The 55,793-nt window shown below is 66.6% G+C and carries 53 protein-coding genes, 1 tRNA gene, 2 rRNA genes and 2 pseudogenes (2 of these 58 running past the window's edge); 10 read left to right on the top strand and 48 right to left on the bottom strand.

Annotation, left to right across the window (positions count from 1 at the left end; all coding sequences use genetic code 11):
• A protein-coding gene (locus LOS78_RS00700) for a DUF3320 domain-containing protein (RefSeq protein WP_230376450.1) crosses the window boundary here: on the top strand, positions 1–4,032 show its 3' portion. 630 nt of this gene lie to the left of the window's left edge; 4,032 of the gene's 4,662 nt are visible here — the last part of the coding sequence; its start codon lies beyond the left edge, outside the window; the stop codon is at positions 4,030–4,032.
• A gap of 74 nt (positions 4,033–4,106) precedes the next feature.
• On the opposite strand, the gene LOS78_RS00695 is transcribed toward LOS78_RS00700, so the two are convergent.
• Positions 4,107–4,703, bottom strand: a complete 597-nt coding sequence (locus LOS78_RS00695) for a hypothetical protein (RefSeq protein ID WP_230376449.1) — start codon at positions 4,701–4,703, stop codon at positions 4,107–4,109.
• A gap of 297 nt (positions 4,704–5,000) precedes the next feature.
• Between LOS78_RS00695 and istA the strand changes: the two genes are divergently transcribed.
• Positions 5,001–6,569 (top strand): IS21 family transposase, encoded by a 1,569-nt coding sequence (istA, locus tag LOS78_RS00690; RefSeq protein WP_028717560.1) that lies wholly within the window; start codon positions 5,001–5,003, stop codon positions 6,567–6,569.
• Entirely contained in the window at positions 6,499–7,227 is a 729-nt protein-coding gene (istB, locus tag LOS78_RS00685) for an IS21-like element ISPkr1 family helper ATPase IstB (protein ID WP_024843951.1), read from the top strand. Before istA ends, istB begins: the two co-directional genes overlap by 71 nt.
• Positions 7,228–7,397: 170 nt before the next feature.
• On the opposite strand, the pseudogene LOS78_RS00680 reads toward istB, so the two are convergent.
• The 14 genes and pseudogenes from LOS78_RS00680 to LOS78_RS00620 all read right to left on the bottom strand — a co-directional run bounded on the left by LOS78_RS00680 (position 7,398) and on the right by LOS78_RS00620 (position 19,610).
• Positions 7,398–11,366 (bottom strand): annotated as a pseudogene (locus LOS78_RS00680) (glycoside hydrolase TIM-barrel-like domain-containing protein).
• A 10-nt stretch (positions 11,367–11,376) separates the two neighbouring features.
• Positions 11,377–11,811, bottom strand: a complete 435-nt coding sequence (locus LOS78_RS00675; protein ID WP_230376448.1) for an NlpC/P60 family protein — start codon at positions 11,809–11,811, stop codon at positions 11,377–11,379.
• Positions 11,808–12,692 carry a DUF2163 domain-containing protein gene (locus LOS78_RS00670; RefSeq protein ID WP_230376447.1) on the bottom strand — a complete coding sequence of 295 codons (885 nt, stop codon included), beginning with the start codon at positions 12,690–12,692 and terminating at the stop codon, positions 11,808–11,810. Before LOS78_RS00670 ends, LOS78_RS00675 begins: the two co-directional genes overlap by 4 nt.
• A 126-nt stretch (positions 12,693–12,818) precedes the next feature.
• A complete protein-coding gene (locus LOS78_RS00665) occupies positions 12,819–13,049 on the bottom strand; it encodes a hypothetical protein (RefSeq protein ID WP_230376446.1) in 231 nt (76 codons plus the stop codon).
• A complete protein-coding gene (locus tag LOS78_RS22060; protein ID WP_371824701.1) occupies positions 13,042–13,143 on the bottom strand; it encodes a DUF3789 domain-containing protein in 102 nt (33 codons plus the stop codon). Before LOS78_RS22060 ends, LOS78_RS00665 begins: the two co-directional genes overlap by 8 nt.
• Positions 13,136–13,315 carry a hypothetical protein gene (locus tag LOS78_RS00660; protein WP_007426701.1) on the bottom strand — a complete coding sequence of 60 codons (180 nt, stop codon included), beginning with the start codon at positions 13,313–13,315 and terminating at the stop codon, positions 13,136–13,138. The genes LOS78_RS22060 and LOS78_RS00660 overlap by 8 nt, the downstream gene beginning before the upstream one ends.
• A 56-nt stretch (positions 13,316–13,371) precedes the next feature.
• Positions 13,372–14,034 (bottom strand): lysozyme, encoded by a 663-nt coding sequence (locus LOS78_RS00655; protein ID WP_230376445.1) that lies wholly within the window; start codon positions 14,032–14,034, stop codon positions 13,372–13,374.
• A gap of 128 nt (positions 14,035–14,162) precedes the next feature.
• On the bottom strand, positions 14,163–14,513 hold the full coding sequence (locus LOS78_RS00650) for a hypothetical protein (RefSeq protein ID WP_183829458.1): 351 nt from the start codon (positions 14,511–14,513) through the stop codon (positions 14,163–14,165).
• On the bottom strand, positions 14,510–15,136 hold the full coding sequence (locus tag LOS78_RS00645) for a DUF2460 domain-containing protein (protein ID WP_230376444.1): 627 nt from the start codon (positions 15,134–15,136) through the stop codon (positions 14,510–14,512). Before LOS78_RS00645 ends, LOS78_RS00650 begins: the two co-directional genes overlap by 4 nt.
• The gene (locus tag LOS78_RS00640; protein WP_230376443.1) at positions 15,136–17,553 is read right to left on the bottom strand and encodes a phage tail tape measure C-terminal domain-containing protein; all 2,418 of its coding nucleotides are present in this window, start codon (positions 17,551–17,553) and stop codon (positions 15,136–15,138) included. The genes LOS78_RS00645 and LOS78_RS00640 overlap by 1 nt, the downstream gene beginning before the upstream one ends.
• Positions 17,546–17,701 (bottom strand): hypothetical protein, encoded by a 156-nt coding sequence (locus tag LOS78_RS00635; RefSeq protein WP_230376983.1) that lies wholly within the window; start codon positions 17,699–17,701, stop codon positions 17,546–17,548. Before LOS78_RS00635 ends, LOS78_RS00640 begins: the two co-directional genes overlap by 8 nt.
• Before the next feature lie 71 nt (positions 17,702–17,772).
• Entirely contained in the window at positions 17,773–18,228 is a 456-nt protein-coding gene (locus tag LOS78_RS00630) for a hypothetical protein (protein ID WP_230376442.1), read from the bottom strand.
• Positions 18,228–19,166, bottom strand: a complete 939-nt coding sequence (locus LOS78_RS00625) for a phage tail tube protein (RefSeq protein WP_230376441.1) — start codon at positions 19,164–19,166, stop codon at positions 18,228–18,230. The genes LOS78_RS00630 and LOS78_RS00625 overlap by 1 nt, the downstream gene beginning before the upstream one ends.
• Before the next feature lie 24 nt (positions 19,167–19,190).
• Positions 19,191–19,610 (bottom strand): acyl-CoA transferase, encoded by a 420-nt coding sequence (locus tag LOS78_RS00620; protein WP_230376440.1) that lies wholly within the window; start codon positions 19,608–19,610, stop codon positions 19,191–19,193.
• A gap of 20 nt (positions 19,611–19,630) precedes the next feature.
• Between LOS78_RS00620 and LOS78_RS00615 the strand changes: the two genes are divergently transcribed.
• Positions 19,631–20,701 carry a hypothetical protein gene (locus tag LOS78_RS00615; protein WP_230376439.1) on the top strand — a complete coding sequence of 357 codons (1,071 nt, stop codon included), beginning with the start codon at positions 19,631–19,633 and terminating at the stop codon, positions 20,699–20,701.
• Between the two features lie 20 nt (positions 20,702–20,721).
• On the opposite strand, the gene LOS78_RS00610 is transcribed toward LOS78_RS00615, so the two are convergent.
• The 8 genes from LOS78_RS00610 to LOS78_RS00575 form a co-directional block, all read right to left on the bottom strand.
• Positions 20,722–21,354 (bottom strand): DUF6441 family protein, encoded by a 633-nt coding sequence (locus LOS78_RS00610; protein ID WP_230376438.1) that lies wholly within the window; start codon positions 21,352–21,354, stop codon positions 20,722–20,724.
• A 5-nt stretch (positions 21,355–21,359) separates the two neighbouring features.
• On the bottom strand, positions 21,360–21,671 hold the full coding sequence (locus LOS78_RS00605; RefSeq protein ID WP_230376437.1) for a hypothetical protein: 312 nt from the start codon (positions 21,669–21,671) through the stop codon (positions 21,360–21,362).
• A complete protein-coding gene (locus tag LOS78_RS00600; protein ID WP_230376436.1) occupies positions 21,671–22,006 on the bottom strand; it encodes a DUF2190 family protein in 336 nt (111 codons plus the stop codon). Before LOS78_RS00600 ends, LOS78_RS00605 begins: the two co-directional genes overlap by 1 nt.
• A gap of 85 nt (positions 22,007–22,091) precedes the next feature.
• Positions 22,092–24,155 (bottom strand): prohead protease/major capsid protein fusion protein, encoded by a 2,064-nt coding sequence (locus LOS78_RS00595; protein WP_230376435.1) that lies wholly within the window; start codon positions 24,153–24,155, stop codon positions 22,092–22,094.
• A 13-nt stretch (positions 24,156–24,168) separates the two neighbouring features.
• Positions 24,169–25,680, bottom strand: coding sequence for a phage portal protein (locus LOS78_RS00590; RefSeq protein ID WP_230376434.1), 1,512 nt, complete (start codon positions 25,678–25,680; stop codon positions 24,169–24,171).
• Positions 25,680–25,886: a phage head-tail joining protein gene (locus tag LOS78_RS00585; protein ID WP_008887551.1), complete on the bottom strand. Its 207-nt coding sequence runs from the start codon at positions 25,884–25,886 to the stop codon at positions 25,680–25,682. Before LOS78_RS00585 ends, LOS78_RS00590 begins: the two co-directional genes overlap by 1 nt.
• 2 nt (positions 25,887–25,888) lie before the next feature.
• A complete protein-coding gene (locus tag LOS78_RS00580; RefSeq protein WP_230376433.1) occupies positions 25,889–27,883 on the bottom strand; it encodes a phage terminase large subunit family protein in 1,995 nt (664 codons plus the stop codon).
• A complete protein-coding gene (locus LOS78_RS00575) occupies positions 27,834–28,400 on the bottom strand; it encodes a hypothetical protein (protein ID WP_230376432.1) in 567 nt (188 codons plus the stop codon). The genes LOS78_RS00580 and LOS78_RS00575 overlap by 50 nt, the downstream gene beginning before the upstream one ends.
• Before the next feature lie 111 nt (positions 28,401–28,511).
• Here LOS78_RS00575 and LOS78_RS00570 point away from each other — a divergent pair, with 111 nt between their 5' ends.
• Both LOS78_RS00570 and LOS78_RS00565 read left to right on the top strand, forming a co-directional pair.
• Complete coding sequence (locus tag LOS78_RS00570) at positions 28,512–28,784, top strand: hypothetical protein (protein WP_230376431.1); 273 nt, start codon at positions 28,512–28,514, stop codon at positions 28,782–28,784.
• A gap of 95 nt (positions 28,785–28,879) precedes the next feature.
• Complete coding sequence (locus LOS78_RS00565; protein WP_230376430.1) at positions 28,880–29,398, top strand: DUF3489 domain-containing protein; 519 nt, start codon at positions 28,880–28,882, stop codon at positions 29,396–29,398.
• 54 nt (positions 29,399–29,452) lie between these two features.
• Here the strand turns inward: LOS78_RS00565 and LOS78_RS00560 are convergent, their stop codons facing one another.
• From LOS78_RS00560 to LOS78_RS00465, 20 genes and pseudogenes are all read right to left on the bottom strand, one after another.
• The gene (locus LOS78_RS00560; RefSeq protein WP_230376429.1) at positions 29,453–29,650 is read right to left on the bottom strand and encodes a hypothetical protein; all 198 of its coding nucleotides are present in this window, start codon (positions 29,648–29,650) and stop codon (positions 29,453–29,455) included.
• A gap of 44 nt (positions 29,651–29,694) precedes the next feature.
• Complete coding sequence (locus LOS78_RS00555) at positions 29,695–29,910, bottom strand: hypothetical protein (protein ID WP_230376428.1); 216 nt, start codon at positions 29,908–29,910, stop codon at positions 29,695–29,697.
• Positions 29,907–30,365 carry a MerR family transcriptional regulator gene (locus LOS78_RS00550; RefSeq protein WP_230376427.1) on the bottom strand — a complete coding sequence of 153 codons (459 nt, stop codon included), beginning with the start codon at positions 30,363–30,365 and terminating at the stop codon, positions 29,907–29,909. Before LOS78_RS00550 ends, LOS78_RS00555 begins: the two co-directional genes overlap by 4 nt.
• The gene (locus LOS78_RS00545) at positions 30,362–30,646 is read right to left on the bottom strand and encodes a hypothetical protein (RefSeq protein WP_230376982.1); all 285 of its coding nucleotides are present in this window, start codon (positions 30,644–30,646) and stop codon (positions 30,362–30,364) included. The genes LOS78_RS00550 and LOS78_RS00545 overlap by 4 nt, the downstream gene beginning before the upstream one ends.
• Before the next feature lie 244 nt (positions 30,647–30,890).
• Positions 30,891–31,388 (bottom strand): annotated as a pseudogene (locus LOS78_RS00540) (DNA cytosine methyltransferase); the annotation flags it as partial.
• A 13-nt stretch (positions 31,389–31,401) separates the two neighbouring features.
• Positions 31,402–32,739: a site-specific DNA-methyltransferase gene (locus tag LOS78_RS00535; protein ID WP_230376426.1), complete on the bottom strand. Its 1,338-nt coding sequence runs from the start codon at positions 32,737–32,739 to the stop codon at positions 31,402–31,404.
• 461 nt (positions 32,740–33,200) lie between these two features.
• Positions 33,201–33,629, bottom strand: coding sequence for a DUF6362 family protein (locus tag LOS78_RS00530; protein WP_230376425.1), 429 nt, complete (start codon positions 33,627–33,629; stop codon positions 33,201–33,203).
• Positions 33,622–33,822, bottom strand: a complete 201-nt coding sequence (locus LOS78_RS00525; protein WP_118136908.1) for a hypothetical protein — start codon at positions 33,820–33,822, stop codon at positions 33,622–33,624. Before LOS78_RS00525 ends, LOS78_RS00530 begins: the two co-directional genes overlap by 8 nt.
• Entirely contained in the window at positions 33,819–34,340 is a 522-nt protein-coding gene (locus LOS78_RS00520; RefSeq protein ID WP_230376946.1) for a crossover junction endodeoxyribonuclease RuvC, read from the bottom strand. The genes LOS78_RS00525 and LOS78_RS00520 overlap by 4 nt, the downstream gene beginning before the upstream one ends.
• Before the next feature lie 395 nt (positions 34,341–34,735).
• Entirely contained in the window at positions 34,736–37,018 is a 2,283-nt protein-coding gene (locus LOS78_RS00515; protein ID WP_230376424.1) for a PriCT-2 domain-containing protein, read from the bottom strand.
• Positions 37,018–37,242 (bottom strand): DUF6511 domain-containing protein, encoded by a 225-nt coding sequence (locus tag LOS78_RS00510; RefSeq protein WP_028030858.1) that lies wholly within the window; start codon positions 37,240–37,242, stop codon positions 37,018–37,020. The genes LOS78_RS00515 and LOS78_RS00510 overlap by 1 nt, the downstream gene beginning before the upstream one ends.
• Entirely contained in the window at positions 37,239–38,978 is a 1,740-nt protein-coding gene (locus LOS78_RS00505) for a DEAD/DEAH box helicase (protein ID WP_230376423.1), read from the bottom strand. The genes LOS78_RS00510 and LOS78_RS00505 overlap by 4 nt, the downstream gene beginning before the upstream one ends.
• A complete protein-coding gene (locus tag LOS78_RS00500; RefSeq protein WP_230376422.1) occupies positions 38,972–39,916 on the bottom strand; it encodes a PD-(D/E)XK nuclease family protein in 945 nt (314 codons plus the stop codon). The genes LOS78_RS00505 and LOS78_RS00500 overlap by 7 nt, the downstream gene beginning before the upstream one ends.
• Positions 39,916–40,281: a hypothetical protein gene (locus LOS78_RS00495; RefSeq protein WP_230376421.1), complete on the bottom strand. Its 366-nt coding sequence runs from the start codon at positions 40,279–40,281 to the stop codon at positions 39,916–39,918. Before LOS78_RS00495 ends, LOS78_RS00500 begins: the two co-directional genes overlap by 1 nt.
• Positions 40,282–40,347: 66 nt before the next feature.
• Positions 40,348–40,854 (bottom strand): DUF669 domain-containing protein, encoded by a 507-nt coding sequence (locus LOS78_RS00490; protein WP_230376420.1) that lies wholly within the window; start codon positions 40,852–40,854, stop codon positions 40,348–40,350.
• A 22-nt stretch (positions 40,855–40,876) separates the two neighbouring features.
• A complete protein-coding gene (locus LOS78_RS00485) occupies positions 40,877–41,623 on the bottom strand; it encodes an ATP-binding protein (protein ID WP_230376419.1) in 747 nt (248 codons plus the stop codon).
• Complete coding sequence (locus tag LOS78_RS00480; protein WP_230376418.1) at positions 41,623–42,108, bottom strand: hypothetical protein; 486 nt, start codon at positions 42,106–42,108, stop codon at positions 41,623–41,625. Before LOS78_RS00480 ends, LOS78_RS00485 begins: the two co-directional genes overlap by 1 nt.
• 10 nt (positions 42,109–42,118) lie before the next feature.
• Entirely contained in the window at positions 42,119–42,328 is a 210-nt protein-coding gene (locus tag LOS78_RS00475; protein ID WP_021096360.1) for an AlpA family transcriptional regulator, read from the bottom strand.
• A gap of 170 nt (positions 42,329–42,498) precedes the next feature.
• Positions 42,499–43,422, bottom strand: coding sequence for a hypothetical protein (locus tag LOS78_RS00470; protein WP_230376417.1), 924 nt, complete (start codon positions 43,420–43,422; stop codon positions 42,499–42,501).
• Between the two features lie 7 nt (positions 43,423–43,429).
• On the bottom strand, positions 43,430–44,653 hold the full coding sequence (locus LOS78_RS00465) for a hypothetical protein (RefSeq protein WP_230376416.1): 1,224 nt from the start codon (positions 44,651–44,653) through the stop codon (positions 43,430–43,432).
• Between the two features lie 162 nt (positions 44,654–44,815).
• On the opposite strand from LOS78_RS00465, the gene LOS78_RS00460 reads away from it, so the two are divergent.
• The 4 genes from LOS78_RS00460 (at position 44,816) to LOS78_RS00445 (ending at position 51,869) form a co-directional block, all read left to right on the top strand.
• Positions 44,816–45,136 (top strand): helix-turn-helix domain-containing protein, encoded by a 321-nt coding sequence (locus LOS78_RS00460; RefSeq protein ID WP_132953416.1) that lies wholly within the window; start codon positions 44,816–44,818, stop codon positions 45,134–45,136.
• Positions 45,137–45,138: 2 nt separating this feature from the next.
• The gene (locus LOS78_RS00455) at positions 45,139–46,056 is read left to right on the top strand and encodes an ImmA/IrrE family metallo-endopeptidase (protein WP_230376415.1); all 918 of its coding nucleotides are present in this window, start codon (positions 45,139–45,141) and stop codon (positions 46,054–46,056) included.
• Positions 46,057–46,249: 193 nt separating this feature from the next.
• Entirely contained in the window at positions 46,250–48,565 is a 2,316-nt protein-coding gene (locus LOS78_RS00450; RefSeq protein WP_230376414.1) for a hypothetical protein, read from the top strand.
• A gap of 34 nt (positions 48,566–48,599) precedes the next feature.
• A complete protein-coding gene (locus LOS78_RS00445) occupies positions 48,600–51,869 on the top strand; it encodes an RNA-binding domain-containing protein (RefSeq protein WP_230376413.1) in 3,270 nt (1,089 codons plus the stop codon).
• 16 nt (positions 51,870–51,885) lie between these two features.
• Here LOS78_RS00445 and LOS78_RS00440 read toward each other — a convergent pair whose 3' ends face one another.
• The 5 genes from LOS78_RS00440 to LOS78_RS00420 all read right to left on the bottom strand — a co-directional run.
• On the bottom strand, positions 51,886–52,569 hold the full coding sequence (locus LOS78_RS00440) for a thymidylate synthase (RefSeq protein ID WP_230376412.1): 684 nt from the start codon (positions 52,567–52,569) through the stop codon (positions 51,886–51,888).
• 16 nt (positions 52,570–52,585) lie between these two features.
• A complete protein-coding gene (locus tag LOS78_RS00435) occupies positions 52,586–53,704 on the bottom strand; it encodes a thiamine-monophosphate kinase (RefSeq protein WP_230376411.1) in 1,119 nt (372 codons plus the stop codon).
• 241 nt (positions 53,705–53,945) lie between these two features.
• Positions 53,946–54,022 (bottom strand) — tRNA-Met (locus LOS78_RS00430).
• A gap of 66 nt (positions 54,023–54,088) precedes the next feature.
• Positions 54,089–54,203, bottom strand: a 5S ribosomal RNA gene (gene rrf, locus LOS78_RS00425).
• A 97-nt stretch (positions 54,204–54,300) separates the two neighbouring features.
• Positions 54,301–55,793, bottom strand: a 23S ribosomal RNA gene (locus LOS78_RS00420); it runs 1,344 nt beyond the window's last position.

The following is a 55,793-nucleotide window of genomic DNA, read 5'->3' as shown; positions in this document are numbered from 1 at the left end:
AACTTCAGTCCCGAGTCCTATTTCGAAGAGCTCTCCGACCGTATCGAGGGGCGCGCGCGATGGTCGATCGACCGGGACGGGATGCAGCTGGGCTTCTTCTCTTTCTCGAAGCTCCTGATGATGCGGGACCTGGAACCGGAGCATTGGCCCGAGGACGCCTTCGAGTCGCATCCGGTCTTGGCCGGGCTACTCGACGGCGGGTTCGAGCGGTCCTCTCCCCTCTTCGGCCCACAGGAACGGCTCGACCCGCGGCTGGAACCCGGCCACCTTCTGCACGTGGTTCCCGCGGATGCCTCGCAGACCCGCGTGATCGAAGAGGTGCGCGCCGGTCGCAATCTCGTCGTGCAGGGACCGCCCGGCACGGGCAAGTCCCAGACGATCGCGAACATCATCGCCGCGGCGGCCCATGACGGAAAACGGGTCCTCTTCGTGGCAGAGAAGATGGCCGCGCTCTCGGTCGTGCATGACCGCCTGCGCAAGGTGGGGCTCGGGGATCTCTGCCTCGAGATCCACTCGCGCGCCGCCAACAAGCGGGCATTTCTGGACGAGCTGGCGCGCACGCTGGCGGCCGGCGCGGCTATCCCCGAGATGCCCGGATCGCCAGACGCGCTGCGCGAAGCGCGTGATCGGCTGAACGGAGTGGCGGACCTGCTGCATCAGCCGGTTCCGGGCTACGGGTTCACCCCGTTCCGCGCGATGGCCGAGATCGCCCGTTTCGTCGGCAAGGACGCGCCCCCGCCACGGCTCCCACGCGAGGGCTTGGCCGACTTGGACGATGCGACGCGCCGCGAACACTCAGACCGGATCGCGACCTATGCGGAGCTGCTGGCCCGGACCGGCCCGCGCGCCGAGCACCCGTTCTTCGGGGTCGGGGCGACCGCGCTGCAGCCCACGGACCTTCAACGGCTCGAACCCGATCTGGCACGCGCGGCCGATGCGGTCATGACCCTGCACGAGACGGCGGCCCGCGTGGCGGAGTCAGCCGGACGGCCCGCACCGGGAAACCTAGAGGAATGTGCGACACTCCATGCGGTCCTGATCGCGGCTGGAAACCGACCCGATGAGGCCCGCACGGCAACCAGCGCGCTTCTGGCCCATGCCGGAGACCTGCGGCTCGGCGAGGCCCTTGCGGCCGGCTCTACTTGGGCAGCAGCGCGCGACGACGCCGGCGCGACCTTCACCGAGGCCGCCTTCGGAATGGACCCGGCATCGCTCAGGGCACGACTCGCGCCCGGAGTCGGCTCCTTCTGGTCCCGCCTTTTCGGACCCTATCGCGGGGCGAGCCGGGAGCTTGCGACCCTGCTGTCCGGGGCCCTGCCGAAATCGCCCGCCGATCGGCTGAGGCTCGTCGACACGCTGATCACCGTCCGGGGCCTCCGAAAGACTCTCGCTGAGGAGGAAGGGTTCCTTTCTTCCCTGCTTGGGCCGGAGTGGCGCGGGGAGCGCACCCCTTTCGCGGCGTTGCAGGCGCAGGCCGCCTGGCTCGCCCGCCTCACCGAGATCGCTCCGATCAATACATCCGAAGCGCTGGACCGGATCTGTGCAGCGGCCAACGCCGCGACGGAGCTGGCCCCCGCGCTGGACGCAGCACGGGCGGCGCTTGCGGCGCTCGAGGACCGGCTTGCCCTCGTCTGGGATGAGCAGTCCCTCGCAGGGATCGAAGCCCGGATCATCGGCATGCGCGACGGGATACGCCGCTACGGGGAATGGTCGCGCCTCTCCGCTCTGTCGGCCCGACTCGAAGCGGACGGTCTCGCCCCACTGCTAGCCCTTCTTGATGAGGGAGTGATCAAACCGGAAAACGCGGTGGACGAGTTCCTGTATGCCAGCGCCGAGGCCCGTTGGGAAGCTGCGCGCGCTGCCCTGCCGGATCTCGACGGGCTCGCCCATCTCGACCGGCACGCGCTCGTGGAGACCTTCCGCGGCCTCGAGGAGGCCCGGATGGAGGAGACCCGAAGGCTCGTGCGCGCCAAGCACCTCGCCCAGCTGCCCGCGGGGGCGTCAGGGCAAATGGGGTTCCTGCGCGGCGAGATGGCCAAGCAACGCCGTCACAAGCCGATCCGGCAGATCATGCGCGCGGCGGGCCAGATGGTGCAGCGGATCAAGCCGGTCCTCCTGATGAGCCCGATCTCCATCGCACAATACTTGCCTCCGGGCTCAACAGAGTTCGACCTGCTGCTGATCGACGAGGCCAGCCAGGTCCGGCCCGAAGACGCACTCGGCGCGATTGCACGCTGCCGCCAGATCGTCGTGGTAGGGGACCAGAAACAGCTCCCGCCCACCAGCTTCTTCGACCGAGTCGCCGGCTCTGACGAGGAGGACTACGGGGAAGACGAGGATGAGATCAAAACCGCCTCTGCCACCGAAATGGAAAGCGTGTTGACGCTCTGCGAGGCGCGCGGGCTGAACCCGGCCATGCTGGAATGGCATTATCGGTCCCGCGACCCATCGCTGATCACTGTGAACAACGCCGAGTTCTACGAGCACCGGCTGATCCTTCCCCCGTCGCCGGTCCAGAACGATCCCGATTACGGGCTCGCGTTCCGCCGGGTGCCCGGCGTCTATTCCAGCCGCTCGCGCGGCGGTGGACGCCCCGGCACGAACCGGATCGAGGCCGAGGCGGTGGCCCGCGCCGTGGCCGAGCACGCCCGGAGCCGTCCAGACCTGTCCCTGGGCGTCGTCGCCTTCTCCAAGGCGCAATCCGACATGCTGACGGAGGTCCTCGAGATCGCCCGACGCGAGGACGAGATCCTCGACGCCTTCCTACGCGAGGGACGTTCGGAGGACGTCTTCGTGAAGAACATCGAGAACGTGCAGGGCGACGAGCGCGACGTGATCCTTATCTCGGTCGGCTACGGACCCAGCGAGCCGAACGGCCGGCTCGCCTCCATGTCCTTCGGGCCGGTGAACGGCGAGGGGGGCGAGCGGAGGCTCAACGTGCTCTTCTCCCGCGCGCGGACCCGTTGCATCGTCTTTTGCTCGTTCGACCCGAACGACATCGACACATCCAGGACCAGCCGTGACGGTCCGCGGGTGCTCAAGCGGTTCCTCGAGTTCGCCCGCTCCGGCCAACTTGCGCAACCGGAAGCGAGTGGTGCGCCGGCTGACAGCCCGTTCGAAGATGACGTCGCCAGCGTGATCCGAAACATGGGCTACCCCTGCGATCACCAGGTTGGTGCGGCGGGGTTCCGGATCGACCTCGGCGTCCGGCACCCCGATCAGCCCGGCCGTTACATCCTCGCGGTCGAGTGCGACGGTTCCGCCTACCATTCGGCGCTTTGGGCGCGGGAGCGCGACCGGCTTCGCCAAGACGTGCTCGAGGGGCTTGGCTGGAGGTTCCACCGGGTCTGGAGTACGGACTGGTTCCATCGACGCCACGCAGAGATCGACCGCCTTCGAGCCGCGCTTAAGGAGGCCGCACAGGCCGATGGGCCCCATTACACGGGAGCAAACCGGGAGGGATTGCAGCCCGTTGAGGAACCGGCCGAGACTGCTCCGGACTTGGAAACCATGCTGCCCCCGCCACCCGAGTTGTCTGCGCCCGCCTACGAAGTCTCCAGCTTCACCGTGAAAGTGAGCTTCGAGCCGCATGAGGCGCCGCTACATCTGCTCTCGGACCTTGTGACGAAAATCGTTCAGGCGGAGGGCCCGATCCACCGCGACTTGATCGCGCGCAGGGTAGCCGAAGCTTTCGGCAAGAGCCGGACCGGCAGGCGCATTCGCGAGGCGTCGGACCGAGCACTCGCGAGCGCCATGCGTTCGGGCGGGATCGTCGCGGACAGGGAGTTCGCGATGACCAAGGCACAGCAGGATGACCCGCCTGTGCGCGACCGGTCCGCGCCCAACGCACCAGGAACGGCGGGGCACCTGCCGCCCGGCGAGATACGTGCGGCGGCTGCCCGGGTGGTCGCCGAAAGTGGGGATATGCCGCGTGAGGAATTGATCGTGGCGACCGCACGGCTCCTCGGATTCGCCCGGGTAGGAGCGGATCTGCGCGGAGTGATCGACGGCACGCTCTCGAAACACGTCTAATGCTCGGCAAGGGTTCGTGTCCATCGTCACGATCAAGGTGCTGAAGCCGTCCTCAGCTCGTTTGACCACCTCCTTCAGCCGATCTTCGCGCCCCAAAAGGACGTCTGGTCGGCGGCGAAATAGCCGTCCGCGACTCGGAAATACCCCTGCAGCTCGACGGTGTCGCCTGCGGTCAGCGGCACCATGGTCTGCAGCCAGATGGCGGTGGCGAGCGAGACGTGGGTCGCGGAGATTTCACCGAGGGAGCCGCGGATTTCCGTCGTGCCGTTCAGCACCAACCGCCCCCGCATACGCGCGGTCGTGCTGGCGTTGACCTTGTACATGAGCGTCGCGCCGAAGAGGTAGGTGCCGTCGACCGGGGCCACGAACCGGTTGTTCGCCGCGTCGAAGGCCCCCTGATCGTTGTAGTCGGTGTTGTTGAGGCCGATCTTCGTCCAGGTCCCGACACCCACGTAGTTGTCGTAGTTGGTGTAAGCCTTGAACCGTGGCAGCCGGGGCTGGTCGACGATGCCGTTCGCGTTGTCGACGATCAGCCCGTCGAAGAAGGTGCTGCCGTCGGCGGAGACCGCGAGGCGGAAGCGGTCCGAGCCGAAAAGGCCCACCAGCGCCTTCGTCACGAAACCGGTCTGGAGCGTGAGCCCGAGATCGTCGCCGGCCGCCTCCTTGTTCATGGTGTAGAACAGATCGCCGGTGCCGCCCTCGGCGACTGTCTTCGCGGTCCAGAGCGCGGCGTTGAGCTTGGCCGAGAACGGGTTCGCCCCATCCGCGGTGGTCCCGAGCCCCAGCAGCGCGAGGTTCTGCAGCGTCGTGGGCGTGGTGCCGACCCAGCCCGCGCCGTCGTAGACCAGGATCAGGCTGTGAACCGGCGTGCAAAATTGACCCCGTAACGGGGTAATCGGCTTCCAAAAATGACCCCCTTACGCTGATGGTCATGATGCCTCCGAGGCTATCGGGGGGCACAGTGTGGGATGCTGGTTGTGGAGACGATTGCGAAGATCCGCCGGGCGTATTTCCAGGACAAGAAGTCGATCAAGCATATCTGCCGAGAGCTGCGGGTATCGCGGAACACGGTTCGGAAGGTGATCCGGTCCGGCGCAACGGAGATGACTTACGAGCGAACCGTCCAACCGCAGCCGAAGATCGGTCCCTGGAAAGGCAAGCTCGACGAGATGCTGGCGGCGAATGCGCGCAAGCCGAAGCGCGAGCGGCTGACCCGCATCCGGATTTTCGAAGAGCTCAGGGCCCTCGGATATGACGGCGGCTACGACGCGGTCCGACGCTATGCGGCTTCGTGGTCGCAGGCGGAGCAGGAAGCGTCAGCCGCCGCCTATGTGCCACTGAGCTTCGATCCGGGTGAAGCCTACCAGTTCGACTGGAGTCACGAGGTCGTTCTGATCGACGGCGTGACCACCACGGTGAAGGTGGCTCACGTCCGGCTTTGTCATAGCCGGATGCTGTTCGTCCGGGCCTACCCGCGAGAGACGCAGGAAATGGTGTTCGATGCCCATGACAAGGCCTTTGCCTTCTTCGGCGGCGCCTGTGCGCGTGGGATCTACGACAACATGAAGACGGCGGTGGACACGATCTTCGTCGGCCGCGACCGCGCGTATAATCGCCGGTTCCAGCAGATGTGCGGACACTACCTTGTCGATCCCGTCGCCTGCACCCCCGCGTCCGGCTGGGAGAAGGGACAAGTAGAGAACCAGGTTGGCGTTGTCCGGCGGCGGTTCTTCGTGCCGCGGCCGCGCTTCAAGAGCTACGCGGAACTCAACGCCTGGCTTCAGGATCGCTGTATTGCCTGGGCCAAGGCCCATCCGCACCAGGAATTGCGTGATCGGACAATCTGGGACGTGTTCCAGGATGAGCGGGCGAGCCTGGTGCCCTACGTCGGCCCTTTCGACGGATTCCATGCCGTGCCGGCCTCGGTGTCCAAGACCTGCCTCGTTAGGTTCGACAAGAACCGCTACTCGGTCGATGGTCGCGCCGTCGGCCGTCCGGTCGAGATCCGCGCCTATGCCGAGCGGGTCGAGGTCTGGCAGGACGGCAAGATCGTCGGCCGGCACGACCGCGCCTTCGGGCGCGACAAGGCCATCTATGACCCGCTGCACTACATCCCGGTGCTGGCCCGCAAGCCCGGCGCCCTTCGAAACGGCGCTCCCTTCAAGGAATGGGAACTGCCGCCGGCGATACGACGCGTCCAGCGTAAGCTGGGGCGCGTGCCGAACGGTGACCGTCAGATGGTCCAGATCCTGAGCATGATCCCAACGGATGGACTGGAAGCCGTCGAGGCTGCCTGCGTCGAGGCCCTGACCGAAGGCGCCCCGGCGGCATCGGTCGTTCTGAACATCCTGGCCCGACATCGCGAGCCACCACCTCCGTTGACCATCGCCACGCCGGACGCGTTGCGCCTGACCTGCGAGCCCGTGGCCGACTGCAAACGCTACGACAGCCTCAGGAGACCCCGCCATGGAAAGATCACAGGTGCTGGACGCGATGGGCCAGTTGAAGCTCTACGGCATGAAGGCCGCCTACGATGAGATCATCGCCACGGCGGTGAAGCGACAGCACGAACCGCAGCAAATCGTGGGCGACCTGCTGAACGCCGAGATCAGCGAGAAACAAGCTCGCTCGATCAAATACCAGATGACCATCGCCAAGCTGCCCTTGGCCAAGGAAGTCGACGAGTTCAGCTTCGAAGACACGCCCGTAAACGAAACGCTGGTGCGCGATCTGGCCTCCGGAGAGTTCCTCGAGCATCAGCGTAACGTCGTCCTCATCGGCGGCACCGGGACCGGCAAATCCCACCTTGCCGTCAGCATCGCCCGGGCCTGCATCCGCCGTGGCAAGCGCGGCCGCTTCTTCAACGTCGTGGACCTGGTGAACAAGCTGGACGCCGAAGCCCGCGCCGACCGACAGGGACGCACTGCGGATCTCCTGTGCCGCCTCGACTTCCTGATCCTCGACGAGTTGGGATATCTGCCGTTCGCCCAGACGGGTGGCCAGCTCCTGTTCCACCTCATCAGTCGCCTTTACGAACGCACCTCGATCATCGTGACGACGAACCTCGACTTCGGCGAATGGCCGACCGTCTTCGGAGACGCGAAGATGACAACGGCGCTCCTCGACCGACTGACCCATCACTGTGACATCGTCGAGACCGGCAACGAGAGCTGGCGCTTCAAGACGCGGGAATGACCGAGACGCCGCTGGCCCGATCCGGTTGCGCTGTATGGAGGCTACACCGCATCGGGCCAGCTACCCGTGCTGACCAAGCGGGGTCATTATTGGGCGCCGAAAGGGGGTCAAAGTTGCGTGCCGATTGACACAGCAGGAGATGGGTCGTGGCGTCGGACATGGGATGGCCTTCAGAACGTGAGCGTGACGGTTTTCGGCGCACCCCGCCCGACAAGGGCGGAGAGCTGGAAGATGCGGATGTCGAGTGTGTCGCCGGGGCCGAGCGGCGTTCCCCAATCGGCGCTCTGCTGTGCGGCCGTGTAGACCGCGCTGGTGGTGACGGTGCTCAACACCCGCTTCACGGTGGCGCCGTCGAGGATCTCGACCTCGTAGGCTTCGAGTTCCTCGGCCATCGGCACTTCGAGCCCGCCCCAGCTGTCGGCCGCCAGCGCGCGGGACCGGCGCGTCCAGCGGATGGTCAGATCGCCGGGCGTGCGCGGCCTGCGCCACGGCTGCTCGATATGGGCGACGGAGAACGGCCGCAGTCCCACACCTTCGGGCGTGAAGCTCGTGCCGACGTAGGTCTCGTCGCTGACCGGGCGGCTCGCCGGGCCGATGCGCCAGTTCCACGGGATGCCGAGATCAGCCTCGGCGATGGGCAGCGATGCGAGGCTGTCATCGAGCACAACCACGCGCGCGCCCGCCGACGCGGGGTTGCCCATGGCATCCTCGGTGCCGCGCTGGCCACGCAGCAAGCGGGTCAGCCGATACCGGCCGGGGGCGAGCAGCTCGGCCGCGCCCGCCTGGACGATCTCCCAGACCCCAGGCGCGGTTTCCACCGCCAATGCGTTCGCCCCGCCGAACAGCGTCAGGTCGGTGACGCTTTCCAGCGTGCCGGTCAGCAGATCGACCACCAGGACGTTGCCGAGGTCGAAGCGCGAGGTGGGGCCAGCATAGAAATCCGAGACCAGCGCGCCGATCCGGGCCCGCGTCCCGAAGCTCGTGAGCAGCTCGAAGCCGTCCGTCGAGGGGCTTCGGAACACCGCGATCTCGCCCGGCCACGGCACCGCATGCGCCACGGCGATGGGCCGATGCGCGGGCTGGTCCTCGGTCAGCTGCGGCAGGTCGAGGAGCACCGCCTCGGGCGCGCCGAAGACGACCGCCTGCGACAGCGCCGAGGGGCGCGGGGCGCCGGGTGGCAGGTCGTAGGCCTCCCGGTCCTGGCGCACCGCCTCGACGCCGCGGGCATCCGCATCGGCGATTGAGACGAGCCGCAGCGGGACGGCGCGGCCGTCATGGGCGAACGACACGACATCTGCCGGGTCGAGCGCCAGCCGCGACGGTGGCAGTCGGAAGACCACGCTCTCGCGGCCGGTCCAGGCTTCCATCAGCGCGCGGCGGCAGCGGCGTTCGGCCTCCTCCGGCGGGACCGCCATCGGGAAGCTCTCCGAGGCGATCCGGGTCGTGTCGACGGTGATGCGCCGCGCTTCCACTTGCGCGGCTTCGTAATCCTCGTCCGCGCGGGCCACCTGCCATTTCAGGGCCTGCGGCAGTTCGGTCTCCTGACCGCGGGTGAGCTCGAGCACGTCGCCCTCGCGCGCGGCGACGAGGTCGTCGGGGCTGACTGTGGCTGCCGCTGCCCGGCCGCGCATGACGAAGCGGATGACGCCTTCGGTCTCAACGGCGTCGAAGCCGAAGTGGCGCGACAGCGTGGTGATCGAGGCGCGCGGGCTTTCTAGGGCCGTGATGGCGTAGCCCTCGACGGCGCCCCATAGGCCGGTGACGTCGATCCGGGACTCGGGCAGGCCCGCGCGCAGGCAGAGGTGCCGCACGAGCGCCGCCAGCGACACCGCGCCCAGCCGCCCGGTCAGCCAATGCCCCAGTCGCCAGTTCGCCCCGTCCGTCCAGACATCGGTCAGGGCCGGAAAGAACGGGTAAGGCCGCGCGTCCCAGGTCCAGGCAGCGCATTCGGGCACATGCACCATCCGGCCGCCATAGACCGACGAGATGGGATTGTTCGTAGCGTCCCCCCAGAACAGGTAGGTCGCCTCGAGATAGGCGCGCTGGATCGCGTCGTCGCGCCAGCCCCGCGAGAAATGCGGCGTGAAGCTCTCGGACGATTTCGGATCGAAGAAAACATTCGGCTGGTTGGTGCCCCGGTCGATGGCCGGGCAGCCGAGCTCGGTGAACCAGATCGGCTTGGACTGCGGCACCCATGCCGTCTGCGTGCTGCTCTCCACCCCACCCGGGCGGTTGTAGTGCGGGTTTGACCACCAGGCGCGCAGATCCTTGTAGCGGAACACCCATGGCTTGCTGGCGGCACCGTCGGTGATCGCGGTCCGGACCTGTGCGGATCGGTCAGCCGCGCTGGCATAGAACCAGTCGAAGCCTTCGCCGCCCACTATGTTCCCCTGCAGGTAGGCCCGGTCGTAGATCGCGGGCCAGCCCTCGGCCGCGTCCGCATGTTCGAACCCGTCGCGCCAATCCGACAGCGGCATGTAGTTGTCGATCCCGATCAAATCGATCTCGGGATCGGCCCAGAGCGGGTCGAGGTGGAAGAACACGTCGCCCGAGCCATCGCCGGGCTGGTGGCCGAAATACTCGCTCCAGTCGGCCGCATAGCCGATCTTCGTCCCGGCCCCGAGAATGGACCGCACATCGGCGAGGAGGTCCCGATAGGCCTGCACCGCGGGATAGGTGCTGGCTCCGGAGCGGATGGTGGTCAGCCCCGGCATCTCGGTCCCGATCAGGAAGGCGTCGACCCCGCCCGCCGCGGCGCAGAGATGCGCTTAATGCAGCATCATGCGGCGCAGGCCCCAGTCGCCGGACGGGCCGGTCCAGGCGACGGTTTCGCCCGAGACCCCGAAGTCCGATGGGCTGGCGTTGCCGAAGAAGGCCGCGACCTGGCTAGCCGCGGTGGCGGTCGTGTCCACGCTGCCGGCATAGCCCGCCGCGGGCGAGCACGTGATCCGGCCGCGCCATGGGAACGTCGGCTGACCAGCCTCGGCGGCGTTGTCGCTGTACGGGTTCGGCAGCGTGTTGCCGGGCGGCACGTCCATCAGGATGAACGGATAGAAGGTCACGCGGAACCCGCGGGCCTTCTTCTCCTTGATCGCCTGCATCACCGCGAAGTCGGCCGGCGTGCCGCCATAGACGGGGCGGTCCTGGTCGTCGCGACTGACGAGATGGGCTGCGGACCGGCTCACGCCGTTCACGCTCCACGTCTGCGGGCTCGTGGTCTTTTCCGAGACCTCCACGCCCGGCCGGATCGTGCAGTCACCCGCGCGCAGGTCGTTCCCGAACCAGGCCACCACGAGGCTGACGCTCTCCACCTTCGGCGCCATCGCCTGCAGCCGGTCCAGCGCCACCACCATGTCGGCGGTGTCCGAGAGCGCGTTCAGGTTCTCCGGCACCTGCGCTCCGCCGCTGCCTTTGCGGATGCCGGTCGTCGCGTAGGTGAACTCGCCCGAGGCCGGGATCATGGTGACGGCGCGGGTCAGCCCCTCGGCGGTGTCGGGATCGGCGAGCGGGCGGAAGACCTCGAAGGAGAGTTGCGGCAGGCGGTTGCCGTAATTGCCGAGCGGCAGGTCCTCGAAGACCACATAGGCCGTCCCACGATAGGCCGGAGTGTTCGCGGCGCCCATCTTCGCCGCGATGAACGGATCGGCCGTCTGGCTCTCGTCGCCCGAATACCAGCGCGAGGTGATCCCGGCAGTGTCGAGGAGCTTGCCGTCCGCCCAGATGCGCCCGATGCCCGTGATCGGCCCTTCGCAAAGGGCCACGGCGAAGGAGGCGTAGTAGAGATACTCGGTCGTCTTGACCTTGCCGCCGCCCCCGCCGCCCTTGCCGCCTCCCTGCGTGGTGGTCTTCGTCTCCTCGCGGAAATCCGTCGCCCAGATCACGTTACCGCCCATGCGCATGCGGCCATAGACGCGGGGGATGACGGCACCCTCGGTCGAGGACGTGATCCGAAGGCTGTCGAGCCGCGGCCCCTCGATCCGCTGCGTCGGCGCGAGCGAGGACACGATCCAGCTGTCGACGACCGAGCCGATGGTCGAGCCCACGAAGCCGCCAATGGTCGCGGCGCTCACGCCGAGGATGGCGCCGCCGATGCTGCCGCCAATGGCGGCGCCAGCGGCACCGAGAACGAGGGTGGCCATGTCCGGGGTCTCAGCGTTGCAGGAACAGGAAGGCGAAGGCGATGCGCCGCCGCCAGAATGGGGTGAGCGGTTCCTCGATCACGCCGAGCCGCTCGTAGGCGTGGAGGAAGGAGCCGGGACCGGTCAGGATCCCGACATGCTTCGCGATGGCGCGCGGCATCATGCGGAAGAGGACCAGTGCGCCCGGCCCGGCCTCGGCGGGCGACACCTCGATCATCATCCGCCGCGCGCCCTCGGCCAGAACTTCGCGCGGTCCGGTCTCGCCCCAATCGCGGCTGTAGGGCGGGATCGGGAATGGCTCGGGGCCCACGACCTCGCGCCAGACGCCCCGGGCCAGCCCGAGGCAATCGCAGCCGACGCCCTTGAGGCTCGCCTGGTCGTGGTAGGGCGTTCCCAGCCACGCTCGCGCCGCGGCGATGACCCTCTCCGGATCGGCCGGCGTCACAGAACGCCCCCGTCGTGGCCGCCGTCCCGGCTGGCGTAGCGCAGGATCGTGTCTTGGCCGGGGATGTGCGGGAAGCCGCGGAAGTTGGCGGTGTTGGCGAACTGCGCCCCGCAGGTCTCGATCCGCTTGTCGCAGCCCGCTCGAATGGTGAATGCGTCGTCCTCGGCGATAGCCCGCACCGGCGCCTCGAGCAGGGTCAGGATGGCGATGCCGTCGGTTACGTCGTGGCCCAGCACCTCGGCTTTGCGCCCGGCATTCTCGCCGCTGGTCCATTCCACGGTCCCGAAGGTGAACAAGCCGGAGGCAAACGCGCCGAGCCCAGAGGCGGTGAAGGCGCGGTCGCGCAACAGATCGATCACAGCGCCCGCTCCTTTGAAAACGGGATCCTCAAGATCGACGCCGCAGCGCGCATCCCCAAGCGCGGCGTCGCAGGTCGCCTGAAACGTCCGCCCGACCGTCTGGCCCAGCACATGCGCGAGCGAGCGGACCTCGGCGACGAAGGCCAGCCGCCCGCGCCGGATCAGGCCGATGGCGCCGCGCCGCATCAGCACGCGCTGGCTCGTATCGGCCCAGTTCACCCGCCAGACCTCGACCTCGGCATTGTCCCAGCGGCCGTCGAGAATGTCGGTCTCGGTGATCCGGTCCGAGGTCAGCACGCCTTCCGCGTCCTGCGCATCGACGGACAGGTCCGAGCCGGAGCGCACCTCGGACGCCGTGAGCCCGCTCTCGGGCTCGAAGTCGGTCCCGTCGAAGCTGAGCGTCCGGTCGTGGTCGGTGAAGCCGAAACTCGCGCCATCGGCGCGCGCGATCCGCCAGCACCAGGCGAGCGTGGTCGTGCCCTCGTCGAGATGGGCCTGCAGCGCGGGATCGAGGGACTTCATCGGCAGGTTCCCGTCATGCGGTCGTCGAGATCGGCGATCCAGTCCGCCCAGTCCGATGGCACCTCCGCGACAGTCTGGGCAGGAGGCCGGGCGAGCCGCGCCTCGGCATAGGAGGCGCAGCCCGCGTCACCATTTCCCATCGTTGCGACGCAGCCGGTCAGGAGGATCGCCAGCGCCGCGGCCGTCACGAACCGCGTCGCGCCCGCGCTCGACGCGCTCGTTCTTGTCTTGCATGGCATCGCGTTCCGCCTCCCGTTTGCCAGCGTGCTCCCCTTCCACGCGCCCCCAGGCCCGGCCGAGGACGACGCCCCCGACCGCGCCCAGAGCCGCGACCAGCCAGATCAGGTGATCAGCCATCGTGCTGCTCCCCCCGCGCGGCGGCGACGCAGAGGGCTGCGACGAAGACGCCGAGGAAGCCGCCCACGACCAGACCTGCGAGAAACTCAAGCATCGCCGCGGAACCCGCGCTCGATCCGGTCGCGCAGGCCGATCAGGCCCAGACCAAGGAACATCAGCCCCGCCGGCGAGGCATCGCCTGAGCCGGCGAGCAGCGCGACGAGACGGGACAACTCGCCGAGCGGACCGGTGGCTGGCAGCGCGAGGGAGGCGATGCCGGTGAGCATGGCGAGAAGTCCCGCCCACCAGGTGAGTGAGTTGGGTCGGACGTAGCGCATGGGGGTCAAGCCCTCCGGATCAGGGCGGAGAAGAGGGCGGCCAGCCGGGCGAGCCAGCCGGTCGGTGCGGTGGGTGCAGGTTCGAAGACCGGTGGCCTCGGCAGCGGCGACGGCCCGCGAGCCAAGGCCAGAGCCTCATCCTCGGTCAGGCGTCGGATCGGCCGCGAGAAATCCACGCGGCCTGCACGATCCACGGACCAGACCGGGATGGTTCCGCCGGGATAGCGGCCATGGCGGAACAGGTCGCGCTCGGCCTCCCGGCGGGGGATGATCGAGGCCGGTCGCCGCCAGTTCTGAAACGCGTCGGCGGCTGCAACGCGATTGCCGGCATTGAGGTGGCGGGTCAGTGCAGCCTTGGCGATGCCGCCGGTGTTGTAGTGGAAGCTGACCAGCGCATCGAACTCGTGCGGCGCCAGCGGCACCTTCACGGCGCGCAGGACGGCGGCCTCGTAGCGCGCAAGATCGGCGCGGAAGACCCGGAACGCCTCGCGGATCCCGGCGTCCGGATCAGCGGGCATGCCGCGCGGCATGCTGGCCGGATCGGGCGGCCCGGCCGCGGCCGTGTGGCCGATGCCAAAGGTCCAGACCTGTTTCACATCGAGATAGGGTCCGGGCACGAGTCCTTCGTGCCGGACGAGGGCCAGCAGGCCCCGGTCGGTCATGTGCATGGAATTACCGGAGAAGCGAGAGGATCAGGATCAGTGCCGCGACGACGAGACCGATACGCAGGCGGTGAGCGAAGGCCTGCCGAGGGTGGGCGGGGTCGCAGCGGAGAGAGCGCGCGAGGCGGAGAAGGTCATTCATCGCCGCCGCCTTCGTTGGCACGGCGCAGGCGCGCGAGCAGCATCTCGATGAAGGCCGGTCCGAAGACCCCTACGAGATAAGCGGCAGACCCCGCCGCCCCGCCCGCCGGGATCGCTTCGGGCGGAAGGCCGAGCCAGGCGGTGATCACGGCCATGGAAAGGCTGCCCATCCCGGCCGCGATCAGACCGCCGAGCAGGATGTGCCGGAGCGCATCGCGCAGCCGCATCTTCGTGGTCAGCGCGTTCGTCGCGCCGCCAAGCGCCCCCCAGGCGGCCAGGATCACGGCGGTCGAGGCCGCGAGCTCGCGCAGCACGGCCGCAATGAAGCTGCCGGTGTCGTTCATCGCCGGATCTCCAGAAGCGGAATGGAGGTGATCGAGCCGAGTCGTTCGAGGTCGAGCGTCACGTCGAGCACGTCGGTGTCGAAGCGGACCGGCACGTCGAACTCGAACCCGGCGGTGATCGCGACGCCAGCGGCCGGCGCGGCGCCGAAGGTGACGAGGCCGGTCGTGGTGTCGACTGACCAGCCGGAGAGCTGCTCGACACCCGACAGCGCGATGCGCACGGTGCCCGCCACCGGCTTGGCGATGGCGCGCGTCCAGGATTGCGCCCCCGAGGCGTAGAGCTTCACCAGCTGGAAGGCGGTCGTCGCGCCGTCGCCGGTGCCGATCGCCTGATCAGTCGGGGATAATGCGCCCGAGGGCAGGCAAGACTTGTGGTCGCCCCAGTCCTTGAAGCGGAAGCCGTGGAGCCGACCGTTCCGCGCCTCGAAGAAGGCGACGACCGCCGCCAGATCGTCCGCGCGGCGGATGCCATAGGCGACATCGTAGCGGCGGCGCGAGTTGGCCCAGCTGGCGTTGCGCTCCTCGTCGCCCGAGGCGAGCTCGACGATCTGGGTGCGCCGCTCTGGCCCGCCACGCGCGCCGCGGCTGATGTTGTCGGGAAACCGGACCTCGTGAAACGCCATCACATGCCCCTTCGTCCAAGCGACACTGCGCGGGCGATGTCGGCCGCGACCTGGGTGCGGGACTGCCGAAAGCTTTCGGCGTCGCGCGCCATGATGGTGACGTTGACCCCGCCTCCCGCGCCGTAGCTCTGCGCCTCACGCCGCGACAGCACGCGCTCGCCGCGTTGCAGGATCGCGGGCACCTCGTCGTGGCGAAGTCCGGCCATGCCGCCGCCATGCATTCGCGGGGCAGCGGCGAAAGCCATGGCCGGGACCATGCGCGAGGGGCCAGCGGAGCCGACCATCCCGCCCGCATGCAGGACATTGGCGAAAATGCTGCCCGCACCGGAGAACACGCCGGAGAGCGCATTGGCGATCGGTCCCAGAATGAAGCGTCGGGCGGCGAGCTGAGCGAGGTCGGCCAGCAGCGAAGTGACGAGGTCACGGAAGTTCAGCTTGCCGCTCTTCACGAACTGGCCGACCGCGCTCTCGGCCGACTGGAAGGCGCCGACGAGGCTCTGGCCGATATCGCCACCGATCTCGCGCGCCTTGCTGGCGTAGTCAGACAGCGCGGCGGTGACGGCTTGCCAGCCGGTGACCGCGGTCTCCACATTGGGCTCGGTCGCAGCCGCCGCAGCACCTGCGGCAGCGCCGGCATCGGTCGCGGCCTGCCCGGCGCCGTCGAGCGCGGTCTCGAACCGCTCCGCCGCAGCCGTGGCCTCGGCGAGCGCATCTGCGCCGTTCTCGTCTGTGCCGCGCACGGCATCGCGGAGCACCTGCCAGCTTTCGAGAGGCGCACGGGCACCTTCCGCCAGATCGCGCGCCGCCCCGCGATAGAGGTTCGCGGACTCGAGCGCGCGGTTCGCCGCCTCGGCCAGACCAAGGTCGGGCGCGCTCAGTGGGTTGTCCTCGAAGGCCCGGTCGAAGGCCGCCTGTGCCGCCGTCGTGGCTGCACTGGCCGCGCCCTCGAACCGGTTCTCGATCTCACCGAGGTCCAGGTCCGGTACCAGCGAGATGCGCCGCTCCGACCCGAGCGCTTCCAGCCCCTGGTTGAGGCCGCCGATGAAGCCGTTGATGCGCGAGACCACGCCGTTCAGCATCGCCTCGACGCCGTCGACCAGGCTGTTGGCCGCCTGGAACGCCAGATCGCCGATAGCGGCGGGCAGCAGGCCCCAGATCGCCTTGATCGCCTCGTAGGCGCCTTCGAACGTGTTTGCGGCCGTGTTGCCGAATCCGACAACGCTCTCGATGGCGCTCTGCATGCCCGACGCGGCATCGGCCTTCAGGTCGAAGAACATCGCCGTGGCTGCGGCTCCCGCCGCAGCGGCGCCCATCCTGATGCGCTCCCAGACATCGACGGCGACGTCCTTCAGGAGCGACATCGCCCCACCAAAGCCGCCCGCGCCGGAGACAAGGCGGGTGAACTGGTAAACAAGCTCGCCCGCGCCAACGATCAGCGCCCCGATGCCGGTACGGATCAGCGCGCCACGCAGGACGACGAGCGCGGTCGCGAGGCCGCGGACCGAGAGCGCCGCGGCGGCCATGCCGGCGACCCAGCGTCCCGCGAGGAAGGCGGCGAAGGTCGCGGCATAGGTGGTCAGGCGGCCGATGTTGTCGAAGAGGCCGCGGATCGCGATCCCGAGCGGTCCCGTTCGGCTGGCGACCGCGGCCATGGCGTCGGCGACGGCTTCCAGCGCCGGGGCCGCAGCGACCGCCAACTGGTTCGACAGCCCGCGCCAGATCAGCCCGAGCCGGGAGATCGCATCATTCGTCCGCTCGATCTGATCGGCGTCCTGCTCGGAGACGACCACCCCGAAGGCGAGGACGTCCTCGGTCGCCTGGCGCAGCGTCGCGGTGTCGATCCGGCTCATGGCGATGGAGCCTTCCTCGCCGAAGAGCTGGCCCGCCACGGCCGCGCGTTCGGCGGCAGGCACGAAGTTCTCGATGGCCGCGTTGATGGCGCCGACCCGCTGGTCCAGCGGCAGGGCGATCAGCTCATTGGCCGAGAGCCCCAGCCGGTCGAGCGCATCGGCGGCGGGGCCGGTCCCGGCGGCCGCCTGGCTGAGACGGCGGGTCAGATCCTTGGTGGCCTGCTCGATGCCTGACATCGACACGCCCGCCAGTTCGCCCGCGCGCTCCAGCGTCTGGATCGAGGCGACCGTAGTGCCGAGCGACTGCGCGAGCTTCGCCTGCGCATCGACGGTCTGCAGACCGGACCGGATCATCGCCACGCCAGCGGCTGCAGCGGCTGCCACGGCGGCAGCGGCGGCCACGCGCACCCGCCGCGAGAAGGCCGCGAGCCGGACGTTCGCCGCCTCCATCTCGCGGCTCAGCCGTCCGAAGCCGCGCGACCCGGCTTCGCCCACGCCTTCCAGTTCGGCGCGCACCTGCCGTCCGCCCACGGCCGCGAGGCGGACGCTGACCCTCTTCTCAGCCATGGGAGTGATCCATCTGTTCGTTGAGTTTTGTGACGATCACCGCCTCGATGACGGGTAGCAGTTCGGCCGTGACGAGCGGCGGTACGCCGAGGGCGTCACCGAGCGCCAGCGCCGCCGACATGTCCCAGCCGATCACCGCGCCGGGCAACACGCGCAGCTGGCCGCCGAGACGGCCGACCAGGTCCCAGACCTGCCAACCCTCCGGCGTTTCCGGACGGTTCAGCCGCGCCGGGCAGTCCGGGCAGGCTTGCTCGCGGCCCTCGTAGGGTGCGCAGGCTTGGCAGTATCGCTCGCCCCCGCCGAAGGACCATTCGGCGAGAGCGCGGAGGCGTTTTTTTCCTGTTCCAGCAGCAGGCCCTTGGAGACGTAGGTCAGCTGGAAGGCCTCGAAGATCGGCCAGACATCGAGCAAAGCGTCGATAGCCTCGGGGCTCGGCTCGATGGGATTGCCTTCGGCGTCGCCGATGCCCTCCCAGGCGAGCACGGCCCGTCGCGCCAGCGCCTTGGCAAAGGAGACCGCACGCTCCTCGTCGGATGCCTCCTCGGGCAAGGCTTCCACAGCCGGATCGCTGCGCGTCGCCACCATCAGGGCGGTGGTGAGCGGGCGCAGCTGCACCCGCACGCCGGGCGCGAGGTCATGCCAGCGCGGCGCATTGGTCAGGTCGAGCGTCAGCATCAGTAACTCTCCACATCGTTCACGAGGGTGGCGGTGCACATCCGGCCGACGACGCTGTCGCGGGCCGCCTGCCAGTCGAAGGTGGCCTGCACGCCCTGCGGCCCGGAAATCTCGATGCGTGGGCGCGGCAGGTAGACGGCGTGCACGGTGAAGGTGAAGCTCTCACCAGAGGGCAGGACGTAGGCGAACTCCATTTCGCAGGCCTCGCCGTTGATCGCCTGCGTCACCAGCGTCTGGTCGGCAAATCGCACCTCGATCCGGCCAGTGAGCGCGGCGATGGACGGGTCTGCGCCATCGATACGCCCGTCCGAGCGGATGGTCTCGATGCGGTCGAGGTTGTTGGCATAGGTGACCTCGGCCGAGACCACGTTGCCGAGCGCCGTGCCATTTCGGCTGATCGCCCCGTTGAAGTGACCGAAACGTTTCAGCTCTAGCGCGGCGGGCGTACCCGAGCTGGTGGTCGTGCCGACCGTCTCGCCCTGCGCCACCAGCCGCGCGGTTGCCGTCAGCAGCCCCGAGCGCTGCATCTGCCAGGTCAGCTGGTCGAGCACGCAGCCGGAATACATCGCGTAGCGCGGCACCTCCGGCATGCCGGTCTCGATCGACATGCTGGGCAGCGTCCACGACCCAGATTGGAACTCGTGCGTCCAGGGGCCTGTGCCCGTTGTGGTCGGTGCACCGAAGGCGGCCTTCAGCCAGAAGCCGAAGGCTTCGGCGTCGAGCGGCACGACCACGTCGCCATCGGCGGTGACCGCGTCCTTGATCGGCGCCAGCGGGTCGCGGCCGTAGCCGAGCAGTTCCGAATTCAGCAGCGGCTGCTCCGCGCCGAGCGTGGTGCTGGCGAAGGGCATCTTCGTGAAGCCGCTCGCGGGCGGCGTGCCATAGACGGTCTCGAACGCAAGCGCCATCTGCGCCCGCGCCCCCTGGGCTCGTGCCATGGTGATCTCCTCGGGTTGTCGGGGTCAGGCCAGTTGGTCGGCCGTGGAATAGTGCAGGACGACCGGGATTACGGCGGCCTTCAGGCTCGCCGCGCCCTCGACCGGCAGATCGACCGGTCGCGGGGCTTCGGCCTCAACCCAGTCGCAAAGGCCGCCCAACGTGCGGTCGGCGACGAGCGTCGAGCCGATGCCGGCGGTCAGCGTGTCGAAGTCGGCGTCACGGTCGGAGCCCTGCACGACCGCCTCGATCTCGGCCCGGTGCTGGTAGTGGTAGCGCAGCGGCGAGAGCGTGACCTCCGGCTCCCCCGGCTCGCCGTCACGGAGGATCAGCAGGCCCTCGGCCGGCACACGCTCGGGCAGCACCTCGCCGCGGAGCGCAGTGGCGGGCAGCGCCGAGAGCCGCGCATGCAGCGCGGTGAGGATGGTTTCGCGTGGGGTGGGCATTGGCGGCCAGCGATTATTGGATGAGCGTTGCTGTGGCGGCTAACAGTACTGTCTGGCAAAGAAAATTTTGTGCGTGTAGCTTCGAACGCATGTTCAGTCAGTCAACAGAAATGAGCGCTTCGGATCGGCAACCGACCTACCTTACTCTGCACGGCGTTCCCCTTTTGGACGTCCCGCGCAGCGGTGTGGTCTACTTTTCGTTTGATCCCCAGGGAGTCTGGCGTGCCAGCACTGGTGATTTTTCCCATGATATCGAGAATATTTGTGTTCGAATGCACGATGCCCTTGCAGCACAAATCTTCGATGGGATTGGACAATACCACGCAATACTTCCGAAAGTGCCAGAGTGGGTCGTGACTGCCGGACTAAACTCAGAAGCGCCAATCTCCCGTGAACTCTTCGAAAAACTCGTTGGCGCAAACAGCGACCCGACGACTCACAAACTCCTGTACCTGTATGACTGCCGCAGGCTGGTTTCTGGCATTCAGGAGGCACTGATCGAGGTCGTCCAACTTCAGGGCGAATTCTACAAAACGCTCAACTTGGAAGAACTCTTCTATCCCCCCGGCGTCAGCCCGGATGGAATTCGGCACATCGGTTCACCAGTAACCGCAAAGCTGATCGCCCTCATTAACGTGATCTACATTCGTCTGCATAGCCTTCTGGACTACGCCACAAAACTTGTCTTTGAAGCTGAGCATCTAAGAACAGATTTCAGTCGCTACCCTCGTTTGGCGTCGAAAAACAAGCTCTTCGGCGACCGGCGTCGCATTTCACTCAACAATAAAACCGGGACGCTATTTGAGCCCTGCGATCTGATCACGGAAACGGAGGCCCTCCGAAATCTGATCATCCACGACGGATTTTTTGACGAACAACCCAAGGTCTATGAAGTTAGGGCGAATGGTGTCGTACAAGAGCGGTTTATTCTCATGCCCGACCGTGAGAACGGACGCCTCACATCATATGGCAACAGAAACCTCTTTTACGGCAATGAAGATAAGATCAACATGCGCTTGCCCAGTTTCATCGCCGAATTCCAGAAGCGACTTTTGCTGACGGTCAAAGAGACACTAAGAATCCTCAGCTAGCGCGGTGGCGCGCCACTTCTTCAGTTGATATGCCCTTCAACCCAGTTCGCCACGATCAGCCCCGGCACTGCATCGTGTGCCCGCTCGGCATCCCGCGCGAGGTCCAGCCGCTTCGGCAGCTTGACCTGCGGCACCAGCAGGAAGATCGGCACCGTCGTGCGCCCACGGCCAGTCTTGGAGCGTGACGTGACGCCGAGACCTCGACTGTTCAGCCGTCCCTCCGCCACCAGCAGGCTCGGCCCTCTCCGGCGGTAGACGAAGCGCAGGCGCAGCCCACGACGGCGTTCCCATTCGCCGGGGGTGATCTTGCCGCCGCGCAGACCACGCCCGGCGGCCTCGGTCGGGATCGCCAGCCAGAACCCCTCCTTCGAGCGGATCAGCGGGCCGGTGTCGTGGGCGCCGACGATGACCGGCGCCTTGGACCAGACCAGCGCCGCGGCATTCAGGCTTTCGCCGGCCTTTGGGTAGGTCTGGCTCCGGATCGAGTTCGCCAGCCGCCGGCCGAGCCCGGCGCCTGTGATCTGGCCGCGCCAGGCTGTCTTCAGCCCGGTCCCGGCCTCGCGCATGGCAGCGGTCACGGCCTTTTCGCCGGCCTTCACCTCTGCCGCCATGGCGGCGACGAGATCGGGCGCGATGTCGAGCTTCAGCTTCATGACGGTCAGGCCGGGCGCAGGTCCACGGTCCAGACCAGCCGCTCGCGGTCGCGGACGGGCTCGCCCTGGATGAGGAAAGCCTCGCCGTCGATCTCGATCCGGTCGCCGGGGCGCGGGCTCGCCACCTCGGCGAGGCGCAGATCCAACCGGGTGGTCTCCGACCAGATGCGCGCGTCGCCGAAGTTCGTGACGTCGTCCGGCCGGCGCAGGATGGCGCGGACCAGTGACGGCGCCTCGCCCTCAGCGGTGTAGACGACGTCGCGCGCCAGATGCGCGTCGGCGAAGAGCGCGTCGAGAGCGGCAGCGAAGGCGGTCATCAGAAGCTGCCATTGAGGCGCACGCGGCCGATGGTGTCGCCGGCCCCGCCCGCCACCGCGACGACGGCGACGCCGATGAGGGTGTTGTCGGTGGCCACGGTCGTGCAGCGCTTGTTGGTGTCGTCCCAGTAGACCTTGGCGCCGACGGTCCAGGCCTGCGAGCCGATCTTGGTGAGATCGAAGACGCCGGTGAGCGCCGCTTCGACTGTGGCGCCGCTCGCGGCATCGCCGGCCGCGACGCCGAAGATGGAGCCGACGAGCAGGCCACCGCCGGAGGTCACGGCATAGGGCGCGGTCAGGGTGAGGGTGTTGCCGGGCTGGACGTAGTTCTTCATCGCGCATTCCTTTCGCGGAACAACGGGGGGCGGCCCATCGGGACCGCCCGTGCATCAGGGATCAGGGTTCAGGGGGTGGCCCGGCTCACGCGCCGGGGTTCTTGTAGAGGCCGCGCCAGTCGATGGCCTTAGCGCCGAAATCGAGGCGGCACTTGATCTCGACGCCGTCGACGTCGAAGCCGTTGCGCGTCTCGATGTAGGCGCCCTGCTGGCCCTCGAGATAGGCGTACTCGATGGTGTCGATCTGGTTCGGGCTCGCCGCCAGGTACCAGGCCGTCTCGCTGGCCGCGTCGAGTCGGGGCTCGGCGATGGGCGAAAGCGTGCGGATCGACTGCGGTACCACGTTGCCGCTCTGCGCGGGCACGAGGTTCTGGGCCACCAGCTGCTCGGCCTTCAACTCCAGCGCCGCCGGCACGATCAGGAAGGCGGGCCGGATGTTCAGCACCGTCTTCTTGTCGAGCCCGGTCTGTTTGCGCATCGCCGCGCGCGCGAGGCCCACGCTGTCCACCCCAAGCGCCGCGCCGCTGCCGGCGAGGTTCTTGTGGGTCGCGTGGAACAGCGCCGTGCCGTCCGCCATCGCCGGGTTCGACGTCACGATGTCCCAGACCACGTCCGACTCCAGCTGCGCGATGGAGTTGCCGTACATCGCCGGGATCCGGGTGAAGGCGTCGAGATCGTCGTTGATCAGCACCTGCCGGGTGATGGCGACGACGCGGCCGTAGGTTTCGATCCGGTAGCTCTCCTTGCTCTCGCCGAGGGTGCCGCGCTTGAACTCTCCGCTCTCGCCGACCTTCAGAAGCTGCGGCGCCTCGCCCAGCTGGACGCGGTGCATGGCCTTGAAGTCGGTGGCCAGCACCTGCCGGCAGAAGAGCGGGAAGGTCCGCGGATAGGCCTCGTAGGCCTGGCGCAGCGTCTTGTTGGTGACGGCGGCGAGGATCTCGGGGAAGTCCGAGGTCGAGTGCAGCGCGCGGGTCGCCACCTCGTCGCGCGAGAGGCCACGCGTGCTGGCCCCCGCCGTCTCGAGGCTTTCGCGGGCGAGCTCCATCAGCGTCATGCCGCGATACTCGCGGGCGGCGTCCTCCAGCGGGAAGAGCGTCGGGCTATAGCGGTGCAGGAGCGCGTTCGAGATCGCCTCGCGCCGCGTGACCGTGGCGTCGCGCCCGCCGAGCGGGATCGAGACATAGGGGAAGGTCCGCGTCTCGTCCGCCTTCGCCGCGACCTGGTCGAGGATCAGCCGACGCGCCTCGTCGATGGAGACGCCGCGCTGGATAAGGTCGTCCGCAAAGCCGCGCTCGAGCTGGAGCTTATCGGCGAGGCCATGGATCGCGGAGACGCGCTCGCGCTCCTGCGCGCGGGCTTCGCTGACCAGCGCGTCGGTGTCGGCGCTGCGGGTGCGATCCTCCGGCACCGGATCGGGCGCGGGTTTCGTGGCCTTGGGCCTGGTGTCGGCGGCGCGGGTCTGCGCATCGGCAGCGCCGGTCTTGTCATCGGTCATCTGGGTCTCCTCGGGCGCTGCCATGGTATTGCTCTGCTCGGCCGTCTCGGCCGGGTTTTGGGGCTTGTCCGTCATTGGGGATGCTCCTTCGCTGGTGGGGGCGTCCCGGCGGTGGAGGACGCAAGTCTCGTGTTCGCGGTGCGCGCGGAAGCCGGCGGCGGGGTCGGCGCCCACGGGCACGGCGGAGATCTCGAACGGGGTCCAGTCCACCGCCCGCCAGAGTTCGCGCTGGCCATCGGGCTTCGAGATCTCGAAGCGGTGGACCTGGTAGCCGATGGAGACCGCGCGGATGTGCCCGGCCTCGATGTCGCGCCAGATGTCGCCCACCGCGTCGCGCTCGGAGAGCCGGATGCGGGCGATGCCCTGACCGTTCTCGATCCGCGCCGAACCCGGCACGACCGAGCCGATCACCGCGTCGAGGTCGTGCGCCTCGTGCACCTTCAGGAAGGGCGCGCCCGCGTTCAGTCGCTCGAGCCGCACATGCTCGGGCGCCATGCTCAGTTCCTCGTCATGCGGCTCGCCGAAGAGCGCGGCGCGCCGCACCCGGGCGCCGGTCGACCAGATCACCTCGACACTGCGCGTCTCCGGGTCGATGCTGTTCGGCGATAGCTCCGCCGACCGGCGGAACGCCGGCAGTTCGATCGTCTGCTCCATGTATGGATCCTCGTCAGGCCGCTTCCGCATCAGGGTCTTCCGGATCGGTCGCGGGGTCGGCCGGCGCATTGGCTTGTGCGCTGCCGGTCTTGGTGACGCGCCGCGGGTCGCTGTCGAGCACGAGGCCCAGCTCGTCGAGCTTGGCGTTCGTGGCCGCGATCTCGGCCAGCACGGCGTCGGGGTTGCGACCTTGCCGAGCGATGGCCTCGGCGAGCGTCATGGTGCCGGAACGAATGGCGAGCAGGTCCGCCATCGCGTCCTTCTGCGGATCGACCGCCTCGAACTTCGGCGGCGACCATTCCACCGGTATGTCCGGCGTCGGGATGCGCCCCGCTGCCCATGCGGCCTCCGTGAACCAGCGCCAGACGGGCGCGCACAACATCGGGATGAACAGCTGCCACTGCACCGCGTCGATCATCCGGCGGAACTCGACGAGCCCGGCGCGGATCGACGAGTAGTTCACCTGGCTGAGATCGCCGGTCAGCAGCTCGTAGGGCACCCGGAAGCCGGCCGAGATCGTGTGCAGGCTCGCGCGCTTGTATTCGCCGTAGCCGCCGGTGGCGGCGGGCTGGTTGAACCGGATGTCCTTGCCGCCGCGGGCATAGGCGATAAGCCCCGGCTCGAACTGCTCGACCCGGTTGCCGTCGGCATCGACCACCGCGGGCGCGATGCCCTGCTGCGCCTCCTCGTCGCCGAAGACGATGGCGGTGACGCAGGCCTCGGTCTTCTTGCGCACAATCTCGGCCACCTCGTAGTCGGCGAGATCGCGAAGCGCGCGGATGACGGGCGCGCCCCAGGGCACGCCGCGCGCCTGCGTGCGCTGCTTCTCGTAGACATGGGCGATCTCGCTGGCCGGCACCGCGCGACTGGTGAGCCCGCCCGTCAGGCTGAGCGTCGCGTCGCCCGGATGCGCGCCGAAGAGCCAGTAGGCCCGGCGCCGGCCGAGCGCGTCGAACTCGATGCCCTGCACCGCCTGGCCCGCGCCGAGGGCGCCGTTGCGGGTGGCGTCGAGGAAATCGGCCTCGAGGAGTTGCAGCTGGACCGGCGGCATGACGCCGTCGCCGGGACGGCGCGGACGGCGACGGATCAGCACCTCGCCGGCCTCGACCATCTCGCGGCAGGCGAGCGTCTGCAGCCCGTAGAAGTCGAGCTGGCCGTCCGCGTCGCAGCCCCGCGCCCAGATCTCGAAGAGCCGGTCCACCTCGCGGTCGAGCGCGGCGTCGCCGCTCGCGGCGCGCGGCATGATCCCGGCGCCGACGATGTTGTTCACGAGCACCGAGACCGCCTTGGCCGCGTGCGGGTTGTTGCGCACCAGGTCCCGCATCCGGTCCCGCAAGAGCGCGCCGGCCCGGCCGATCTCGGCGTCGGCCGAGGATCCCGGCGCGTGCCAGCCGTCCGTGCGTCGTCCCCGCGCCGCGCCCTCGTAGGAGCGCGCGAGCCCTTCGAAGGCCTGCCGCGCCAGCACCCGGCGCGTGGCCGTGCGCGGGGCGACCGAGGCGATGGCCCTGTCGAGCCACGAGACCATCAGCGGTCCCCGCGCGAGAAGCCGGCGAAGCCCGCGATGGGCCGGGCCGTCGTCCCGGCGATCTGGCGCTCGATGGTCCGGATGCGCCCGAGCAGGTCCTCGGCCGAACCGTAGTCCACGGTCTTGCCGTCATAGCTCACCCGCGTCGTCCCGCTCGCATAGGCACGCCGGAGCGCCGCCAGTTCAGCCTCTGTCCAGTCGGCCATCTTCAGAACCATCCTTCCCGCCGTCCGAGCCAGTCGGAGCGGCGCTTGCCTTGCGGGCCCGCGTCGGGCCGCCCGATAAGGCCCGCCGGGCTGTCCATGCCGCTCGGCACGCCGAGCTGCGCTTCGAGATCGGCCCATGTCGTCTCGGGCCAGCGATCCGCGCCGGCGACCCAGGCCGCGGCGCGGGCGTAGACCCGGCAGTCCAGCGCCTCGTTGCGTTCGCGGAGTTTCTGCCATTCGAGCTTGGCGAAGCCGCGCCGGTTGCGCACCGTCACAAGCTGCTCGGCCGTCAGCTGCCGGATCCACTCCGTGTCGGCCCAGCCGGGCAGATGCACCGTGCCGGACGAGAACGCCGCGCCGGCCTCCAGCTCTTCCGGCGTCGGCCGGGCCAGCCGCAGGAAGCGGTAGGTCTCGGCCTTGAAGGTCGAGGTTGCCACGGTCCAGAGCCGCGCGCCGCGGCGCAGCCGCTTGCCGCCCGCGGTCGCGTCCACGAAGGTCGGCCCCGACACCGGGCTCGAACGATTGAAGCCTTCGAGCCCCTTGACCGGCGCCACCTGCGCGAAGCCGACCGAGCGCGCCCAGCCATAGACCGCGGCCGTCTCGTAGCCCGTGTCGATGGCGAGCCTTGCAAGGCCCAGTTCCGCGCCGCCGGCATGTCGCCAGCTGCGGCCCAGCAGGTCAGTCAGCGCCTCCCATGCCTCGGGTCGCGCCGGGCCGCCCTCGATCACGACGTGATCGACGAGCCAGCTTTCCAGCCCGCGGCCCCAGGCCCAGACATCGACCTCGATCCGGTCCTTCTGCACGTCCGCGCCGGCGGTCAGGAACAGACCCTTGTCCGGGACCGTGCCGGCCGGCCAGTCCTCGCGCCGCTCGGCGATCCGCTGCCAGTCCGGCGCATCGCCTGTCTCGATCCAGGTCTCGCCGAGCACGGTGTTGCGGAACACGCGCTCGGCCTCGTCGGAGCCCGCCGCCGTCTCCTTGTCGCGCGCGATGTCGGCCCAGCTCTTCCACCCCGGCGGCGAATAGAGCGCCGAGAGATGAAACCCCACCGTCCGCGCATCGCGGGCCTCGGCGGTCGCCCGCCAATCTCCCGCGGCCAGCATCGCCAGCTTGTGGTGTTCCTCGATCCGCTCGTCGCAGGCATCGCAATGGTACGCCGCCGTCTCCGGTTTGCCCTTTTCCCAGCGCAGCCGCTCGAAGCGCAGCCACTGCATCGCGCCGCAATGCGGACACGGCACGAAGAAGCGGCGCTGGTCGCTGGCCTCGTATTCCCGCTCGATCCGGCTGACGCCGCGGATCGTCGGCGTCGAGACCAGGAAGACCTTGCGCCGATGCGCGAATGTCAGCGAGCGCGCCTCGGCGAGCCCGACCGGATCGCCTTCCTCGTCGGCCGAGGCCGGATATGCGTCGACCTCGTCGAGGAAGACGTAGCGCGCCGGCATCGAGCGCAGGCCCACCGCCGAGTTCGCGCCGGTCATCACCAGCACGCCGCCCGGGAAATCCTTTGACAGCTGCGTGTTGCCGCTGTCGCGCGCCCGTGCGGGACGGACCCGCTCCTTCAGCGCCGGGCTCTCCTCGATCAACGGGTCGATCCGCTGGCGCGAGTTCCGCTTGGCAAGCTCCACCGTCGGCTGGACCGCCAGCATCGGCCCCGGCGCATGGTGGATCACGAAGCCGATCCAGTTGTTGCCGGCCTCGGTCGCTCCGACCTGCGCGGCCTTCATGAACACGACCCGCTGCGTCGCATCGCCGGGCGAGAGCGCGTCCATGATCGCGCGCATGTAGGGCGTGCGCTCGGTCCGATACCGGCCAGGCTCGGCGCTCGCCCGCGAGCTCAGCCAGCGATGCGTGTCCGACCATTCCGAGACCGTCAGCCAGGGATCGGGCGTGAGCCCGCGGCCCCAGGCCCGGAGCAGCGCCTCCGCCCCGTCAAAGGTCGCGATCTCGTCAGAGGGCGATCCGGGGCTGGGCGAGTTCCTCGAGATGGGCGCGGACATGGGCCTCCAGAACCTTCTGCATGGCCGCCGTCTCCGTTCCCAACTCCGCCGCCATCAGCGCAGCCACCCGCGCCGGCCAGTTGACCCACGCATCACGTTCCTCGCGCGCGAGCCGGAACACCAGCGAGATCGCGCGGTTGCGGTCGACCAACTCGCCCCTCTTGATCTGGAGCCCGAGCTTGCGCTCCTGAGCCTTCATGATCTCGTTGAAGGTCTTGGCCTTCATGTAGGCACCGGCTTCGCCGACCTCCGGAACGGTGACCCCGTTCTCGCGCAGCGTCTCGTTGGCAGAGGCAATGACCGCCGCCGGCACCGGCTTCATTCCGCCTGGACGGCCTGCGGCCTTCGGTCTGCTCTTCGACAGATCGGTCGTCTCGGCCCGTCGCCGGTCGGAAGCTTCAGCGTCGATGGAGTCATCGGGGAAGAGCACGAGCCTTCCGGCCCTCTTCGCCTTCTGGATCGCGCCGCGCGACAGCCCGACATGGGCGGCGTACTGGCGCTCGCTCATGCCCTGCATTGCCAGCCCCGTTTATCATTCAAAGTCAGGTGCTTATCGAGTTGATAAGCCTCGCGGACAGAGCGAACTTCGATCCCACAAGGACGATGCAACTCACCCGGAGCCACCACGATGACCACCCGCCCGAACCCGATCACCACCCCCCGCCACGAACTCCGCGCCGAGAAGGCGCGCCGGAACAGGGAAGCGGCCCTGAACGCCTTCATCGGCAAGAAGACCGAGATCGACGAGATGCTCGCCCGCCTGCAGGCGCTCAGCGACGACCATTTCAACTGCCATCCCGACGAGGTCGGCTGGGCCATGGTCGGCACCCTTGAACACTACGCCAGCCTCCTGAAGCGCATAACCGACAGCGCCTTTGGCGAGGGCGAACACGCCCGCTGATCTCCGGAACAGCCGGAACTCCCGCCGCGCGCCCTGCGCGGCTTGGGGTCGTAGAAGGCGCCGCATGCCGCGGGCCCGAATACGGAGACGACCCCATGACACAGATCCAGCTTTCAGACGCCCAAGCCGTCATCCTGTCCACCGCCTGCGCGCGCGAGGACGGAGCGGTGTTTCCCGTCACCGCCAGCCTCAAGGGCGGCGCCGTCGGCAACGTCTGCAAGAGCCTTCTCAAGCAGGGCCTGATCGAGGAAATCGCCGCCACGGATCTCAACACGGTCTGGCGGCACGATGAGGAGCGCGGCCCGATCACGCTGCGCGCCACCCCGCTCGCCTACAGCACCCTCGGCATCACGGACGATCAGGATGAGACGCCGCCGGCGGAAACGCCGACCGCCCCTGTCCAGCGCCGGAAGGGCACCAAGCAGGAAACACTGATCGCGATGCTCCGCGCCGAGGGCGGCGCGACCATCGACGAGATCGTCGAAGCCACCGGATGGCAACCGCATACCGTTCGGGGCGCCATGTCCGGCGCGCTGAAAAAGAAACTTGGGCTGACCATCACCTCGGAGAAGGTCGAGGGGCGCGGCAGGACCTACATGATCGCCGACGACTGACGCCGCACACGAAGACGGTCCCGATGCCGCCGTCCCGCATGGGGCGGCGGTGTCTTATTGCCATGACAGCAGGTCACGCGCGGCGGCCTGCAGGATGTCCTGCGCCATGCGAGGCTCGCAGGTGTAGATCCCGCCCGGCTCCGGCTCCCCCACATGCTCCTCGAACCAGCCGCGCCCCTCGTCCGAAATCGGACGCAGGACGACGATGGTCCCATGATCGTTGATCTCGATATGCTGCCAGCTTTCGGACATGGCCCAACGCTACCAGCGCGACCGAGCGCCCGCCAGCGCGATGGTCACCAGCCGCGCAGGCGCTCGAACAGCCGCCGCAGCAGATAGCCGCGGGCCAGCGAGACGCCGACGAAGGCGAGACCGATGGTCATGTGCTCGGCGAGCCCCGTCTCGATCCCGAACCATGGGAAGACGACGATCTGCGTTGCGATGGCCAGAACGTAGCCGACGACGACATTCGTCGCGGCCTCGACCATAGACATGAGGCGGCTCTGTTTCATGATGCAGCGCCTCCCGCGGCGACCGCGGAAGGGAGCCTCGCCAGAGCCGCACGGTAAACGCCCGTGACATCCACGACGATCACGGACTCGGGATAGCTCCTCAAGACCGTCCAGAGGTCCTTTTCGGGAACCAGTCCAACCGTCTGTCTGTGTCTGCCCCTGGTCCAGTTCGCAAAAAAGAAGAACAGCCCCGGACTTTCGGGGATCCGGTTCATCGTGGCGAGTTCCTCGCGAAGATCGCCGGCGATCAGACCCATCGCGTTGATCGACAGGCAGTGCGGTCGAAGCGCGTTGATGACCGCGAGGCATGCGAGATCGCGCCAATCGAACCGCCGGCGCTGACCGGGTCGGACCTCCTCGGAGGGCCGGTAGTGACCACGCGAGATCCACTGGCTCAGCTCGCCAGTCGTCATCAGGCAGGCGTCCGCAACATCATGAATCGTCCAGGTCTTCACTCCGCCCCCTCATCCATCGGCCAGCAGTTCAGCTGCGAGAGTTCGGAGCGCATGCGCCGCGACCAGCGGGACCACTCCGTTGCCACAGAGCCGAAGCCGGTCCACCCGGTGGGCCAGCCCATCAGCGCCTCGACGAACAGCGGGTTCAAGGTCCGGGGCGTGTCGCAGGAACTCGCGCCAGCCGTCGGCATCACCAGGACCTGGCGGCCAAGCAGCCCGTTCACCGGCGTGTTCGCAAGGCTCGTCGCCCCGTCCTTGTGATCCCGCGCCGTCGGCGTCATCCACATCCGCATCGCATCGCAGAGCGTGGACCCGTCGTTGCGCGGGCGCGCCGTCTCGCTGCGATTGCTCGTCCGGTTCCGCGTGCCCTTGCTGTCGCCGGCGAGTGGCGTCGGCCAGAGCCGCATCATCTCCGTCCGGTTCCCGCCGCTCGACCGCGTCCCCGAGCAGGCGCGCGGGGTCGGCCAGGTGGTCGCGCTCGCGGTGGGCGAGGATGAAGAGCCGCTCGCGCTTGTGCGGCGCGCCGACTTCCGCCGCCGTGAAGAGGCCTGCCGCAAGGCGGTAGCCCAGGCCGACCAGTCCTCCGGCGACCTCAGGGAAGCCGAGGCGGAGATGATGGGCGACATTCTCGAGGAACACAAAGGGCGGCTCGACCTCGCCGACGATCCGGGCGACATGGGGCCAGAGGTGCCGCGGATCGTCCGCGCCCCGGCGCTTGCCCGCGACGGAGAACGGCTGGCACGGATAGCCCGCAGTGACGATGTCCACCGCGCCGCGCCACGGGCGGCCGTCGAAGGTGGCAACGTCGTCCCAGACAGGCGCCGGATCCAGGGCCGCGTCTTCCATCCGCGCCACGAGGATGGCCGCGGCGTAGGCGTCCCGCTCGACGTGACCCACAATGCGATATCCGGGGAGGGCCAGGTGCAGCCCGAGGTCGAGGCCACCGGCCCCGGAACAGAGCGAGAGGCCGAACAGGCACGCGTCGTCGTCCCCGGCAGGCAGGCCGGAGGAAGGTAGAGCCACGCCATCCACGTCGTCAGGCCGCGTGGGCCCCCTCGGCCGGAGTCGGCGTCTCGCCCAGCCGCTCGGCCTTCACCTCGGCGAAGGTCCGGCCATCACCGTCGAGGATAGCCTCGTGGCCGGTTTCGACCTGCCAGCGCTCCACGGCGACATCGACATAGGCCGCGCTGATCTCCATCGCGAAGACCCGGCGACCATTGGCCTCGCCCGCCATGATCTGCGAGCCGGAGCCAGAGAACGGCTCGTAGCAGAGTCCGCCACGGGCGACGTGCTGGCGCATCGGGATCCCGAAGGCGTCTAGCGGCTTCGGCGTCGGATGGTCGGGTCGCTCGTCCTTGGCGAAGGACGGCATCTCCCAGGTCGAGGGCAGCGTCTGCTCGGCCACCTTCGGCGGCCGGTTCGGGCGGCGCCAGCCCATGAAACAGGGCTCGTGCTTCCAGAGGTAGTGGGACCGGGTGAGCACCCCGCGGTCCTTCACCCAGATGATCTGCTGATGCACGAAGGCGCCCGCCTTTTCCCAGCAGGCTTCCAGCATCGCCTGGCGGCGCGAGGCGTGCCAGCAGTACCACGCCGCATCCTCGGTGATCGCCTCTGCGACCGCGGCGCTGATGAAGCCGTCGTAGAGCTCCGCGCCCTGAGAACTGTCGTCCCAAGTGACGCCATAGGACTGGCTCCAATCCTTGTTCCGCGTCGGGTGGTTCGAGCCGTCGTAGTCGACGAGATACGGCGGGTCAGTCGCGAACAGCACCGCGCGCTCGCCGTTCATCAAGCGACGCACGTCGTCGTGGTTCGTGCTGTCCCCGCAGAGCAGCCGGTGGTCGTCGAGGATCCAGAGATCGCCCGTCCGCGAGGCCGGATTGCGCGGCGGCTCGGGGATGGTCACCGGAGGCAGCGAGCCCCCGGCGCCACCCTCTTCTTCGCCGCCCCCGTCCGTATCGAAGGCCAGCAGCTTGTCGAGTTCGCCGTCGGAAAAGCCGACCAGGGAGAGATCGTAGTCGTCGGCCAGCAGGTCCTGCAGCTCCGCCGAGAGCAGCGCCTCGTCCCAGCTGCCGAGTTCCGTCAGCTTGTTGTCTGCGATGCGATAGGCTCGGCGCTGCGCCTCGGTCAGATGTCCGAGCACGATGACCGGGGCCTCGGTCAGACCGAGCTGCGTCGCCGCCAGCACGCGGCCGTGGCCCGCGATCAGCTCCCCGTCCTCGCCCACGAGGCAGGGCACGGTCCAGCCGAACTCGGCCATGCTGGCGGCGATCTTGGCGACCTGGTCGGCCCCGTGCACCTTCGCGTTCTTGGCGTAGGGCTGGAGCTTGGCCAGAGGCCAGGTTTCGATCCGCTCGGGGGCGAAGCTCAGCGTCATGGGCGGGTGGTTTCCGTCGATGAGGTGGATGCCAGCCGGGGTCCGGACTCCGGATACCACGCCGGACTCCAGGCGGGGTCCGGCGGCATCCGGGGTATCCGGCCCGAAGGCCAGCGTTCATTGGGGTTCGCGCGAGCGGCGGGTGGCTCCGGCTTCCGGGTGGCTTCCCAAAAATCCGGCCCTGACGCTGGCGAAATGCCGAGCCAAGCCCGCCAGCATACGCAGGTCGCGCGGAAGGAACCGCGAACTCGGCCGAGGGGCGTGGTGGGGGCGGACAGCGGTCCGAAAGGAAAGGATCGGCGCCTTTTCTTTCTTAGCGGGCCCCGCCAACGAAAGGATGGTTTCGTTCGGGACCGCGCCGCGCGCGCCTCTCCCGAGCTTATCCCGAACCTAGCCCCTGAACCGGTTTTCTGTCCCGTCGAAAACTGTCCGCCGCACACCTTCCTCGGTGGCACGCAGGGTTACGCGCCACCGGCCAGTTCGATCACGCGCCGCTTCGACAGGTTGCGGTTGAACCGACGCCGGTTGAGCTTCAGCGAGATGACGCAGAGCCCGTAGAGCCAGTGCTGATGGGCGGCCGAGCGTTGCAGCCCGACCGTCCAGCAGATGGTCTTCCACCGCTCGCCATGGGCGCGCATCCAGACGATCTTGCCATCGACGGGGTCGAGGCAGGCGGTCCAGGTCAGCGTCTCCTCCATACGGCTGATCGCCTGTGGCGAGGGCAGCACGCGCATGGGCTTCGGCTCCTGGCCCACCTTGTCGGCGAAGGAGTGGATTATCTCGGGCCACGTGCTGAAGTAGCCCTGCCGACGCGGCTCGGGCAGGCGCCTCAGCACGAAGGCCGCTTCGGCGAGACGGGCCTCGACGAGGGACGGGGTCCACTTATCCATGGCGCCCTCCCTCGTCGGAGGGGCGCGGTCCGTAGAGCTTCTCGCCGAGCTGTCGGACGAGCTCCCGTTCCGGCCAGGTCAGCCGCGCGTCCTCGAGCGAGACGGCGAGCAGACCCTGCTCGCGCCAGCCGTCGCGCTTCACCTGGTCGGGATCCCGGCGCTGGCCGCCGTAGCCCTTGGGATGCCACCTCATGCGACACCCCCGTTCGTCTCGATCGCCCAGAGCAGAAGCGCGATGGCGTCGGCCTCGTTGTCGTCGACGGGGCTGAAGCCTCGGGCCCGCGCGGACGCGATCATCGCTTCCTTCGACGCGTTGCCCTTGCCGGTGGCGTGGCGCTTGATCGTGCCGACGGGAACGCCGGCATAGGGCACGCCCCGCAGTTCCGCCCATGCGGTCAGCGTGGCCATCATTCCGCCATAGACATGCGCGGCGTCCGTTCCGGCGTGGCGACGCACCTCCTCGAACCAGATCGCGGCAACCGGCCCCGACAGGCGGTCGATCTCGGTGAGCCAGTTCGTGAAGCGCAGATAGCGCATGCCGCCACCGTCATAGCGGCCGGGGCGGAAGCTCGCGGTCCCGCTGGTGATCAGCCCGTCCGGGGCGCGCAACGCCCAGCCGGTGCTGGTGCCGAGATCCAGCGCGAGAATGCAGCGGTCGAGCGTGCCGGCAGCCGTGAGAGGCGCCGGGGCGATGTGTGGGGGGCGGTCCATGACGACCTCCTCTTCGATTGAGAGGCCGGGGCGGCACGGCTGCACGGGTCGAGCGGCAGCACGCGCGCCCGGGCCGGGATCGCGAGGTCTGGTCAGGGTCACGTTGTCGATGCCGGGGGCGCCCGGCGCTTCCTTCAATGGCTTCACTCCGTCCGCTTGAAGGAAGTGGGGCCGCAAGCCATTGGCAGAATGAGGATAAATCTCTTCTTTCAATATTTCAGTTACTTCATGGGGTATGTGTCTGGCTTCCATCCCCACCCACGCGCGCGAGGGTCTCTGCGTGAAATATTGAAAGAAGCCGCCCGTGCCGGATTTCTGTTGCGCGACAGGGGCTTGGGCGGGTACTTCCTTCAAATGAAGGATGGGGGCCGTTGAAGGAAGCATCGTCCCGGCCCTCACCGCAGCGCCCGGAAGCGCATGGCCTTCCGACCCCCGGTCTCCTGCTCCACCGTGACGATGTCACCGCTCTCGACCAGCGTGAGCAGGATGTCGTCGCGGTCGCGCGCCCGGAGCCATTGCGAGGCACGGGTCAGCTCGGACTTGGTAACGCCGGCAGACCCCGCCTTGCGGATGATCTCGCGCAGGCGTTTCAGATGCGCCTCGGTCTCGGTGTCGGCGACATGGCGCTCGACGGCGTCGATGGTGCGCCGGGCGAAGTGGCGCACGAAGTCGATGGCCCAGACGGCATCCTCGAGCCGGATGACGGGCTGGACCGCATCCCGCCCAACGGCCAGGACGAGCGCGACTTTGGCCGCGTTCTCAGCGATCCGGGCGAGGATCGGCGTCTGGAACGTGCCGGCCGCGGCCCTGAGCTCGGCGGTGATCTCCTCTCCCAGCGCGTCGAAGCGCGCCTGCGCGTCGGCATCCATCGGCACGGTCATCGGATCGACCGCGGTCTCGGGTCCGGAGGTCTTGCCGGCGAGGTTGCCGCTCGCCCCGCCGCCCTCGGCAAGGCGCTGCAGCCCTTCGATCAGCGGTCGCGGCGACGTGCGCAGCCCGGCACGACGGTTCTCGTCCGGATAGTCCTCCTCGCTCGGCAGGATGATGAACCGGGCGAGCGAGCCATCCACGACATTCGCGCCCTGCAGCGCCCCCCAGAAATGCAGCGGCGTCGTCGTGCCGTAGACACAGAGGCAGGGCTGGACGATGTCGCGCCGCTCGTTCGAGCCGTCCCGGTTGGCGTATTCCGCGCCGAGGAAGACCCCGCAGGCGGCGGTGTAGAGCTCGGTCATGTTGTCGAGGATCTCGGTGACGTGGCGCGGGCTGCGCTTACGGTCGGCTGCCGCTGCGAGGAACATCCCGAACTCGTCGATCTGGAACAGGATCGCGGGCTGACGGTGGAGCGCGGTCAGGAGCCCCGCGCCGGAGGCGATCTTGTTGCCGCCCAAGTGATGCGCGAGCCCCGCCGCGAAGAACAGCTCGTTGACGACCTCGCGGGCGTGGTTTTTGCCCGAGCCGCTATCCGCGATGCCGACGATGTAGAGGTTCGTGCGCAGGTCGGTCGTCGTGCGGTAGCGCCGCCCCATCAGCGCGCCGAGGGCGCAGAGGCTGGCGCCCACCGCGAGAAGCGGCTGCGGTCTGCGCGCGGTGTCGATCATGTAGCGCGCGAGATCGCCCACGAGCCCGCCCGGGATCGTCAGCATGAATGACGGCACAGGCGCGAGGATCGGCATCGGGGCTTCGGGCTGGGCGAGACGCGCGAGGAGGCCGGCTGCGGGATGCTCGTCGCTCGCGCAAACCTTCTGACTGCCGTCGAGCAGCAGGTCGGGATCGGGGCGCCAGCCCTTCTCCATGGCGAGGTGATAGATCGTGCCGGCGCCGATCCGCACGGGCTTGAAACTCGTCCACGCCTTCGCCGTCGCGGCCGGGTCGTTCTTAGCCGCCTGCGCGGACCAGTCGGCGAAGAGCGTCGCGCCCTCCTCCCCCAGCGCGCCCTTGAGCGCCATGCCGATGCGCATCCAGCTGTCGTAGTCGAGCTCGGCGTTCGGCAACCAGGCGAGCGCGCTCCGGATCGCGGCCAGCGTGCCGGCCTGCGCGTGGGCCGGCAGACACGGATGCCCGGCCCTGTTTGCGCCCTTCGCACCGAGGCTCTTCGGGCGCATCTCGGGCGGGATCAGCGCCAGCGCCTCGTCGAGGAACGCCGCAGCCCGGTCGGCGTCGATTTCGGGCAGGCTCTCGATGTCGAGATCAGCGAGCCCCTCGTCCGGCCAGGCATAGGGCTGGCCGGTGTCGGGATGCTCGGCATAGGCCACGAACTGCTGTCCGAGGCAGAGCACCTCAAGCGGCGCGCGCCGGATCCCGGCGAAGGGCTCTCGCGTCCGATAGACGAGGAGCCGCTTCGGTGCCTTGCCGATCCTGAGCGCGGGCGTGTCGCCAAGCCGTTCGCGGGCCAGTCGTTCGATGCGCAGTGCAAGCTCGCCATCCTCGGCAATATCGATGTCGAGCGCGGCGACCGCACCGCCGACGATCCCGACGCCGCAGTCGGGCCAGCTGGACCAGGTCGCGACCTCGAGCTCGGTCGTGGCGCGGCTCGCATGCCGGTTCCACTGCGGGTAGTCGTGCCAGGCCGCGCGGGCGAACTGGCCGGGCTTCTTGGTGCCGGGCGCGATCGGCAGGATCGCGTAGCCGTTGGTAACGAGACGCGCACCGACGCGCGCCATCCACGAGGTGTCCGCCATCAGAAGGGCACCTCCGGGATCATGCCGTCGAGCCGTGCACGGTCCTTCGCCGCCAGGTCACGCAGGTGGTCGCAGTAGCCGGTGACGATCACCTCGACGAAGGTGTCCCACTCTTCCTCGCTGAGTTGGGCGAGATCGGTCCGGCCGAGGCTGTCGAGATAGGCGCCGCCGGCCTTTCCGCCCTCGACCATGGCCGCCGTCTCGTTGGGGGTCGGATCGATCATGCCCGACCTCCGGTGGCAGATGTCCTGGCAAACCCGGCTGCAGAGGTCTCTGCGGCTCGTGTCGCGCCGCGGGTCGGAGACGCGGAAGCGCGCGTCGAACCAGCCCCAACCGCGGGGTTCTCGATGGCAGACGGCGCAGAGCCCGGCACGGACGTAAGGCATGGGGCGAACCTGTAGGCGGTGATTTCGGTGAAGCGGCCCGCGGGGCGGACGGCGATCTCGGTGGGGCGGCGCAGCCGGTCCGCCAGCAGGAGCGCCTCGTCGACGGAGTCGGGCACGTCCATCTCGGGCGCCCGTTCGCGCCACCAGCTCGCGGCCTTGCGGCGCGGATAGCCCTCGTGCTCGAAGCAGACCCATTCCGTGTGGAAGGCGAGACCGCAGCGGTAGGTGACCTTCAGCGAGACCCGTCCGCCGCGCTTCTCGTGGCGGCCGTAGGTGACGTCGGTGACGCCGACCCATTGCGGCTTGCCGGTAGACAACACCTCCAGCGTCGAGGCTGTCGGCTCCAGCTTCACCTCGCGGCCGGGGAACTCGAAGCCGCAGCCGGGGCATTCGAGGGCGGCGATGGCCACGATGGTCCCGCATTCGGGGCAGATCTTCGTGGGCGGCGGCCCGTCGCCTGGTCCGCCCGGCCGTTTCGGCCGCACCAGATCGATGGGGCCATGCCGCCGGACATTGCCCGCGAAATCGAGAACGAGGCAGTTCTCCTTGCCCTCGGAGAGCCGCGTGCCGCGACCGGCCATCTGGACATAGAGACCGGCCGACTTGGTGGGCCGTAGCATCGCGATCAGGTCCACGGCCGGCGCGTTGAAGCCCGTCGTCAGCACGCCCATCGAGGCCAGCGCCCTGATCTCGCCGCGCTTGAAGGCGGCGATGATCCGGTCGCGCTCGTCCTTTGGCGTCTTGCCGAAGATGGTGGCGCAGCTCACACCGCGGCGGCGAAACTCTTCGGCGACATGGGTGGCGTGGCGCACGCCGGAACAGAAGGCGAGCCAGGACTTGCGCGTCTCGCCATGGGCGATCACCTCGGCCACGGCCGCGCATGTGATGGCGTCCTGGTCAACCGCTTCCTCGAGGTCACGCGCGATGAACTCGCCGCCGCGCGATCCCACGCCGGTCACGTCGAGGCGGGTCTTCGTCTGTTTCGAGATGAGCGGGGAGAGATAGCCCTGATCGATCAGGTCGCGGACCGACACCTCATAGGCGATGTCCGTGAAGAGCGCATTCTCGCCCTCGTGCAGCATGCCGCTGTCGAGCCGGAAGGGCGTTGCCGTCAGACCGATCACCTTCAGCGCCGGGTTGATCGCCTGCAGGTCCGTCAGGAAGCGGCGGTACATGGTGTTCGACCGTCCGGGGATCAGATGGGCCTCGTCGATCAGCACCAGATCGGCATGGCCGATGCGCGTCGCCTTGTCGTGGATGGACTGGATGCCGGCGAAGAGGATCCGGGCCCGCGCATCGCGGCGGCCGAGACCGGCCGAGTAGATGCCCGCCGGCGCCTCGGGCCAAAGCCCCAGCATCTCGGCATGGTTCTGCGCGATCAGCTCGCGCACATGGGTGACGACGAGCACGCGCTGATCCGGCCAGGCCTTGAGCACGCCGTCGATGAAGGCGGCCATGACGAGGCTCTTGCCGCCGGCGGTGGGGATGACGACAAGCGGGTTGCCGCTCTCCTTCTCGAAATAGCCGTAGATCGAGGCGATCGCGGCCTGCTGGTAGGGGCGCAGGGTCAGCATGCGGCGGCCTCCTCTTCGCGGGCGCCGTTGGTCCAGACCGAGCCATCGCGCATGCGGTAGGCGACGAAGTCCTCGCCTGCGTCGGCCACCTCGCCGGGGACCAGATCGGGGATGAACAGGTGCCGGGCGCAGGCGCGGCGCTGGTCGGCCGGGTCGAGCAGCCGGTCGTGGCGCGCGCAGTGCCAGCCGCCTTCGATCGGCGTCGAATGCAGGCAGGACCGGCAGGTGACGGCCGCGGCCTCCTCGCCATGGCAGAGCCCGTGGTGGTCGCAGAACCGGCACTCGAACCAGGCGGGATCCGCGCTGATCCGCTCGGGCGGATGCTGGGCGAAGATGATCCGTCGCGCCTTTTCCAGCAGGCGCTCGGCCATCTCGGAGTCGGCCGGGACCCGCTCGATGTGCAGCGCGTCGGTGTCCTTGCAGACCGCGACGTAGAGCGCCCGCGTGATGCCGGTCAGGTGCATGTACACCTGCATCTGCGCGGCGTGCTGGGGCTTCGCGAGCGCGACGCCCTTGGCGACCAGCTCGGCGAAGCTCTTCGCGGAATGCGTCTTGAACTCGACGACGTGCCAGGTCTTCGGCGCTTCGAGCAGCCCGAGCGCGACGCCATCAAGCGAGCCGCCGAAATGACCGCCATGGGCCTCGACGCGGAACTGCCGCCCGGACTCGGGATCGACCTCCAGCACCGTCGCGCCGGTGGCGCGCAGATCGCGGACGAGCCGGGCCTCTTCCAGCTGGCCGGTCTCGAACAGCCGCAGGATACGGCCGGTGTGCCGCGCGGGCGTCGCCCAGCGGAAGTCGTACCAGAGCGCGCGGGCGCAGGACTTGCCGATCAGCGAGGCGCCGAGGTGGTCGCGAAAACCGTCGCCCTGCCGGGCCTCGTAGGAGGCGTAGATGGCGGAGAGGGTCGGCGTCGGGGGTTCGGGAAGCTCGGCCATCAGCACGCCTCCTCCCGCTCGAGCCGCGACCGCGCCTCGGCCAGCACCGCCGTCCAGACGGCGCTGTCGTGGCGCTCGCGCAGGACGGCGATGATCATGTCCTTGAGCCGTTCGCGCCGGCGGCGGCCGCCCTGACGGGCGATGATCTCGGCGCGCTCGCGATTGAGGTGACGCAGCGCCGTGCGCGCGCGGTGAAACCAGTCGGGGTCGATCGGCTTCGCCGTCCGTTGCCGCGTCAGATCGGCGGTCGCGATCTGCGTGCGGATCTTCGCGATGGCGTCCTCGATCTCGATCAGGCGCCGGGTGTCGTCAGGCAAGCCGGGGGCGTTCGCGGCCGCGCAGGCCGCGTTGGTGGTGTCGGTCATGGTCGGTCTCTCGGGTCTGGCGATGTCCGGGCCGCCGCGAGTGTCAGCCCACGGCGGCCGAGGGCGTCAGCTCTTGCGGTTCCAGGGCGCGGTGGCCGTGCGGGCGGGCGCCGACTGCGCGGGCGCGCTGGCCGGCTGCGTCGCGGCGGGCTTCGGCGGGGCCGCCTGCGCCGGGGCCTCCGGCACGAGGTAGCGGATCGTGTTGCGCTCGCCGTAGCCGTCCTTCGGGGGCTTCACGCCGACCTGGATCGTCATCGGGATCAGGTGCAGTTCCTCGCTGTCGTTCACCTGCAGCTTGCCCGTGGCGTGGCAGATCGCCGACAGCGTGCGCTGCGCGATCTCGACCGTGGTCGGGTTGGCGTTCACCAGGTTCAGCTGGTCGAAGACCTTGCGGCCCTGCTGCGGCCCTTCGAGGATGTCGAGCATCAGCCAGAGATACTGCCCCATCCCGTTCTTCGTGACGCGCATCTCGCTCTCGACAATCTGGGCGCGATACTTGCCCGCGGGCAGGATCTCGTAGGCGGTGGTGGGCTCGATGCCGGTGGCGTCAAAGACGCTGTCGAAACGTGCCATCGTTCTGTCCTTTCAGTCGTAATCAGGCGGATTGGGGCATGGCGGCCAGGAACTCCGACCACTCGAGCGGGAGGGTCTCCGGCAGGCCGTAGCGGTTCTTGGCGAGGAAGGCGGGGCGCTCCTCGGTGTGCATGACGCGCGCACCGGACCCGAGCGCCCGGGTCACCTTCTTGTTGAAGCCGACGTCGGACTTGCTGACCGAGATCCGGTAGTTGGCGAAGAGCACCACGTCCGAGTGCTCCTGCAGCAGCGCGGAGGCGCGGGCCTGCAGCTTGATCACGTACCGGTCGTAGGGTTCGTGCTCGGGGCTATCGAAGCGCTTGATGTCCGTGTGGGCGATCTGGATGACCGCCATGCCCTTCCGGTCGCGGAGCGCATTCAGCCTGTCGATGTACTCGCGCCAGATGGTCAGCGCCTCGGCGTAGCCCTTGCCGAAGCCGGGGCTTTCGATCGACTGCCAGCCGTTGCGCCGGCAGGCCTCGGCCCAGATCAGCGGCTCCAGCCAGTCCACACTGTCGACGACGACCGTGGAATAGGCGTGGTCCTCGTCGAGAAGGGCATCGAGCGCTTCGGCGACCTCGGCATAGCTCGTCGCCAACGGGAAATGCGGCACCTGCAGCTTGCCGAGACCGTCCTCTGTGATGACGAACACCGGCGCGTCGGCGGACGCGGCGAAGGTGGACTTGCCGATGCCGGCGACGCCGTGGATCAGCACGCGCGGCGGACGCAGCACCGTCGATGTTTGCAGGGATGCGAGCGAGATGGCCATCAGCGCGCCTCCTCGCCGAGCAGCAGCCGGAACTTCGGCTTGCCGGTGCGGACTGTGCGCGCGGGCTCGAACTCCTGGCGGATGTCCTTGGGCCAGGCCGTGTACTTGCGCTCGGGGACGCTGAACGAGATGTCGACGTACTCGGCGGGGTCGGCGCCATCGGCCCGGATCCGCTCGACCAGACCGGCGAGAATCGTCTGATCCCAATCGACGCGCTTGGGGAGTTCGGCGACCACCGTGACCGGGCCGTCCTGCAGCCTGACCGTGCCGGTGTCCATGCTCTCCGCGCGGCGCGCCTCCTGCGCCTTGTCGCCGTACTTCAGCGCGATGGCGCCGTCGATCCAGTCGCAGAAGGTCTTCGCGGCGCGCAGCCGCTCGTCGGCGTCCTGTTTCAAGAGCGCCAGCTGGTCGCCCGGCAGAGCGGCGATATCGCCGACCGGCATGGTGGGCAGCTCGTCGAGGGTGATGTGGTTGGGGATCGTCATGGCCACCCCCTCACGCCAGCTTCACGGCAGGCTTGTCGGCCGTGCTCGAGCAGTGCCGGTTGGCCTCGTAGGCCTCGACATCCTCGAGCCGGTACACGACCCGGCCCCCGATCTTGATGAAGGCGGGGCCCTCACCCGTCCAACGCCAGCGCTCCAGCGTGCGCGGACTGATCTTCCATCGAGCCGCCAGCTCGACCTGGTTGAGATGTGTGACTGACATCGTCGTCTCCTTCGCGATTGGCCGAATGCCTGCGAAGGACCATCGCCGAGGGCGAGGAAGGGGCCGGGAAGGGGAAAGCAAGGAGCACGGTAAGGAGAGCCACAAAACGACCCCTGAAAACGGAAAAGGCCGCCTCGTGGGCGGCCTTGGTCAGCTTGAGCGGCGGACTCTCAGACGTCGATCCAGCAATTGCCCTCAGCCTCACGGATGAAGTCGCGCCAGTCGCTTCGACCGCTGAAGGCGCGGCCGAGGGTCGTCACCTTGGTGTCGCGATGCACGTGGTCCCCGCCTTGCAAGACCTCGGAGGTGCGCAACACAGGTCTGCCTGCCCAGTAGGCTTCGAAGAGCATCGAGAGGATCTGCCGATGCTTCGGACCCCGGAACCGGTACTCCTTGTCGTGAAACCAGACGATCCCGCAATCCTCCGAATGGTCAATCGGGAAACGGCGCTGACGCTGCCGCGGAAAGATGCGCGCGCCCAAGACCTGCGGTGAGATCGAGAGCTTGCCCGGTGCGCGGAGTACGTCAGCCACGCTCATGAGGATGTTGCGCTTGTGGTTCGTGACCGGGATGCGATCGCCCTGGGTCGACGTCAGGATGACCCGGACCTCTTCAGGCGGCCTGCGCTCGAGGAGGGCATCGAGTTTGGTCCAGACGGCTGGATCGGCAAGACGGCGCGCGAACCAGACCGGCACCGGCGACTTCGCACCCGTCAGCCTGATGGTTCCGACGTCCCAGACGAATCCGTCGATCAAGGGGTTCGGACGCGATGGCCCGGCACGCTCGAAGGCCACCAGCATCTTCGCCAATACCAGCGGATAGTCGACGGCACAGGCGGCGATCTCCCCCGCTTCCACGGTGATCCAGCGACCGACGCTGTCGCGATACCCGTACTGCCCGCGCTCCGGGCACCATTCCGCCGGAATGGGCTCGTCCTCATAGCCATCCATCGCGGCGACGACCGGGATGCGCCCGGTCGCCACCAGCAGCCTGGCCTCGAGCAGCTTGTCCGCTGCCCGAGGCGCCACCTGCCTAAGCGTGGCCACCTGCACCTTGCCGACGCGGGTTTCCATCGCCTGGAGCAGCAGATCCACGGCCGTCTTAGTCAACGAGGTCACCGATGTCGGCGGTGTCGGTCAGAATCCCCCAGCGCCGGAGGTACTTCTCGCCGATCAGGCGCTCATGGGGGGTCATGTCCTTGAGGTTGCAGCCATGGGGCATCGTGACGGTGAGCGTCAGGGATTTCCCGCGGCCACCTTCGGGTCCGGGATGGAACTTGATGGTGAACCTGGCGCGCGTGATGACCCATTCCGGCGTCTCCGTCGCGACCGGCAGCAAATGCCCCGTCCCACCGATGTCGAGGCCGATCCGCTTCTCGGCCATCTCCCAGATCGTCCGCTCGGCGCCCGACATGGACTCGAGCGTGATCCGCTCGCCGCGCTCCCCCAACTCCATGAAGCGCAGCTCCTTCACGGTGACCCCCATGATCCCGTCCTCGGGATCGGTCGGGAAATCGAAGGGCTTCAGGAGCATGCTCAGGTCGTATTCGCGCCACGGGATGTGCTTCTCCTTGAAGTCGATCCCGAGCAGATCCCGCGCCATGAACGCGGTCAGGTCCCGCCGGTCATCGAGCGTGTTGGCCACGACCTCGATGACGCCGGTTTCGGCCTCGTAGGTCAGGGCGGCCTCGAACACCGGCTTCACGATGCGCCGCTGCAGCTTGCTCTTCGCATCGAAGCCCAGCATATCTTCCGGGCGTCCCTCGCGATAGACGGCGACCTGCACCAGATCGCATTCCTGGTCATCGAGCATGATTCGATGCCGGTCGAAGATATCGACATGGACATGCGGGGTCTCGAAGCGGTCGCGGATGGCCTTGGTGAAGGCCGCAACGGAGATCGGATCGCGGCGGACCGTGCAGTCTTTCTCGACCTCGAAGCCGCTCCAGGAGCGACCCCGGCGCCGTTCGTCGTTGTAGCGAACCTCTTCCGCCAAGCGGAATCGATCAGGCTCCTTGAGGAAGACCCAGAGCGAACGGTTGTTGGCGCCCTCGAGGATGTCGAAGACTGCGCGGTTCAGCACGACGTTCTGCAGTGCGTTCTGGCCCGGCTCATCGGCGAGCGCTGCGACACGACCGGCGTCGAGGATAACCCGCTGCTTTTCGTCTTCGGACATGCCGTCCACGGCCATGACCAGCGGCTCGACCACCTCGGGCTCGGGCTTGGCCCAGTCGATCGGCGGAAGCGAGGTGAACCCACCGGCCGTGAAGTAGTCCTTCAGGCGGGTGATCGGGGTCTTGCGGAGGAATGCGGTAATGGCGGTCATCGGGGGCCCTTTCGTGCCGAGGAGGAGGAGGACGAGGGAATCAGCACAGCGATACGCTGACGTTCTATATATATCGAACGCGCCATCACGTCTACTTGCGCGGCACGAATTCGTTTGGCATACCGAACAAGCCGCCAGCCCCAAGGAAGCAAGGATGACGCGATGACCACGTCCCTCGGCGCCAAGATCAAGCGCCACCGCCAGGAGAAGGGATACTCGCTCGACAAGCTCGCCGAGCTCACCGACTCGAGCAAGAGCTACATCTGGGAACTGGAGAACCGCGACACCCGCAAGCCATCCGGCGAAAAGCTGACCCGCATCGCCCAGGCTCTCGAGGTCACCACCGACTACCTGCTCGACGACACGGCGGAACCCGGTGACGAGGTTCTGAAGGAGGCGTTCTTCCGGAAGTTCAGCAAGCTCAAGCCGGAGGACCAGGAGAAGATCCAGCAGATGATCGACATGTGGGGGAAGAAGGATTGAGCTTGCCCACGACGCCGCAGGGTTGGGCCATCCGCCTGACGCAGATCCTGTCGCTGCATCAGGCAGCACACGGCCTGCCGCGGTTCCCGGTGGACGTGGGAGCGTTGGCGCAGGATTTCTCGCGGCAGGTCTTTCCAGACGCGCCGATCTCGATGGTCGGCGGCCTGAACCTTTCCAAGGGCGTCGAAGGAATGCTCATGCCGCGCCCGGACGGCTCTGGCGATTGGGGCATCATCTATAACGAAGCTATCCGGTCCGCCGGGCGGCGCAACTTCACGCTGGGCCACGAGCTGGGTCACTACCTTCTGCATCGGGAGGCTCATCCCGGCGGGCTCCAATGCACCAGCCGGAACATGGCGGATTGGGATAGCGCCCGGAACAGGATCGAGGCGGAGGCGAACACCTTCGCCTCCTATCTCCTGATGCCGCTCGACGATTTCCGCGCGCAGATCAAGGGGCGCGCCATCGACATCGACGTGATGACCGAGTTGGCCGACCGCTATGCCGTGTCGCTGACCGCGGCGATTCTGAAATGGATGACCATCACCGACAAGCGCGCCATGATCGTGGTCGGCAAGGAGGGTTTCATCGACTGGGCCTGGTCGAGCCAGCCCTTGCTCAGGTCCGGGATCTTCTACGCCGCGCGGCAGACCGTGATCGAGCTTCCCGCGCGGTCACTGGCCGCCCGTGAAGTGGACGGGGACACTGGCCGACATGGTGAGCGTCACGGGCCCGGGGTCTGGCTGGGGAACGAACCCGTACACGAGATGACCGTGTTTTCGCCCAACAATGAGATGATGACCATCTCTTTGCTCATCTATCCCGACCGAGCGCCATCGCGTTGGGAAGCTGCCGAACTCGAGGAAGATCCAACACGGGATACGTTCGACAAGTTCATGGCGGGGAAAGCGGGAGGCTGATGATGAGCCAGGTCATCTTTCGCGGTCAAAACGGCTGCAACAGGCTGGCTTCGGCGAGGCTGATATCACGGCCGAACTCCACACATTTACGGCGACAGAGGAGCCTCCAATCGAGGGCGACGAGCCTTACCGGCCATCCCAGAAGCGACGGCCACAGTATTAGTCAAAACAATGCAGGAAAGAAACTCGCGCGATGAATGATAGTGACCCGCTTTGGCTGGCCTACCTCTGGGAGTCTTGGGGGCCTTCTCCGGAGCGACAACGAGAACTGCAGGCGCTTGAGGACGAGATCCGGGCCATGGGGCGCTCCGCCAAGGTCGATCAGTTCCTTGCCGCACGCGATCGAGGGGCGAGGGCGTACGCGGCCAAGCAGGAGCTAGGGCAGGTGTTCCGCAACGACGGGGAGCGCTCTGCGAGACAATGGCTTTCGGAGGCGACGGGAACTCGGGTGCGCGACCGCGATATTCTCAAGAGTCTGGAACGCGAGCTTGACAAGTTGATCGAGCGCGAGCATCGTCTTCGTGGTAGACATAGCCAGCCCAAGCAGAGCTCTACGGTGCGGGCGTCTTTAAGGGATGGTCGGCACTCAAACTGCCTACGTGCCCAAGAACCTACCAATTCCTGGACAATCTATATCGACGAGACTGGCGCCGAATTCGACAGCACAGAGCGCCCCTCGAACCCGAACCGAACAGGGCGTATAGTCGCGCTGGCTGTTCCCGAAAGCGTCGAGTTGCCAGATTGCGGTGGATTTCATGCTGCAGACAGAACGTTTGCCGAGGTCGACGAATTACTGCAGCGTGTTCTCGACGCGCCGGTAGGCATTCTAGGCTTCAGCGTTTTGGATGATACTGCGCGCCATCGCTACTGGATCGGCCACGTTCTCCATCTCGTGCGCTGGACGCTGCTTCAACTTCCGGTTCCGCCTGATGGCCGAAGAAGCCAGATTCGCATCCTGATCGAGCAGCGTGACGCCTATAGTCCACAGACGGATCTGAAGGCTCTAGCCCAAGCCCTTGAAAGCGAATTGGCCGCACTTGACCCACAGCGTTTCAACAGACTCGCACTTGAGATGGGCTTCATGGGCAAGAACCACCCCATGAACGGTTATGTTGATGTCTTGGCCTTTACATGGGGCAGCACAGACTGGTCGAATAAGGACCGTTTGCGTAAATCGCAGTTGCAGGGTCACTGTTTCGTCGAGGCCAACGAAAGCAGTCTGCACCATCTCTTCTTAGCATTGACCAGTGGGGGGCCGCTGGCACCAGCCGATTGGTATACGCTTTGCGCTGCGGTGGCGGATGAGCAAGAAAGCAGCTTCCTGCGCCGCGAACTCGATCGGCTCGGTAAGGTTATTGCGCGCCACCCCCGGCAATGGGAGCTTTACCTCGAAGAAGTACAGATGCGCCTTTCAAGCAAGCGATACTCCCTTGCCGAGTTGGGCAGTGCCATAGCTTGGCTGCAGCAGTATGCCGACCAGTCGCAAATCATTCCAGGCACGTTGAGGCTACAACTCGACAGCAGCCACCTGTCATTGGCCAATCATCGCGGGCAGATTCACGATGAGCTTGTCTTCCGCTGCCTCGAGTGGGTCAACAAGCTTGAGGACGAGGCGCCGCAACTGGTAGCGGAGGCGCTTTTGCGGATGGCAAGCACAATGACAAATAATTTTCAATTCAACGCGCTAGAGGAGATCGTCGAAACATGGCTTGCTAAGCCCATCGCGGTGGCCGGACTGCTGAACTATGGCAAGCTGCAATCCACGCGCGGCCAGATGCATGCCTTCTCACATGATCCTGCCACAGCCGTTTCCTTTTTCGAGGCAGCCGCAGAGAGTTTCGCCCGACTGAGCGATCCACGGCAGGTTGAACGGGAGAGGCATCAAACCGGCATCTACGAGATGATCGCCCGGATGGACGCTGTGCCTTTCGATGCCGACGGCGAAGAGGCGAGCGCCGAAGTGGGAATGGTACTGGACTCCATTCGTCAACTGCTCGGCAGCCGCGACCCCGAGGCAATCAGTCGGTCTCTGTCCGCGTCGGATCAGGAAAAGCGCTTCGAAAATCATCTATGGTTGCGTGCGCTTAACCGCTTTCCCCGGCAGATGGCCAGTGCCCGCGCGGCCTATCTCGGCAACCGCAACAAATGGAAGGTCGGTAGCGATCATCCTTGGCCGCTAATCTTGGCCTATCGTGCTTGGCTTCTGCAGGACGCGGGCGAGACTGAGGAGGCGCACTCTCACCTAGATGCGGCCGTTCGCACCTGCCTCGACGATGACCACGGTGTGACGCTCGAGTGGATGGCGCTGGTGCTTAGCACTTTGGCGAAGGCGATTGGCGTGCCGCTACCCAGTTCTGATCATGCGGCGGAGGAGGAACTGCGAAGGCGCCTGCAGCATGCGCCTTGGGAGGCGTTGGCCGAATTCGCGGCTGAGGCTTCACACGGCAGAATACCTCCCGCACGCATCTGGGTACATCTCGCGAAATGTCTTCCCTTCAACTTTCACTGAGCCGTGTACCGATCCACTCTTGAGCACAGAATAGATGTCCTTTCCCAAAGCCCCCATTTCCGCTCCTGAACTCGCACGCCGAGTTCTGCTGCACCCTCGTGGGGGCGTGAATGCGTTGATGGAATTGGTCAGGAACAGTGAAACTGAGTGGCTGGAGCTTAAGGCCTCATTCTATCCTGAGGGTGGCAAATTCGAGCAGGGAACGAATGCAGACGACTATCGCTGGAACGTTGCAAAGGCGGTCATTGCGCTGGCCAACTCGATCGGTGGAGTGGTGCTGCTGGGAGTCGCCGACAATGGGGGCGTAATCGGTATCGAGGCCAGCGACCCCGACGGTCGGCGGCAATCCAAGGGGGCGGAGGCGTTTCGTCGCGAGGTGGTCATGCCGCAGGTTCTATGCCCAACCAAGGGCTGGAAGACGGGCCGCCAGGGCCATTTCCGACTTGTGAATGCAGCGTTGCTCGAGCGACTGGTCGCACTGGAAGAGATTCCGCAAGGCGAGCAGAGCGTTCTAGCTATTTTTGTCGATCCCGCGCCCGAGGGCTACGGCTTTGTCGAAGTTGAGGCATCAAAGCATGTCACCCGGCAGGTCTACCTGCGCAAACGCGGTGCGGTTGGGCAGGTCGTGGCGCTGGACGGAGATCAAACGGATGTGCTTTCAGCACATGAAGCACAGCGCCAGAAGCTTGCGGCTGAGATCCCACTGCTCTGGAGACAATTCGAGGAAGGAGGCCTGCTGGCCCGCTCGAATGAGGAGCTCGTGCCCGATGTACGCCACCATGTCGCCGCGCTGGAGAAGCATCTGGCGCCGGTCGCGGCTCAATTCATCCCTCTTGTCGCGGTTCAGCGACGCACAACTAGGCCGAACGCCGTCCACAAGGCTCAGATGCTCGATGACGGCGACAACTGGGTCCGGAGCGAAGCGACACCTTCGAGGGAGGACAGCGATCTACTGCCGACCGCCCCCGAGCCGCGTAGGGGACCGGCTACCGAACTGCTCGGACGAACCAACCAAGCGCTGTTGATCGGGGAAGGTGGCTCCGGCAAGAGCAGATGCCTTGCTGCGCTCGCCTTCGAAGCGGCCCGCGAATGGAAGCCCGGCCAGCCCTGGCCGCTTCTGGTATCTCTTTCCGCCTATTCCGCGCAGGGCTTGGCGGGCTTGCTTGCAACTGAAAGCGGCATCGACTGGCAAGATCTGGCGCCGCGGGTCAGGGCTGGCGAGTTAACTCTCTATCTTGATGGGCTAAATGAATGCCCGGACTTGTTCTATGATCAATGCTTGAAGGAGATTGCAGGGATCTTGCGCGAGTATCCCGCCGCGCGCGTGCTGGTAACCAGCCGGAGCGCACAGTTGCCGCCAGAGTTCAAGTTGGAGGTATTCGAACTCGAGGCAATGGATAGGGCATGCCAAAGCAAGTTTCTGGAAACCTATCTTGAGCAACCGCAGAAGGGCGAGTCGATCCTTGAGCAGTTGCACCTTCATGACGGTGGCAGAGCGATCGCCGGCAGCCCGATGCTGCTACGCATCGCCGCTGAGGTCGCGCGTGAGACCGACGCAATCCCGAACGAGCGCTCGAAGCTGTATTGTCGCTTTCTCGATGCCTGGTTCCGGCGTGAGACCGAAACGTCGAGGCGCAGCGGCGAGACGCTGCCATGGGATCACGAGTTGACCATCAACGCGCTGGCGGAGTTGGCTTTCCGGGCGCGGCAGAAGGGTAGCAGCCGAATTCCTCGGCCGCAGGCCCACGCCCTACTAATCCATCGCCTTGGTGAGGACACCGATCGCTTCATCGACTGGGCCTCACAGGGCACCGTTCTGGTTCGTAACGAAGGTCGCGGTGACCTGGCTTTCGAGCACGAGACGATCCAAGAGTATCTCTGTGCCAGATATTTAGTGGCTCGGCATGAGGACTTGCATGCCGACGTGTTGGCGGTGCGCGCTGATGCCAAGCCAGGAATATGGGCAATGCCTCTAGCCTTCGCGTTTGAGATGCTCGCGCAGCCATCGCCGGCGTTTGTGTATTCAGCGTGGAGGGTTGAGCCGCTGATCGTTGCTGCCGGAACTCGAAGCGAACTGCACCATCATGCCAAAGATGTGGCCGATGACCTTTGGGAGGAGGCAGTATTGAACGTCCTGCTTGGGAAGGACGCTGCGGCACAGGCCCGCGCTATCTCGATCATTGCCCGCTTGCCGCCGAAGTATCCAATCTCGCAATATCTGCTGAGCAGCCTGAACAGTCATGCTTTCTGGTACACGGCGCAAACACATGCCGCCGGTGTTGCTAGACTCGACCGGCTACGCGGTCTGGTCTGCGGTCCCGATTTCCCGTGGATTGAATTGCTTTCTGATACACTGGTCGGCTGCAAAGCTTGGGCTGAGGGCCTGTCGCCGGCGCTCCGCGCCATCGCGGGGGTCAGCCCCACTCCAACCCTGCGTCAAGTGTTGTCCTCATGCTCGGTCTCTGAACTCTGTGCTCTCCGGCGACGCAAGATGATCTCTGCCGAAACCTTCGTCTCCGCTTGGAAGACAGCACTTGACCGCTCATCAGCAGATCGACTGGATCTCGACCTTCTGGACATTCTGCGCACCGAGAAAGAGCAGATGAACGATATCCTGCAAGACATGCTCCCGCGCTACCAAGCCCAGCTGCGCCGAATTGCCGTCGAACCAGAACTGTCACTGCGAGCTCTCAGTATCCTGCTTCGGGGAGGGGTGGTCCAAGCAAAGGAACTTCGTGAGCGACAAGGTTTTCTGGCCAATGTGTGCGCCCGGATGTCCATGATGAACGCCATCCGCTTGTCTAAGCAAGGCCTGCTGCGCCCTGCTGACATCGATGCCGGAACGCGGAAACGTCTTGTCTATGATCGAAAAACCACAAGTCGCAACATTGACGAGGCAATCAGGAGTGGGCTCCTGAGCCCAGAGGATCTGCCAACCCAGTTGCGTGAACGAACTGTGGCCGCCGCCCCATCGCCCCCCAAAAAGCCGCGTGCAAGACCTGGGGCGACCACGTTTTCGGTTGCGATGCTCAGTGATGCCAAATCCCGGATGAAGGTTAATTCAGAGCTTGCGAAGACACGCTGGACAGTTGAGCTGAAGCGGACCATCCCCGAGCGAGGTTTCGGCTTCGTTCGGCACCCCGATTTCAAGGAAGACATCTTCTGCCTGTTTTCAAAGATTGCCGCGACGGACCGGAATGGGCTGCGCGAGGGGGAGGTGCTCAATGTGATCATCACCACCAGTTTCGACCGAGCAAGGCGGCAATGGAGCTTCGCGGTCGAGGCGGGCCACACCGTAGAGTAGTAGAGAACTGGCGCCGTCACTCCCCCGTCGCCTGCGGGCCGAGTTCATAGTATCTGTCCCTAATCTTTATAGGGGCTCCGGTGAGTAGCTTTCGCGCCTCGTCCGTGTCGAAAGCATAAATATGGGCCGAGGCGACATAACCGCGTAGAGTGCCGCTAACAGTGTTACAGCTTCTCGCAAGGTCGCTCTGTAGCTGGGCCATCGCGGCAAGATTGGCATATTGGCGCCCGAAGATGTTCTGACTTCGGAAGAAAAACTGCAGGTCGAGTCTTCCTTGGCGTATTTTCGCGTCAAGCGTGGTCAGGCAAGGCAGGCTAGCCGCGGAGCTACCGGGAACGAGAAGGTTGATAGTCGCAGACTTCGTTTCGGGTTTGCGTTTGAGTCGCTCGACCATCCAATCAAACTGATTGATTCCCGCCATGTCGAAAATTCGCTGCCCGTAGGTGAAGGGGCGATCAGGCATGCAGGCGTCTTGCGCAAACTTGGCAAGGGTCCGGGCCAAGACGGTTGGGTCACCATGGGCGGATAGCAGCGGATCAGAGACGCTTGGCGCCGAAATCTCGACTGTTAGACCAAGCACCTCGAGCATCCCGACCTCTCCATCGTGATGGGGTTGGCCGTGGCTCAGCACATGGTTGATGCTCTCGATCCAACACTCTCCGATCGTTTGGGCACGGATTGCCATCGGCAGGTCTGCCATAAAATTAGTTCCTACTTCAGAACAGTTCGCGCCAGAGCGCCTCGTAATGTCGTCCTTCGAGCGACACGCCGCGTCGCGCTGCGGCCGCCCCGGTCCGCGAGAAATGGCCGGCGCCATTCCCGTCATCTGCGAAACTGTCGTGCTCGAGACGCTCGAGTTGGTGCCAGGCGCCATCGGAATGGCGGACGGCAATTTCTTCGCGCTCGGTTATGCCGCCGATGACCGATACCTTCGCATCCTGGGATGCCGCCAGCTTGTACATTGCCGGCAAGTGCGCCGCCGGGACGGCATAGAGAAACTGCCAGTCGCCGCCCGCGGTGCTGAGCTGTAGCGGCGAGAGACCCGATGCTAAAATGAGTTCGTCGAGGTCGGGATGCAACGGGATGCGCTGCTCATCGACAAAGGCGCCGCAGGCGCTAGCATCGCATAAGGCGTGAATTGCGCCGGGCAGCCCATCGCTGATGTCGGTTCCGGCATGCGGTATACCAGCCTCCGCAATGGCGCATCCGAGGGTGAAAGGCGGGCGCTGCTCGATGATCGCCTTCTCAACTACGCGGCGGGCGCGGAGACCGATCGGGAGCGCGCGCTTTAAGGCAATCAGCCCTAGCAGCATCGATCCGAGGAACCCTGTAACCACCAGCGCATCGCCCGGGCGGGCACCCGAGCGGCAAATACGTTTATCGCGCGGCACCGTGCCGAGCGCAGTGGCGACCAACGCGAATTTTGGGTTCTGCTTGGTGTCACCGGCAACGATTTCCGCACCGTAGCGCCTAGCGGCCTCGGCAGCGCCCCGCATCACACCACGGACGAACCCAAGTGTAGTGTCAGGGGGAAGCAGCAAGGCCACCGTGACTGCCCGCGGAATGCCCCCGGAGACCACGATGTCGCTGATGGCATGTGAAACGCCGAAGTCCCCAACGCATTCTGGGCCGGCAAGCCCGAGACCGTAGGCCGCATTGAGCCCGGATCGGTCGGTGTTCAGCACTAGCAGTTCATTGTCCCTTTGGCGGAGGTCGACGAAGGCGGCGTCATGACCAAATCCATCGATCAGCATGCTCGGAGTGAGCATCATGCCAGTGATCTCGGCCACCATGCGGCGCTCACCTGCCTCTCGGATCGTCAATTCTTCGTCCATCGGCGATGCCGTTGCTCGTTTTCTAGAGAGATGATTGATCTTTTTCGGTTCCCCAACTGCAACAGCTTCCCCGAGAACAGTCAATGTCTCCTGATCGGGAGCCGGAAGCAGCGAGCTTGATCTTTCGAAGCGATATGAAGGACTTCGGCCCCTCTTGCTTCCACAGTGCTTCCACGGGTGTTGGAAACGCAAACGCCGCCCCGGAGGGCGGCGCTTAAGTGTTTGATAACGCGTAGGGATTTGGTTGCGGGGGTTGGATTTGAACCAACGACCTTCAGGTTATGAGCCTGACGAGCTACCGGGCTGCTCTACCCCGCGGCATTTTTTGCGGATCGTTCTGATACGCTCTGCTTCGTTCATGAGAGACGGATCGCTTCTTTTCAGGTCTGGCGGTGACCTACTCTCCCACGTCTTTTGACGCAGTACCATTGGCGCGACGGCACTTAACGGCCGAGTTCGGGATGGGATCGGGTGTTTTGCTCGTGCTTTGGCCACCAGACCGGAAAAGGAGCGATCGGCGTTTTCCGGTTCTTCTGGGAACCTGGAAAGACATTGTCCAAGGATGCTTTTGGAAGAAGGTCTGCCTTCTTCCGGATCAAATCAAGCCAATCGAGCCATTAGTACCGGTCAACTGAACGCATTGCTGCGCTTACATCTCCGGCCTATCGACGTGGTGGTCTTCCACGGCTCTCAAGGGATACCTTGTTTTGAGGGGGGCTTCACGCTTAGATGCCTTCAGCGTTTATCCTGTCCGTTCATAGCTACCCAGCACTGCCGTTGGCACGACAACTGGTCCACCAGTGGAACGTTCACCCCGGTCCTCTCGTACTAGGGGCAACTCCTCTCAAGTATCCTACACCCACGGCAGATAGGGACCGAACTGTCTCACGACGTTCTAAACCCAGCTCACGTACCTCTTTAAATGGCGAACAGCCATACCCTTGGGACCTGCTCCAGCCCCAGGATGAGATGAGCCGACATCGAGGTGCCAAACGATGCCGTCGATATGGACTCTTGGGCATCATCAGCCTGTTATCCCCAGCGTACCTTTTATCCGTTGAGCGATGGCCCTTCCACTCGGGACCACCGGATCACTATGGCCGACTTTCGTCTCTGCTCGACTTGTCAGTCTTGCAGTCAGGCTGGCTTCTGCCATTGCACTCAACGAGCGATTTCCGACCGCTCTGAGCCAACCTTCGCGCGCCTCCGTTACTCTTTGGGAGGCGACCGCCCCAGTCAAACTACCCACCACGCAGGGTCCCGGACCCGGATAACGGGCCGCGGTTAGACATCAAGAGTGCGAAGGGTGGTATCTCAAGGATGGCTCCACGGGAACTGGCGTCCCCGCTTCGATGCCTACCACCTATCCTGCACATCGCAATCCTGATGCCAGTGCGAAGCTATAGTAAAGGTGCATGGGGTCTTTCCGTCTAACCGCGGGAAGTCTGCATCTTCACAGACAATTCAATTTCGCTGAGTCCACATTTGAGACAGCGGGGAAGTCGTTACGCCATTCGTGCAGGTCGGAACTTACCCGACAAGGAATTTCGCTACCTTAGGACCGTTATAGTTACGGCCGCCGTTTACCGGGGCTTCAATTCAAGGCTTGCACCTCTCCTTTTAACCTTCCGGCACCGGGCAGGCGTCAGACCCTATACGTCGCCTTACGGCTTCGCAGAGCCCTGTGTTTTTAGTAAACAGTCGCCACCCCCTGGTTTGTGCCCCCCGCCAACAGTTGCCTGCCAACGGGGCCTCCTTCTCGCGAACTTACGGAGGTATTTTGCCGAGTTCCTTAAATGTGGTTCTCTCAAGCGCCTTGGTATTCTCTACCAGTCCACCTGTGTCGGTTTAGGGTACGGTCTCATGGAGGGCTATTTCCAGGAACCGCTCAGCAGCCCCTCCAATCCGATAAGGAGGAACTACACCTGCGATCCGTCACCATCTCCTGGCCCAGGAATATTAACCTGGTTCCCATCGACTACGCCTTTCGGCCTCGCCTTAGGGGCCGGCTTACCCTGCTCAGATTAGCTTTAAGCAGGAACCCTTGGACTTTCGGCGACAGGGTCTCTCACCCTGTTTGTCGCTACTC

Source organism: Paracoccus sp. MA, from assembly GCF_020990385.1.
Lineage (GTDB): Bacteria > Pseudomonadota > Alphaproteobacteria > Rhodobacterales > Rhodobacteraceae > Paracoccus.
Note: the sequence above shows the minus strand (reverse complement) of the source record. Positions and strands in the feature narration are given on the sequence as shown.

Excerpts from the sequence above, each read along its gene's own strand:
- LOS78_RS00445 (WP_230376413.1), top strand. The coding sequence starts at position 48,600 with ATGTCCTTTCCCAAAGCCCCCATTTCCGCTCCTGAACTCGCACGCCGA.
- LOS78_RS00535 (WP_230376426.1), bottom strand. The coding sequence starts at position 32,739 with ATGACGCTGAGCTTCGCCCCCGAGCGGATCGAAACCTGGCCTCTGGCC.
- LOS78_RS00490 (WP_230376420.1), bottom strand. The coding sequence starts at position 40,854 with ATGGCACGTTTCGACAGCGTCTTTGACGCCACCGGCATCGAGCCCACC.
- LOS78_RS00670 (WP_230376447.1), bottom strand. The coding sequence starts at position 12,692 with ATGAAGTCCCTCGATCCCGCGCTGCAGGCCCATCTCGACGAGGGCACG.
- LOS78_RS00570 (WP_230376431.1), top strand. The coding sequence starts at position 28,512 with ATGACCACCCGCCCGAACCCGATCACCACCCCCCGCCACGAACTCCGC.
- LOS78_RS00615 (WP_230376439.1), top strand. The coding sequence starts at position 19,631 with ATGAGCGTTGCTGTGGCGGCTAACAGTACTGTCTGGCAAAGAAAATTT.
- LOS78_RS00630 (WP_230376442.1), bottom strand. The coding sequence starts at position 18,228 with ATGCTGACGCTCGACCTGACCAATGCGCCGCGCTGGCATGACCTCGCG.
- LOS78_RS00480 (WP_230376418.1), bottom strand. The coding sequence starts at position 42,108 with ATGACGATCCCCAACCACATCACCCTCGACGAGCTGCCCACCATGCCG.
- LOS78_RS00435 (WP_230376411.1), bottom strand. The coding sequence starts at position 53,704 with ATGGACGAAGAATTGACGATCCGAGAGGCAGGTGAGCGCCGCATGGTG.
- LOS78_RS00510 (WP_028030858.1), bottom strand. The coding sequence starts at position 37,242 with ATGATCGATCCGACCCCCAACGAGACGGCGGCCATGGTCGAGGGCGGA.
- istA (WP_028717560.1), top strand. The coding sequence starts at position 5,001 with ATGCTGGTTGTGGAGACGATTGCGAAGATCCGCCGGGCGTATTTCCAG.
- LOS78_RS00650 (WP_183829458.1), bottom strand. The coding sequence starts at position 14,513 with ATGAACGACACCGGCAGCTTCATTGCGGCCGTGCTGCGCGAGCTCGCG.
- LOS78_RS00495 (WP_230376421.1), bottom strand. The coding sequence starts at position 40,281 with ATGACCGACACCACCAACGCGGCCTGCGCGGCCGCGAACGCCCCCGGC.
- LOS78_RS00555 (WP_230376428.1), bottom strand. The coding sequence starts at position 29,910 with ATGAAACAGAGCCGCCTCATGTCTATGGTCGAGGCCGCGACGAATGTC.
- istB (WP_024843951.1), top strand. The coding sequence starts at position 6,499 with ATGGAAAGATCACAGGTGCTGGACGCGATGGGCCAGTTGAAGCTCTAC.
- LOS78_RS00525 (WP_118136908.1), bottom strand. The coding sequence starts at position 33,822 with ATGAGGTGGCATCCCAAGGGCTACGGCGGCCAGCGCCGGGATCCCGAC.
- LOS78_RS00665 (WP_230376446.1), bottom strand. The coding sequence starts at position 13,049 with ATGGCTGATCACCTGATCTGGCTGGTCGCGGCTCTGGGCGCGGTCGGG.
- LOS78_RS00580 (WP_230376433.1), bottom strand. The coding sequence starts at position 27,883 with ATGTCCGCGCCCATCTCGAGGAACTCGCCCAGCCCCGGATCGCCCTCT.
- LOS78_RS00485 (WP_230376419.1), bottom strand. The coding sequence starts at position 41,623 with ATGGCCATCTCGCTCGCATCCCTGCAAACATCGACGGTGCTGCGTCCG.
- LOS78_RS00620 (WP_230376440.1), bottom strand. The coding sequence starts at position 19,610 with ATGCCCACCCCACGCGAAACCATCCTCACCGCGCTGCATGCGCGGCTC.
- LOS78_RS00515 (WP_230376424.1), bottom strand. The coding sequence starts at position 37,018 with ATGGCGGACACCTCGTGGATGGCGCGCGTCGGTGCGCGTCTCGTTACC.
- LOS78_RS00505 (WP_230376423.1), bottom strand. The coding sequence starts at position 38,978 with ATGCTGACCCTGCGCCCCTACCAGCAGGCCGCGATCGCCTCGATCTAC.
- LOS78_RS00575 (WP_230376432.1), bottom strand. The coding sequence starts at position 28,400 with ATGCAGGGCATGAGCGAGCGCCAGTACGCCGCCCATGTCGGGCTGTCG.
- LOS78_RS00645 (WP_230376444.1), bottom strand. The coding sequence starts at position 15,136 with ATGGCGTTTCACGAGGTCCGGTTTCCCGACAACATCAGCCGCGGCGCG.
- LOS78_RS00640 (WP_230376443.1), bottom strand. The coding sequence starts at position 17,553 with ATGGCTGAGAAGAGGGTCAGCGTCCGCCTCGCGGCCGTGGGCGGACGG.
- LOS78_RS00475 (WP_021096360.1), bottom strand. The coding sequence starts at position 42,328 with ATGTCAGTCACACATCTCAACCAGGTCGAGCTGGCGGCTCGATGGAAG.
- LOS78_RS00545 (WP_230376982.1), bottom strand. The coding sequence starts at position 30,646 with ATGACGCCGACGGCGCGGGATCACAAGGACGGGGCGACGAGCCTTGCG.
- LOS78_RS00660 (WP_007426701.1), bottom strand. The coding sequence starts at position 13,315 with ATGCTCACCGGCATCGCCTCCCTCGCGCTGCCAGCCACCGGTCCGCTC.
- LOS78_RS00560 (WP_230376429.1), bottom strand. The coding sequence starts at position 29,650 with ATGTCCGAAAGCTGGCAGCATATCGAGATCAACGATCATGGGACCATC.
- LOS78_RS00625 (WP_230376441.1), bottom strand. The coding sequence starts at position 19,166 with ATGGCACGAGCCCAGGGGGCGCGGGCGCAGATGGCGCTTGCGTTCGAG.
- LOS78_RS00600 (WP_230376436.1), bottom strand. The coding sequence starts at position 22,006 with ATGAAGAACTACGTCCAGCCCGGCAACACCCTCACCCTGACCGCGCCC.
- LOS78_RS00565 (WP_230376430.1), top strand. The coding sequence starts at position 28,880 with ATGACACAGATCCAGCTTTCAGACGCCCAAGCCGTCATCCTGTCCACC.
- LOS78_RS00655 (WP_230376445.1), bottom strand. The coding sequence starts at position 14,034 with ATGCACATGACCGACCGGGGCCTGCTGGCCCTCGTCCGGCACGAAGGA.
- LOS78_RS00605 (WP_230376437.1), bottom strand. The coding sequence starts at position 21,671 with ATGACCGCCTTCGCTGCCGCTCTCGACGCGCTCTTCGCCGACGCGCAT.
- LOS78_RS00500 (WP_230376422.1), bottom strand. The coding sequence starts at position 39,916 with ATGGCCGAGCTTCCCGAACCCCCGACGCCGACCCTCTCCGCCATCTAC.
- LOS78_RS00450 (WP_230376414.1), top strand. The coding sequence starts at position 46,250 with ATGAATGATAGTGACCCGCTTTGGCTGGCCTACCTCTGGGAGTCTTGG.
- LOS78_RS00590 (WP_230376434.1), bottom strand. The coding sequence starts at position 25,680 with ATGGTCTCGTGGCTCGACAGGGCCATCGCCTCGGTCGCCCCGCGCACG.
- LOS78_RS00520 (WP_230376946.1), bottom strand. The coding sequence starts at position 34,340 with ATGGACCGCCCCCCACACATCGCCCCGGCGCCTCTCACGGCTGCCGGC.
- LOS78_RS22060 (WP_371824701.1), bottom strand. The coding sequence starts at position 13,143 with ATGCTTGAGTTTCTCGCAGGTCTGGTCGTGGGCGGCTTCCTCGGCGTC.
- LOS78_RS00695 (WP_230376449.1), bottom strand. The coding sequence starts at position 4,703 with ATGAACAAGGAGGCGGCCGGCGACGATCTCGGGCTCACGCTCCAGACC.
- LOS78_RS00585 (WP_008887551.1), bottom strand. The coding sequence starts at position 25,886 with ATGGCCGACTGGACAGAGGCTGAACTGGCGGCGCTCCGGCGTGCCTAT.
- LOS78_RS00610 (WP_230376438.1), bottom strand. The coding sequence starts at position 21,354 with ATGAAGCTGAAGCTCGACATCGCGCCCGATCTCGTCGCCGCCATGGCG.
- LOS78_RS00595 (WP_230376435.1), bottom strand. The coding sequence starts at position 24,155 with ATGGAGCAGACGATCGAACTGCCGGCGTTCCGCCGGTCGGCGGAGCTA.
- LOS78_RS00440 (WP_230376412.1), bottom strand. The coding sequence starts at position 52,569 with ATGGCAGACCTGCCGATGGCAATCCGTGCCCAAACGATCGGAGAGTGT.
- LOS78_RS00530 (WP_230376425.1), bottom strand. The coding sequence starts at position 33,629 with ATGGATAAGTGGACCCCGTCCCTCGTCGAGGCCCGTCTCGCCGAAGCG.
- LOS78_RS00465 (WP_230376416.1), bottom strand. The coding sequence starts at position 44,653 with ATGACCGCCATTACCGCATTCCTCCGCAAGACCCCGATCACCCGCCTG.
- LOS78_RS00460 (WP_132953416.1), top strand. The coding sequence starts at position 44,816 with ATGACCACGTCCCTCGGCGCCAAGATCAAGCGCCACCGCCAGGAGAAG.